Below are 55,631 nucleotides of genomic sequence, written 5' to 3'. Positions count from 1 at the left end.
ACGACCGGAAGACGCGGATGAAGGTCTCCTGCGTGAGATCCTCCGCGTCCTGGGCGTTGCCGGACAGGCGGTAGGCGAGTCGGTAGACGCGGTCGCCGTGCTCACGAACGAGTTCGTCCCACGACGGCATGGCCGCGCGGTCCCCGGTGGCGTCGAACGCCGCGGTGCCGCTCAGGTCCGCCTCGAGGGCAGCGTCGAGCGCCGAGGCGTCGTTCTCGGGAACGGTGTGGGATCGGGTCATGTGGATCGGTGGATCCTCCTCGTCGGGATCGCAAGGTGGTACGGGCTTCGGGGCCTACAACACTCGCCCTGCTGGGAATATTCCTTCACAGGAAGGTTCCCCGAGGGCGGTGCGTCCTCGAAGTCGTGAACCGGTGCGATCGTCCGGTTCGTCGAGTGTCAGTTTTCCTCGCGGCGATGTGGCCGCCGTATGAGTAACCTGAAACGTCCCTGAGAAAACCGCTCCGGGCATGTTCATCCGCCGAAATCACACAACTGACGGCACCACTCCGTGCGCGCCTGCCTGCGCGAACGAATCGCCGAGGATAGCCTCAGTGAGGTGCAGACCAACGCCGATCGCATCCTGACCCACGCGGAGAACATCGTCGTCGAGGACGACGAGCTCGCCGCGGCGCGTGACCGTGCCGAAGATCTGGGCGCCGACCCGGTGTCCCCCTCCGTCGGAGCCGCCCTCGCGATGTTCGCCCGCATGCTCGACGCGAAGACGGTAGTGGAGATCGGGACCGGTGCGGGTGTGAGCGGACTGTGGTTGCTGCACGGCCTGCGCGAGGACGGCGTGCTCACCACGATCGACAGCGAACCGGAACATCAGCGGGCCGCGAAGATCGCCTTCCGTGAAGCCGGCATCGTGGCGTCGCGCACCCGGCTCATCAACGGCCGCGCGCTGGACGTGCTGCCGCGACTCGCCGATTCCGGCTACGACATGGTCTTCGTCGACGCGACTCCCGCCGACCATCCGCACTTCGTGCGCGAAGGGGTGCGTCTGCTGCGGCCGGGTGGCGTGATCGTGCTGCACAACGCCCTGCTCGACGGTCGCGTCGCCGATCCGGCCGCCCGCGACGCGACGGTGCTCGCGGTGCGCGAGGCGACCCGCGCGGTGTCCGACGACGAACGTCTCGCTCCGGTGGTCCTCCCCCTCGGCGACGGTCTGCTCTGCGCGGTGCGCCTCAGCTGATTCGCCGTCGGGGCGGGCACGGTCTCAGATCCAGATCCCCTTGCCGATGGCGACGACACCACCGTTGCTGACCGCGAACCGCTGACGGTCGCGCTCGAGGTCCACGCCGATGATCTCGCCGTCGCCGACGACGACGTTCTTGTCGAGGATCGCCCGGCGCACCACCGCACCCTTGCCGATGCGCACCCCGGGCATGAGCACGCTGCCCTCGACGGTCGCTCCGTCGTCGACCATGACGTTCGAGCTCAGCACCGAGTTGCGGACCGTGGCGGCCGACAGGATGCTGCCGGCGCCGACGATCGATTCCTGAGCCAGACCGCCCTGCACGAACTTCGCGGGCGGCAGGTTCTCGGCGGCACCGCGGATGGGCCAGCGCCGGTTGTAGAGGTTGAAGATCGGGTGGACCGACACGAGGTCCATGTGGGCGTCGTAGAAGGCGTCGAGCGTTCCGACGTCGCGCCAGTAGGCACGGTCGCGTTCGGTCGCGCCCGGGACGACGTTGTCGTTGAAGTCGTAGACGTGGGCCTCGCCCTGCTCGACGAGCGCGGGGATGATGTCGCCGCCCATGTCGTGATCGGAGTCGGGATTCTCCGAGTCGGCCCGCAGCGCCTCGACGAGGACCTTCGTGGTGAAGACGTAGTTGCCCATGGACGCGAACGTGACGTTGGGGTCGTCGGGCGTCCCGGGCGGGTGTGCGGGCTTCTCGAGGAACTGGGTGATCCGGCCGCTCTCGTCGCTGTCGATACAGCCGAACGCGAAGGCCTCGCTGCGCGGGACGCGGATACCGGCGACGGTGACGCCGGCTCCCGACTCGATGTGCTGGCGCACCATCTGCTCGGGGTCCATCCGGTACACGTGGTCGGCGCCGAAGACCACGATGTACTCGGGATCCTCGTCGTAGACCAGGTTGAGCGACTGCAGGATCGCGTCGGCACTGCCGGTGTACCAGCGGGGGCCGAGTCGCTGCTGGGCCGGCACCGGGGTGATGTACTCACCGGTGAATCCGGACAGGCGCCAGGTCTGCGAGATGTGCCGGTCGAGAGAGTGCGACTTGTACTGCGTGAGAACGCAGATGCGCAGGTAACCGGCATTCACGAGATTGCTGAGCACGAAGTCGATGAGGCGGTACGCGCCCCCGAACGGCACTGCCGGCTTGGCTCTGTCCGCGGTCAGCGGATACAGACGTTTGCCCTCGCCGCCGGCGAGAACGATTCCAAGCACATGGGGCTGGCTCCTCACACGCTTCAACCTATCCCCCGACCCAGGCCGCCGCCAGCGAAGCGCGATCTCGACGCCGATCGGAGTGTCGGGGCCGGGTGGCCGGAACCTGCGCGGCCCGCTACTTTGAGGCGGTGAGGGTGGCAATGATGACGCGGGAATATCCGCCTGAGGTGTACGGCGGGGCCGGAGTCCACGTCACCGAACTCGTCGAACAACTGCGTCGACTGGTCGAGGTCGACGTGCACTGCACAGGTGCACCGCGCGACACCGCGTTCGTGCACTCCCCCGACCCGGCATTGCGCGATGCCAATCCCGCCCTGACGACCCTGTCCGCCGGATTGCGCATGGCGCACGCTGCCGCCGGGGTCGACGTGGTGCACTCGCACACCTGGTACACGGGGCTGGCCGGTCATCTCGCCGCCGAACTCCACGACGTCCCGCACATCCTCACCGCGCACTCCCTCGAGCCGCGGCGGCCGTGGAAGGCCGAGCAACTCGGTGGCGGTTACCGCATCTCCTCCTGGTCCGAACGCAACGCCGTCCGGTACGCCGATGCGATCATCGCGGTCAGCGACGGGATGCGCCTCGACGTGCTCGACGCCTACCCGTTCGTCGATCCCGCTCGGGTCCACGTGGTGCGCAACGGTATCGACACCACCGTCTGGCATCCGGGCCCGGCCGAGCCGGGCCACGAGTCCGTCGTCACCCGCATCGGTCTCGATCCGGACCGCCCGATCGTCGTGTTCGTCGGCCGCATCACCCGGCAGAAGGGCGTCGGGCACCTGATCTCCGCGGCGCACCACCTCGACCCCGACATCCAGCTCGTCCTGTGTGCCGGCGCGCCCGACACCCCCGAGATCGCCGCGGAGACCGAACGCGCGGTGGCCGCCCTGCAGGATTCCCGCGACGGGGTGCACTGGGTGCGCGAGATGCTGCCCACCGAATCGGTCCGCGAACTGCTCTCGGCGGCGACGGTTTTCGTCTGCCCGTCGGTGTACGAACCGTTGGGGATCGTCAACCTCGAGGCGATGGCCTGCGAGACCGCCGTGGTGGCCTCCGACGTGGGGGGCATCCCGGAGGTCGTGGAGGACGGGACCACCGGGCGTCTGGTGCACTACGACGCGTTCGACACCGCGACCTACGAGCGTGCGCTCGCCGATGCCGTCAACGACGTCGCACGCGACCGCGACCGTGCCGCGCAGTGGGGCCGGGCCGGACGCGACCGCGCCGTCAGCGAGTTCTCGTGGGCGCAGATCGCCCGCCAGACCGTCGCCGTCTACCAGCAGGTGATCACGGCGCGGTAGATTCGTCGGCCGTTCCGATCCGTCGCCACGTGGTGACGGTGACCGACACCGTCACGTCGAACGGGTCGGGCAGAGAGGCCAGCAACTCCGCGCGCCGGTCGGACGTCACGTGGTGGGCCGACGGCCCCATCCCCGCGACGAGGCCGAGCACGTCGCGCGGGAGTGAGGCCGTGAAACGCACGTCCGTCCGTCCCGCCCGCTCGAAACGTCCCGACAGCGCGGACGAGAGCCGCTCGGTCTTCCGGTCGTCCACGCTCACCATGCCGGGCAACTCGACCAGTTCGCGCAGATGCTCCGAGGTGGGTGTCGCGACGACGAGCGTTCCGCCCGGGGCAAGCACGCGATGGCTCTCGGCGGCGTTGCGGGGCGCGAACACCGACAGCACATGAGTGAGCGACGCCGACTTCACGGGCAGTCGCTGCCACGCGTCGGCGAGGATCGCTCCGGTCCGGGGATGGCTGCGGGCGATGCGTCGCACCGCGGGCTTGGAGACGTCGAGTCCGATGCCGCGCGCTGCCGGCAGGGCGTCGAGCACGGACGCGAGGTACTGCCCCGTACCGGCCCCGACCTCGAGGATCGCAGCGTCGGCGGCTGTGTCCACCGCATGGGCGCCTGTGTCCACCGAATCGGCCGTGTCGACGCACGCGTCGGCGACCGCGCGGCGGATGGGGTCGTAGTGCCCGGCACCGAGGAAGTCGGCGCGGGCGGCGATCATCTCGGCGGTGTCGCCGGTGAACGGTGTCGAACCGCCGGCGAGCAGCGACACGTAGCCCTGGCGTGCGACGTCGAAGCTGTGCCCGCGATCGCACACCACGACGTTGTCGTCGAGGTCGAGCGCGGACTCGCAGTGAGGGCACGCGAGAAGGTCGATCACGTCGGCGAGCATCGCGCCTCCGATCGCGTTCTCAGGACGACACCGGGCCCCGCGCGCCGAGGAGCGCGGGGCCCGGAGTGCCCTGAGAGGGGCCGATCAGCTGGTGACACTCTTGAGTTCGTCGCCGAGTGCCGCAGCCTCTTCCGGCGTGAGCTCGACGACCAGACGTCCGCCGCCCTCGAGTGGAACCCTCATGACGATTCCTCGTCCCTCTTTGGTTGCTTCGAGGGGACCGTCCCCGGTCCGGGGCTTCATGGCCGCCATCCTCTGCTCCCTCCAAATCTGCACCCGACCGCCGGGCGCGTGGGTTACCGTGTGGTTGCATCGCCGGTCGCGGCGACGCGCACCTTCTCATTCTTCCCTATCCGGAATACGTGCGCGTAGCTGACTCCTGGGTAAGAGACTCCTCCGGGTTCTACGGGTCGAGTGACACCCAGCACGATTCGAGATGATCGTCGACCATCCCGGTGGCCTGCATCAGCGCATATGCAGTGGTAGGGCCCACAAACCGGAAGCCGTGACGCTTCAGCTCACGGGCCATCGCCGTGGACTCCGGCGTGACCGCCGGAATCTCCTCGACCGTTACCGAACGTCGCGCGCGTCGCGGCGGTGCGAACGACCACAGCAGCTCGTCGAGGTCGGTGGGCAGTTCGAGCACGGCCCGCGCGTTGGCGATCACCGCCTCGATCTTGCGGCGGTTGCGCACGATGCCGGGGTCGGCGAGCAACCTCTCGACGTCGGCCTCCGTGAAGCGGGCGACAGCCTCGACGTCGAAGCCGTGGAAGGCCGCGCGGAAGGCCTCCCGCTTGCGCAGGATCGTCAGCCACGACAGGCCCGACTGGAACGCCTCGAGGGAGAGCCGTTCGAACATCTCGTCGCGGCCGTGGAGCGGCCGGCCCCACTCGTAGTCGTGATAGTCGCGGTAGAGCGACGAACCGGGACCGTCGACGGCCCACGGGCACCGCACGCGGTCGTCGGTATCGGCCACGGCCCCCTGCTCGTCGATGTCGGTTACGGCAGCGTGCTCGCCGGTGTCGGCCACAGGCCCCCGCCCGTCCGCCGTCATCGTGACTCCCCCGTCGACTCCGACGATGCGCTCTCCGGAACGTCCTCCGCTTCGAGCTCTTCTGCCCCGACGTCCTTCCCCGTGCCGTCGACCGGTTCCCCGGCCGCGCGGGTCTCGGCGTCGGCAAGGCGGACCCGCAGGTCGTCGACCTCGCGGGCGAGACGATCGAGCGCCCAGTCGACCTCGCTCATCTTGTAACCCCGCACGGTCTGCTGGAACCGCAGGTCGCGGATGTCGGTGCCGGTGACGTCGGTGGCCGGCAGCACCGTGACGGTGGTGCCCGGAGGCAGCGGCGCCAACGTCTCACCCCGGCCGAAGACGGCGCTCGCGACGAAGAACAGCACGGCGGCGACGCCCGCCATCACGAGCACGTACAGCAGAACCGTGAGCATGCTCCGATCTTGGCACGAGCGTCCGACACCGGCCGGGACCGGTGCCGGACGGTCGGCTCAGCCGGTGACCGTCACCATCGGCGGGCGATCTGTGAGATCGACGGAGGTGTCGAACGGGACGAACGCGTCGCCCTCCACCAGGAACTGGGTGAGCGGCGCCCCCGAATCGGGGATCCCGCATCGCGAGAGCATCGTGCCCACGATCTGCCGGCTCATCGCCCCGAGTTCGGACAGCGGCCGGTTGCGATGCTTACGGACTCCGAGGTTGACCTGCGCGATCGCGTGGAGACCGAACCGGTCGTAGGTGTCGAGCAGCAACCCGATCTCCACCCCGTAACCCGGTGCGAACGGGACCGACTCGAGCAGTTCCCGCGTCCCCGCGTACTCACCGCCGAGCGGTTGCAGCACGCAGGTCAGCTCCGGTCGCAGGGCCGCGAGCAGCGGCCGTGCGACGAGCTCGGTCACGCGGCCACCACCGTGGGCGTCCTCGCCACCACCGGTGCGCAGGGGCCGCCGGTAGTACCCCTTGACGAGGTGGACACCGTCGCCGAGCAGCAGCGGCCCGAGCAGTTTCGGCACGAAGGCCGGATCGGGATCGATCAGATCGGAGTCGACGAAGGCGATGATGTCGCCGGAGGTCGCCGCGAGCGACCGCCACAGCACCTCGCCCTTACCGGGGACCGGTTCGATGCCCGGTACCGCTTCCTCCCTGGACATGACGCGGGCGCCCGCCGCGCGCGCCCGGGAGGCGGTCTCGTCGGTGGAACCCGAATCGAGGACCACCAGTTCGTCCACGAGACCACCGAGCAGCGGGTGGATCGTGTCGATCACTCCCGCGACGGTCTCCTCCTCGTTGAGGGCGGGCAGCACCACGGTCACCGTGCGACCGGCCTTGGCCGCGATCAGCTCGTCGATCGCCCAGGCGGGCCGATCCCAGCTGTTGACCTCGTTCCATGTGCGTGCAGGTGCACTCATGCCAACCCCCTCACCGTGCGCGCCGGCGGACGTGTGCCCGCGATCGCCGCGACCATGTCGACCACCCGACGTGTGGCTGCCACCTCGTGTACCCGGAACATCCGTGCGCCGGCCGCTGCGGCCAAAGCTGTCGCTGCCAATGTGCCCTCCAACCGGTCGGCGAGTTCGACTCCCAGAGTCTCCCCCACGAAGTCCTTGTTGCTCAGCGCCATAAGCACAGGCCACCCGGTTTTTACAAGAACGTCCACGTGCCGCAACAGAGCGAGTCCGTGATGGGTGTTCTTTCCGAAATCGTGGGTCGGATCGATGAGGATCGAGTCGCTCGCGACGCCGGCGCGGGCGGCGGCATCCGCGGCGGTGACGACCTCCGCGACGACCTCCTCGACGACGTCGGTGTACCGCACGCGGTGCGGACGGGTGCGCGGGACGGCGCCGCCGGTGTGGGAGCAGACGATGCCGGCCCCGAGTTCGGCGGCGACCGCGACGAGCTCGGGGTCGGCACCGGCCCACGTGTCGTTGATCAGATCGGCGCCCTCGCCCACGGCGCGACGCGCGACCTCGCTGCGCCAGGTGTCGACGCTGATGAGCACATCCGGATACCGCTCGCGGATCGCGGCGACGAACGGCACGACGCGCCGGATCTCCTCGTCGCTGTCGACGACCTCACCCGGCCCGGCCTTCACCCCGCCGATGTCGACGAGGTCGGCCCCCTTGGCCACCGCACGGTCGACGGCGGCGAGCGCCGCGTCGTCCTCGAAGGTCGCTCCCCGGTCGTAGAACGAGTCCGGGGTGCGGTTGACGATCGCCATGACGAGCGCCCTGTCGGTGGCGACGGTGCGCCCGCACAGGGTGGACGGTGCCGGACCGGGACGGGTCACGGGGGTCTGCTCGTCGACATCGGTCGCGGGGCCGCTCATGATCCCATCCTGACATGCTCAGCGACCGGGCAATTCTCCCCGCGCGACGCCGTCGACGAAGCCGTCGAAGATCGGACGGTAACCCTCGCTGCGACTCGCGAGGACGTACACCTCGTCCTCGCCGGTCTCGCTGTAGCCCTGCTTGCGCAGATCGACCTTCCGGCTCTTGAAGGTCGTCGTGTACTCGAGCTCGTCGACGATGCGGACGAAGAGCGGGACGGCGTAGTCCGGCAACGCGTCGTGCAGCGACTTCGCGAGTGCCGCCCCGTCGAGTTCGGCGCCCTCCTTCAGCGTGACCGCGGCCATCCCGGCGCGGCCGTCGGCCCCGTCGACCTCGACGCCGTAGACGACGGCCTCGGCGACCGTCTCGTGCGACGACACCGCGGCCTCGACCTGCGTGGTCGCGACGTTCTCCCCCTTCCACCGGAAGGTGTCGCCGAGCCGGTCGACGAAGGCGACGTGCATCCAGCCCTGGTCGCGGACGAGGTCGCCGGTGTCGAACCAGACGTCGCCGTCGGAGAACGCGTCGCGCAGCAGCTTCTTCTCGGTGGCCTCGGGATCGGTGTACCCGTCGAAGGGTGCGCGCGAGGTGACCTTCGCGAGGAGCAGTCCGACCTCGCCCTTGCCGACCTTCTTCAACCGGCCGTCGTCGCCACGACGCGCCTGCCCGGAATCGGGGTCGTACTCGACGACGGCGTAGGGCAGCGGGCAGATGCCGGCGGTGCGCTTCTGGTCGAGCGCGTTGATGAAGGCGATGTTGCATTCGCTGGCGCCGTAGAACTCGGCGACGCGGTCGATGCCGAAGCGTTCGGTGAACTCGTCCCACAGTTCGGCGCGCAGGCCGTTGCCCACGGCCAGGCGGATCCCGTGGTCGGCGTCGTCCTCCCGCGGCGGCTGGTTGAGCAGGTAGCGGCAGATCTCGCCGATGTAGATGAAGGCCGTGGCGCCGTTGCGCTCCGCGTCGTTCCAGAAGTTGGACGCCGAGAACTTCCGGCCGAGCCCGAAGGTGGCACCGGCGGCGAGCACCGAGGACAACGCGACCGTCAGGGCGTTGTTGTGGTAGAGCGGCAGGCAGGAGTACAGGACGTCGGTGCGGCGCAGGCGCACGCCGAGGCTGCCGAGACCCGACATCGACTTCAGCCACCGGAAATGCGTCATGCGGCTGGCCTTCGGCAGCCCCGTCGTCCCGGAGGTGAAGATGTAGTAGGCCGTCTCCGACGCCTGCAGGTCCTCGGTGACGGCGGGATTCGACGCATCGGCGTCGCGGGCGGCGGTGGCGAGTTCGTCGAAGCGCAGCACGGTGCGCGCCTGCGGTTCGCCGCCGAGCGAGTCGACGGCCTCCTCGCACTCCTCCCCGATCACGAGGACGGCGCTGTCGAGCAGCGACAGGCTGTGCTCGAGCACCTCACCGCGCTGGTTGATGTTGAGCATGCCGGCGGCCGCACAGAGCTTGACCGCGGCCAGGGCGACCAGCAGGGTCTCGGGCCGGTTGCCCATGAGGATGCCGACGACCTCGCCCTTGCCGACCCCACGATCGGCAAGTACCGCGGCGTACCGGTTGACCTGCGCGTTGGCTTCGCCGTACCCGATGGAGTCGCCCTCGAACCGGATGAAGGGGCGCTCCGGGTGACGCTCGGCGAGCTTCTGGAAGACCGACCCGATCGTCTCGCGGGCGGTCGGCTTCCGGGTCATCCCGGCTGCTCCGCGCAACACGATGGGGAGATCGGTAGCCATCCGGGGCAGTTTCGAGACGAGTCCGGGCAGGGACACGACGGGGGCATTGCCTCGATCGGATCGAGTGGTCACGACAATTTTCCTCACGGCGACGTCGGGGACGGGCGGGTTCGCTCGGGCGACACCCACGGCGTTCCCCCGAACTTACCGAAGAGTAGATAAGCGCGCGGCGAAGTGGAACACCTCAGACCGCCGCGTACGGAGCAGCGCAGCGGTCGAGCGCGTCCGCGAGGTCGGTGGTGACCGCGAGACCGTCGAGTGCGCGTTGCGCGACGAAGCCGGTGTCGACCATCGACCCGAGCCAGCCGAGCAGGCCGTCGAAGTGCCCCGTGGGATCGAGCAGGACGACCGGCTTGTCATGCATACCGAGATACCCCGCGGTCCACGTCTCGAACAGTTCCTCGAGGGTTCCGATGCCGCCGGGCAGGGTCAGGAAGGCGTCGGCGCGGTCCTCCATGATGCGTTTGCGCTCGCGCATCGTCTCGGTGACGATCAGCTCGTCGGCGTCGACGTCCGCGACCTCGCGGTGCACGAGCGCCTTCGGGATGACCCCGATCGTGTGCGCACCCGCCGCGCGGGCCGCGTCGGCGACCGCTCCCATCATCGACACGTTGCCGCCACCGGAGACCAGCTGCCAGCCCCGTCGGCCGATCTCGGTGCCGACCGAGGCGGCGAGTTCGAGGAACTTCTGGTCGACAGGTCCCGACGCGCAGTACACACAGACCGACAGAGATTCGGTCACCATCCACTCCCGTTTCCGTACAGTTCGTTCTCGTCCTCGCCGCGATGCGCCTCGAGGATGATGTCCACCGTCTCCTCGATGCTGTCGGTGACGTACAGCAGGTCCAGATCGGCGGGTGAGATCTTGCCGCCGCGGACCAGCGTCTCGCGCAGCCAGCCCACCAGACCGTTCCAGTACTCCGATCCGAACAGCACGATCGGGAACTGCGTGATCTTGCGGGTCTGCACGAGGGTCAGTGCCTCGAACAGCTCGTCGAGCGTCCCGAAACCGCCGGGCAGACACACGAACGCCTGCGAGTACTTCACGAACATCGTCTTGCGCGCGAAGAAGTACCGGAAGTTCAGTCCGAGATCGACCCACTCGTTGAGCCCCTGCTCGAAGGGCAGCTCGATCCCCAGACCGATCGACAGTCCCCCGGCCTCGCTGGCACCGCGGTTGGCCGCCTCCATCGCGCCCGGGCCGCCACCGGTGACGACGGCGTATCCGGCGTGGACGAGTGCGGCGCCGAGCTCACGGCCGATCTCGTACTCCTCGTGATCGGCCGGGGTGCGTGCCGATCCGAAGACGGTGACGGCGCGAGGCACCTCGGCGAGCGCACCGAAGCCTTCGACGAACTCGCTCTGGATCCGCAGCACACGCCACGGATCGGTGTGCACCCAATCGGACGGGCCGCGGCGATCGAGCAGCCGCTGGTCCATCGTCGTCGTCTCGCGGGCGAGAGAGCCGCGCAGCTGCACCGGGCCCTGGTGCACGACCTCGCGACGGGAGCCGCGTTCGGAGGAGGAGTTGTCGCCGGACATGGCGGCCACGTTATCGGGTGAGATAGGAGCGCAGAACGGAGGTCACCTCGGTGATCCGCCCCACTTCGACGTGCTCGTCGCGCTTGTGCGCGAGGTTCGGATCGCCCGGGCCGTAGTTGACGGCCGGAATCCCCAGCGCCGCGAACCGCGAGACGTCGGTCCAGCCGTACTTGGCCCGGAACTTCCCACCCGCGGCCTCGACGAGCGCGGCCGCCGCCGGGTTCGACAGTCCGGGCAGCGCGCCGGGCGACATGTCGGTGAGCTCCATCGAGATCGCGAGACCGTCGAAGACCTCCCGGACGTGCGCGAGTGCGTCGTCGGGGCTGCGATCCGGGGCGAACCGGAAGTTCACGTCGAGCGCGGCCGCGTCGGGCACCACGTTCCCGGCGACACCGCCCTCGATGCGCACGGCCGACAGTCCTTCCCGGTACACACAGCCGTCGATGTCGACCGACCGCGCCTCGTAGCGGGCCAGCCGGTCCAGCACGGGAGCGAGCTTGTGGATCGCGTTGTCGCCGAGCCAGGAGCGCGCCGAGTGCGCCCGCACACCGCCGGTCGTGATCCGCACCCGCAGGGTGCCCTGGCAGCCGGCCTCGATCTCACCCGAGGTGGGTTCGCCGAGGATCGCGACGTCCGCGTCGAGCCAGTCGCGCAGTTCGGTCTCGATCCGTCCGAGCCCGTTGTACGCGGCCGCGATCTCCTCGCAGTCGTACATCACGATCGTCAGGTCGTGCGCGGGATCGGTGACGGTCGCGGCGAGGTGCAGGAAGACGGCGTCGCCGGCCTTCATGTCGGAGGTGCCGCATCCCCACAGCAGGTCGCCGTCGCGCCGCGACGGCACGTTGTCGGCGATCGGGACGGTGTCGAGGTGGCCGGCGAGCATCACACGGCTGCCGAGCCCGCGGTTCGTCCGCGCCAGGACACAGTTGCCGTTGCGCACGATCTCGAAGCCGTCGGTCTGCTCGCGCAGAGCCGTCTCCACGGCGTCGGCGATGAGCGTCTCGTTCTGCGACACGCTCGGGATGTCGACGAGCGCGGCGGTCAGTTCGACGGGGTCGGCGTGCAGGTCCAGCTGCGGTACGGGCATACCTGCACGATACGAAACGCGCCTGTTCCTCAGACCCCGCACACGATTTTCTCAGGGGGGACACAGGCGCAGGACCGCCTCGCGTACGCTTCTCACCCGTGAGTGCACACGGAGCATCAGCAGTAGGCATCGCGAACATCACGGAGGACGGGACCGTCCTCGACACGTGGTACCCGGCACCCGCCCTCGGCGAGCCGAGCGAGACCGGAACCACGCGACTCGAGGGCACGGACATCCCGTCCGATCTCGCCCTGCTCGCCGGTCACGACGAGGCGCGCGAGGTCCAGCAGGTCGTGGTGCGCACCGACATCGCAGACCTGTCGAAGCCGCCCGTCGACACTCACGACGCCTACCTGCGCCTGCACCTGCTGTCGCACCGTCTCGTCCAGCCGCACGGACTCAACCTCGACGGCATCTTCGGTCTGCTCGCGAACGTCGTGTGGACCAACTACGGCCCGTGCTCGCTCGAGAACTTCGAGACCGTGCGCTCGCGTCTGCGCATCCGCGGACCGGTGACCGTCTTCGGTGTCGACAAGTTCCCCCGCATGGTCGACTACGTCGTTCCCGCCGGTGTCCGCATCGCCGACGCCGACCGCGTCCGCCTCGGCGCGCACCTCGCGTCCGGCACCACCGTGATGCACGAGGGCTTCGTCAACTTCAACGCCGGCACGCTCGGCAACTCGATGGTCGAGGGCCGCATCTCCGCGGGTGTCGTCGTCGACGACGGTTCCGACATCGGTGGTGGCGCCTCGATCATGGGCACCCTCTCCGGTGGTGGCAAGGAGGTCATCTCCGTCGGCAAGCGCTGCCTGCTCGGCGCGAACGCCGGCGTGGGCATCTCGCTCGGCGACGACTGCATCGTCGAGGCCGGCCTGTACGTCACCGCCGGCACCAAGGTCACCGGCCCGGACGGCACCGTCGTCAAGGCCGCGACCCTCAGCGGCGCATCCAACCTCCTGCTGCGACGCAACTCGGTGAGCGGCGCGGTCGAGGTCGTGCCGAACAAGGGCAGCGGAGTCGAACTGAACGCAGCTCTGCACGCCAACGACTAGCTCTGCACCCCACGACAGATTCGGAACCGAGAAACTGTGAGTGAAACCCAGCGGCCCGCTTCCGAGGTCGAACATCTCGGGAGCGGCCTGAAGGTCCGCCATCTGACCATGATGGGACTCGGCTCCGCCATCGGCGCGGGCCTGTTCCTCGGTTCCGGAGTGGGTATCGCCGCCGCCGGTCCGGCCATCATCGTGTCGTACCTGCTCGCCGGCGTGATGATCATCTTCGTGATGCGCATGCTCGGCGAGATGGGTGCCGCGCTGCCGGTGAGCGGTTCGTTCTCCCACTACGCGCGCATCGGGATCGGCCGCTGGGCCGGATTCAGCATGGGCTGGCTGTACTGGTTCATGCTGATCATGGTGCTCGGTGTCGAGATCACCGGCGCCTCCGCGATCGTGCAGTCGTGGCTACCGGGCGTACCCCAATGGGTGGTCGCGCTGGTGTTCGTCACCTTCTTCGCGGTGGTCAACCTCGCGCGGGTCGCCAACTTCGGTGAGTTCGAGTTCTGGTTCGCGGCACTGAAGGTCGCGGTCATCCTCGGCTTCCTGGTGATCGGCATCCTGCTCGTGTTCGGTCTGCTTCCCGGCACCGAACCCGTCGGCACCACGCACCTGCTCGGCGACGGCGACGGTTTCGCACCCAACGGCATCGCCGGCATCGCGGCCGGTCTGCTCGCGGTGGCCTTCGCGTTCGGCGGCATCGAGATCGTCACGATCGCCGCAGCCGAATCCAAGGACCCGGAACGGTCCATCGCGACCGCCGTGCGCAGCGTCGTCTGGCGCATCTCGATCTTCTACCTCGGGTCGATCTCGATCATGGTGCTCGTGCTGCCGTGGACCGCGGCGAGCGGCGAGACCTCCCCGTTCGTCTCGGTGCTCGACATCGCCGGCATCCCCTACGTGTCCGGCTTCATGGAACTCGTCGTGGTGATCGCGCTGCTGTCGGCGTTCAACGCCAACGTCTACGGCACCTCCCGCATGGCCTACTCGCTGGCACGCGGCGGCGACGGCCCGGCCTGGCTCAGCAAACTCACCCACCACGGAGTGCCCCGCAACGCGGTGCTCGTCTCGGTGTTCTTCGGTTTCGTCAGCGTGTGGCTCAACTGGCTGCTGCCCGACACCATCCTCGGGATCCTGCTCAACGCGGTCGGATCGGCGCTCATCGCGATCTGGTTGTTCATCGTCGTCTCGCATCTGCGGCTGCGCCGCAAGTTCGAGCGCGAAGGCACCATCCGCCTGCGCATGTGGCTGTTCCCCTATCTCAGCTGGTTCACGCTCGCGATGCTCATCGGCTTCATCGTGCTGATGCTGTCCGACAGCGCGGCCCGGGTCCAGCTCGCGTCGACCTTCGTGCTGTTCCTGATCATCACGGCGCTCGGCTTGCTCTGGCACCGCACCCACGACGACAAGACGGTCAGCCACCCGTCCGATCGGCCAGCGCAGTGAGCACCAGCTCGGTGATGTCGAGCGGATCGCTCGTCCGGTAGCTCACCCCTCCGGTCGCCGCGGCGATCTGCTCGAGGGTTGCGGTGTCCACGTCCTCACCGAGTCCGATCGTCACGATCCGGACCGGCCTGGACGGATCGTTCTCGTTCGAGAGGACCGCGAGCAGTTCGTCCTTCGACATCGCGGAACCGTTGTCGGCGCCGTCGGTCACCACGACGACACTGTTGGCCGCGCGCGGATCGTAGCTGTCCTGCACGTACCGGAAGGCCGCGAGGATCGTGTCGTAGAGTGCGGTGGTCTCGTCGGCCGTACCGGCCATCTGCGCGACGAGCGAGGTGAGCAGGTCGCGTTGGGTACCGTCGTCCACCACCGCATCGAAGCGCCGGATCGGTGCCGCCACGATGTAGTCCCCCGTTGCCTCGGCGCGGTCGTTCGGCAATGTGGCGTAGTCGCTCACTCCCCCACCGAAGAACCACAGGCCCGCTGAGACGTTCCCGGGCAGGACCTCGTTGGCGGCGGTCGCGGCGCGCCGGACCAGTTCGATCCGACTCTCGTCGCCGAGATTACGGTTCATCGACGCGGAGACGTCCACCGCGAACACGGTGCGCACGGGAAGCGCCTGCAACGCCCACACGTTCATCGCCTCCTCGGCGACGGTCTCGTCGTCGAGTTCGAGCACCGGCACCGCTCCCACACCGCGGCCGTCGGGCAGGGGTCGTCCGCCTCCGTCCCGGAAGCCGTGACGGGTCAGCCTGTCGAGTCCTTCGGACGTGTGCAGCGCGTCGGTCAGCGCCGTGGCGGCCGCCGCCGCGGCGTCGTGCCGTTCTCCGCGCGCCGTCACGACCACCGGATAGTCCACGAGCAGCGTCCCGGTGGCGGGTACCTCGATGCCCAGTTCGCGCTTGTGGACGCTGCGATAGGTCTCGACCTGCTGTTCGGTGCTCACCACCGTCCCACCATCGGCGACGGTCTCCTCGAGCAAGGTCGATCCGGTAGGTACCTCCTCGTCGCGAACCCCCTCCCGCTCGGCGAGCGGCGCCATGACGGGACGGACCGTGCCCATCGCGACGGGATCGTCGGCGGCCTCGGCCAGCACGGCGCGGATGGCACCTGCCGCGGGACCGGAGCGCAAGGGATTGCCGAAGACGAGACCGGGATCGGACAGGGCCTCCTGCCAGTCGGCCGCCGGTTCGACGGTGCCCGGCGCACCCGCGATCACGAGCGGCGTGGTGGCCAGCGGTGTCGACACCGTGCGCACCGGGCCCGTGGCGGTCTCACCCGCCCACGACGCCCACCATCCGCCCGCCGGGAGCCACAGGTCAGGAACGTCGTCGGTCGCCAGTCGCGCCGACACCTCCCCCGGTTCCTGTTCGACGATCTCGAACTCCGTACATCCGGATACCGAGGTCCCCTCGATCACCGGTGCGAGGTCGGCGGTGACCGCCACGGTGTAGCGCTCGGAGTCGTCGCACCCACTCCGCCGCTCCACGAACAGGAAGGCGACGGATCCGGCCGCGAGGACGAGGATCACGGCGACGACGAACCAGCGCGCCCGACCCCCGCCCGGCCGTGCATCCCCACTCACGCCGCCACGACGGCTCGGCGGATCCGACTCGGACGGTCCGGACTCCCCCGCCATGCGTCGGCCCCCTCGTGCTCACTCCGGGTGACGCCCCTCGGTCGCCCGAGACCGATGATATAGACCGGCACGCCTCGGGAAGCCGAATCCGACGCGATATCAGCCCTGTTCGGAGCTCTCCAGTTCGAGTCGTCGAGCGATCAGCGCCGCCTGCAGCTGGCGCAGTCCGGAGGGCCGGGTGGGGTCGAATCCGGTGAGTTGCGCGACCCGCTTGAGGCGGTAGTCGACAGTGTTCGCGTGGACGTGCAGGGTCTTGGCCGTGAGCTGGCGACTGAGATCGTGGGCGATGTGCGTTTCCAGCGTCTCGACGAGTTCGGGTGATTCCTCGAGCGGATCGAGTACGCGCGCGAGATGGCGGCGTGCCGGTCCGGGCCGGGTCAGCTGGTATTCGAGTGCGAGATCCTGCATGCCGTAGGCCCCGACCGGGCGGCCGAGCCGTCGCACGAGGTCGAGCAGCTCGTGGGCCTGCTTCGCCGCGGTGGGTACCTCCCGGACGGGAGCGTGCACGAGGGCGAGCGTGACGGACACCCCGGCCACGGTCTCGATGCGCTGCCGGAACTCCTCGATCGCCTCCGTCGAGGGTGATTCGGGGAGCAGGACGGTGCCGCCCTCGGGGCCGAGCATCGCGAGATGGCGGCCCTCGCAGATCGCCTCGAGTTCGGTCTCGACCCGGCGCAGCGTGCGCCGCGCGACGACCTCCGGCCGCACGTGCGGATTGCGTTCGTCGGGATGACGGGTGAGCGAGACCGCGAGCACCGTGTAGGTGTCGGCGAGCACCAGCCCGGAACGCTGCGCGACGGCCGCGGCGTCCTGCCCGCTCAGCAGCGCGGTGACCAGTTCCTGCGCGGCGACGTCGCGTTCGCGGCGGATGGCGTCGAGTTCGGCGACGAAACCGGTGGTCGCGGCGACGGTGACCTTCTCGAGCAGGGCCATCCACAGGCGGGACGCGTCGGCGACCGAGGAGACGTCGCCCTCCCGGGCCCGATCGGTGACCAGTTCCCAACCGAGACGGATGCCTTCGTGGTAGATCCGGAGCATGTACTCGAGCCGGAAACCGGCGCGGGCCCACTGGGCGGCGCTGCTGCGCAGGTCGGCGAGCTCCGCGTCGGACGGCAGTTCTCCCGAGTCCAGGAGATGGATCGCGATGCGCAGGCAGCGCACGGTGACCTCGGTGACGTCGCCGCGCAGCGATTCCCCCGGTCGGAGCGAACACGGAGCCACGTTGTCGGCGAAGTGCGCCACGAGTTTGCGGGCCACGGCCGGCAGATCGCGCAGGGGAACGGACGCAGGCTTTCCGTCCACCACGAAGAGCGGAGCGTTCTCACCGTCCCCCCGACGGTCGTGCCCGGGCAACCGGACCTGATCCGTTACAGACATCCCTCGAACCCCCATCGAAGTGAGTAGACCTACATACGGTGCAGTAGAGAATCCGCCTCGCAGTGTGACACATGCAACCCCTGTGACCGATTTTCCACGAAGTTCCGGTAACAGGAATTGCCCGCGGGCGCTCCCCCACCGACCCTGTCAGCCCAGTTTCTTCTTCTGCACCTTGCCCATCGCATTGCGCGGAAGGTCGTTCACCACACGCACCTCCCGGGGCCGCTTGTGCACGGAGAGCTGTTGTGCGACAAGGGCGATCAGTTCCGATTCGTCGACCTCCGAGTCGTCGGCGGCGGGCACCACGAACGCGACGATCCGCTGACCGAGGTCGTCGTCGGGCAGGCCCACCACGGCCACCTCCCGCACAGCGGGATGGCCGAGCAGAACGGTCTCGATCTCACCCGCACCGACCCGGAACCCGCCGGTCTTGATCAGATCGGTCGACTCGCGCCCCACGATGCGGTGGAATCCACCCTCGTCGACGGCCGCCACGTCGCCGGTGACGAACCATCCGTCCTCGGTCCACGCGGCCGCGGTGGCCTCCGGCCTGTTCAGGTAGCCGTCGAAGAGCATCGGTCCCCGCACCTGCAGGACACCGATACTCTCCCCGTCGTGGGGCACGTCGCGGCCCTGCTCGTCGCGCAGTCGCGTCTCGACCCCGGCCACGGGCGTGCCGACCCAGCCGGGACGGCGCTCGCCGTCGACCCGTGTGCTGAGGGTCAGCATCGTCTCGCTCATGCCGTAGCGCTCGATCGGAACCAGCCCCGTGAGCTCACGCAGTCGTTCGAAGACCGGCACCGGCAGCGGCGCACTGCCGGAGACGAGCAGTCGTGCACCGCTGAGCACGCGGGCGGAGTCCTCGTCCTCGACGATGCGTGTCCACACCGTCGGCACCCCGAAGTAGAGCGATCCCTGCGCTTCGGCGTAGGCCTGTGGGGTGGGCTTGCCGGTATGGATCAGCCGGCTGCCGACCCGCAGGGCTCCGACCACACCGAGCACGAGTCCGTGCACGTGGAACAGCGGCAGTCCGTGGACGAGCGTGTCGCGTTCGGTCCAGGCCCACGCCTCGGCGAGGGCGTCGATGCCCGCGGCGATCGCCCGGCGGCTCAGCAGCACACCCTTGGGCAGGCCGGTGGTCCCGGAGGTGTAGAGCACGAACGCGATTCGCGCCGGGTTCGGCTCGGGCAGGTGGTGCCAGTCGCGGGCGTGCAACCGGACCGGCAGGCTCGGCAACTGTGGAACGTCGGGATGCTGCACCTCCGGCGCCGGACCGAGCCAGGCCTGCGCACCCGAGTCCCTCAGGATGTGGGCGAGTTCGGCGGGCCCCGAATCCGGCGGCACCGGCACCACGGTCGTCCCGGCGAGCAGGGCACCGGTCACGGCGACGACGGTGGTCGCGTTCGGGGTGGCGAGCACGGCCACCCGATCGGCGCGGGCCACCCGTGCCGCGACCGCGGTCGCCGCGCCGAGCAGATCGCTGCGGGAGAAGGTGTGGCCGTCGATGCGAACGGCGTCCGGGAGATCGTCGCCGCGCGCGACGGCCAGCGGGTTCAGCGAACGAAGCAGTGCAGACACAGCAGCCACGATTCCATATCGCTGCGGCACTCCTGCAGAGGCGGTCAGGTACGGATGTCGCCGCGTGCCGCGGACACCGATGCCCGCGCGAGGTGCACCGGGGGAAGCACGGTGGCCAGAACCGCGCCCAGCAGCATTCCGATGAGGACGGCCACGCCGTGCGCGTCGCCCGCGATCACGAGGACCACACCGAGCAGGAAGGTCGCCGCGGAGGCGACGAGCAACGGGCGGGTCGCTCCGACGACCGGCCACAGTCCCGCCAGGGTCGCGGCGGACGCGAGGGTCGCGCCGGTCGTTCCCGCGCCGTCGGACGGGAAGACGAAGGTGGTGAACAACCCCCACATCACCTGGCCGATCACGAACAGGCCGAGGGCGCGGTACCACCGCCACACCCGCACGATCGCGACGGCGACCACCGCGAGCAACAGCAGGTTCACGACGGTGAGGAGCACGCCGCCGTCCTCGATCAGACCGGCGGTGAGGACGCGCCACCACTCCCCCGAGTCACGGGTGCGCACCGGCTGCCGCCGGAAGACGTCGAGCAGTCCGGGAAAGACGAGCCGAGCGAGCGAGGCCACGGCGACCACCGACCACAGGATCGTCGCCGCGACCGGCGGGGGCCACCAGAACGATCGCGTCGTCGCGCGGGCGGCACTTCCCGAGTGGGAGCGTGACGCGCTCGCCGCAGCGATCGCCACCACAGCGACATAGAGCACCCACAGCAGCGGATCCTCACCGGACGAACTCACGGGGCCAATCTACCGGCGAGCCGCTCGCCCGGCGGTGCGTCGGCGACGTCCGACACAGGAGAGCTACCGACGGGACGATCGACGGGGAGGTTGTGTGCGCGTTTCTCGGGAATTCCGCACACAACCTCCCCCACGATCCGCATTCACGTGGGGCGGGCGAACTTCGTGCGGAGCCGGAGGCTGCGCTCTATCCGCGCAGTCGCGCAGCGGCGGCGTCGATGGCCTCGTCGGTCGCGGTGAGTGCGATCCGGACGTGCAGGACACCACCGGGACCGTAGAACTCGCCGGGTGCGACGAGGATGCCGCGTTCGGCGAACCAGTCGACGGTCGCGCGGCATTCCTCACCGCGCGTCGCCCACAGGTACAGGCCGGCCTCCGAGTGGTCGACGGTGAAGCCGGCACCGCGCACGGCGTCGAGGAGCACCTCGCGACGCTTGCGGTACTTCTCGCGCTGGGCGTTCTCGTGCTCGTCGTCGTTCAGTGCCGCGGTCATCGCTGCCTGGATCGGCAGCGGCAGCATCATGCCGGAGTGCTTGCGGACCTCGAGCAGGTCGGCGACGAGGTCGGCGTCGCCGGTGACGAAACCGGCCCGGTAGCTCGCGAGATTCGAGGTCTTCGACAGCGAGTGCACCGCGAGGAGGTTGGTGTGGTCGCCCCCGCACACGCTCGGGTGCAGAATCGACAGGGCCTCACCCTCCCAGGTGAGTCCGAGATAGCACTCGTCGGAGACGACGATCGCGTTGCGGCTGCGCGCCCAGTCGACGACCTTGCGCAGGTGGTCGGGTCCGAGCACCTTGCCGGTGGGGTTCGACGGCGAGTTCACGAAGACCAGCGACGCGACCTCGGGACCGAGGCGGGTCAGCCCGTCGGCGCGGATGATGCGGGCACCGGCGAGCAGGCCACCCACCTCGTAGGTCGGGTACGCCAGTTCGGGGATCACGACGAGATCGTCGGCGCCGAGGCCGAGCAGCGACGGCAGCCAGGCGATCATCTCCTTGGTGCCGATCGCCGGCAGGATCGCCGAGTCGTCGAGACCGGTGATGCCGTAGCGCCGTTCGAGTGCACCCACGGCCGCCCGCCGCAGTTCGGCGGTGCCGTGCGTGGTCGGATAACCCGGCTCCTCCGCGACGGAGACGAGCGCCTCCCGGATCACGGGGGCGACCGGGTCGACCGGTGTGCCCACCGACAGGTTGACGATGCCGTCGGGATGCGCCGTTGCCTTCGCCTTCGCGTCGGTCAGGGAATCCCAGGGGAAGTCCGGAAGGCTCTTCGCCACCGAACGGCGGACACGCGTGCTCACGAAAGTTCCACCGGTCCGTTCGTCACTCTTCGCCCATGGGAGGGAGGTTCTTGACGAACGGCGGGTCGTAGTCGACCTTGCCGAGCTTCGCGGCGCCGCCGGGCGAGCCGAGATCGTTGAAGAAGTCGACGTTGGCCTTGACGTACTCGGACCACTCGTCCGGGACGTCGTCCTCGTAGAAGATCGCTTCGACGGGGCACACGGGCTCGCACGCACCGCAGTCGACGCACTCGTCGGGGTGGATGTACAGCATGCGACCGCCCTCGTAGATGCAGTCGACGGGGCACTCCTCGATGCATGCCTTGTCCAACACGTCCACGCACGGTTCCGCAATCGTGTACGTCACTGCTGTTCTCCCTGCCTCTCTGTAAGCCCGCCGACCTGCGCGGTCTCGCCCGAGCGGGCGCCCTCGACGCCCACGGTCCTCCAGTATCCCCCGTCCCCGTGCGACCCTCCGGAGTAAGGGTCCCCTACTTCGGAGTGCCGGCCGCCGCGGCGGGTCAGCCCGAGGTGACCGGGAGCTCGATCGGCGTGTACGCGGTGGTCCGCTGGCGCGCCGGCCGCCCGATGCCCTCGGCGATCGCGACGAGTTCGGCGACGGTCTTCTCCGAGCCGTGCTGCGAGCCCGCCATGCGCGAGATCGTCTCCTCCATGAGCGTGCCGCCGAGGTCGTTGGCGCCGCCCTCGAGCATGGCCTGCGTCCCGGCGACACCCAGCTTCACCCAGCTGGTCTGGATGTTGCCGATCCGGCCGTGCAGCATGACCCGGGCGAGGGCGTGCGCGGCACGGTTGTCGCGCATGGTCGGGCCGGGGCGCGACGCGCCGGCCAGATACAGCGGCGACGACTGGTGCACGAAGGGCAACAGCACGAACTCGGTGAATCCGCCCGTGCGGTCCTGGATCCCGCGGATCACTTCGAGGTGGCCGACCCAGTGGTGCGGCTGGTCGACGTGCCCGTACATCATCGTCGAGCTCGAGCGCAGTCCCACCTCGTGCGCGGTGGTCACGACCTCGATCCACTCGGCGGTCGGGAGCTTGCCCTTGGTGAGCACCCACCGCACCTCGTCGTCGAGGATCTCCGCAGCGGTGCCCGGGATGGTGTCGAGCCCCGCCTCGCGCAGCTCGGTGAGCCAGTCCCGGATGGACGTGCCGCTGCGCGCGACACCGTTGACGATCTCCATCGGCGAGAACGCGTGGACGTGCATCGACGGCACCCGCGCCTTGACGGCGCGGACGAGATCGGCGTAGCCGGTCACCGGCAGTTCCGGATCGATACCGCCCTGCATGCACACCTCGGTGGCGCCGGCGACGTGCGCCTCCCACGCCCGGTCGGCGACCTCGCTCGCCGAGAGGGTGAACGCGTCGGCGTCGCCCTTGCGCTGCGCGAAGGCGCAGAACCGGCAGCCGGTGTAGCAGATGTTGGTGAAGTTGATGTTCCGGTTGACGACATAGGTGACGTCGTCGCCGACGGTGTCGCGGCGCAGCTGGTCGGCGAGCGCCACGAGTGCTTCGAGACCGGCGCCGTCGGCGTTGGCGAGGGCGATGTACTCCGCTTCGGTGCAACCGCCCGGATCCCGTTCGGCGGAGCGCAGCGCCGAGAGCACGTCGCTGTCGAGCCGCACCGGTGCGGAGGCGCCCAGCTCGAGCACCTGTTCGCGGACGGTCTCCCAGTCGCCGAAAGCGCTCCCGAGATCGGACCGGTGCTCGGTGTTGCGTCCGGTCACGTCGATCTCGGAGTTCAGATCGACGCGACCCGACGACTCCCAGTCGATGTCGGGTTCCTGCCAGGGCAGTCCGGACGGGATCACCTCGCGCGCGAGGCCCGTGGCCGGATCGGCGAGGGCGTGCACGTGCGCGGTGATGCGCGGATCGATCCACGGCTGCCCGGCGAGCACGTACTTCGGCTGCGCGGCGATCCGCTCGGTGAGCTCGAAGCCGGCCTCGGAGCTCAGGCGCGCCAGGGTGTCGAGATTCGGCCAGGGCCGTTCGGGGTTGACGTGATCGGGCGTCAACGGCGAGACACCACCCCAGTCGTCGACACCCGCCCCGAGCAGCGCGCGGCACTCGTCGAGCGAGACGAGATTCGGCGGGGCCTGGATGCGCATTCCCGGCCCGAGGACGAGCCGCGCGACGGCGATCGCGGCGAGGAACTCGTCGAGATCGGCGTCGTCGTGCTCGCGCATCGCGGTGTCGTCCTTGGCGCGGAAGTTCTGGACGATCACTTCCTGGATGTGACCGAATGCCTTGTGCGACTTGCGGATCGCGTGGATCGATTCGGCGCGCTCGGTGAAGTCCTCACCGATGCCGACGAGGATGCCGGTGGTGAACGGCACCGCGAGTCGGCCCGCGTCGGTGAGCACCCGCAGCCGCACCGCAGGATCCTTGTCGGGGCTGCCGTAGTGGCACTGCCCCTTCTCGGTGAACAACCGTTCGGAGGTGGTCTCGAGCATCATGCCCATCGACGGGGCGACCGGCTTCAGCCGCGAGATCTCGGCCCAGCTCATCACCCCGGGGTTGAGGTGCGGCAACAGACCGGTCTCCTCGAGGACGCGGATCGCCATCGCGCGCACGTAGTCGAGGGTGGAGTCGTAACCGCGTTCGTCGAGCCACTGCTTCGCTTCGGGCCACCGGTCCTCGGGTCGGTCGCCGAGTGTGAACAGGGCTTCCTTGCACCCCAGTTCGGCTCCCTGACGGGCGATCTCGAGGATCTCGTCGGGTTCGAGGTACATGCCGTGACCCTCGGCGCGGAGCTTGCCGGGGACGGTGACGAAGGTGCAGTAGTGGCATCGGTCCCGGCACAGCCGGGTGATGGGGACGAAGACCTTGCGCGAATAGGTGACCGTGCCGGGGCGTCCCTCCGCGAGGAGGCCGGCATCGCGCACCCGCGCCGCCGACGCACAGAGATCCTCGAGATCGGCGCCCCGGGCCTGCAGCAGGACCGCCGCTTCGTCGACGTTCAGCGCGACCCCGTCGCGCGCCCGGCGCAACGCCCGACGCATTCCCGAGGGAGTAGCCGTGGATCGGGACGCGGCGCCGGGACGCACGCTGGGGGTCGGGAGCATCGCGGACTGCGGGGTGTCGTCTGCGGAATCGGTCATGGGCCCGATCATGCGCCTACGAGCACCCCCATGCCACTTCGGGGTCTATCCGCGCGGGTAGTCGTCGTCCGCCGGGACTTCGCGGGACTGCTCGTAGGTGTCTGCCGGGTCGGCTTCGAGGGGCACGTCCGAAGGCAGGTCGTCGACAGGATCGTCGTAGACGGGAATGGCCTGCTCGAGCCGGTCGGCCTCGGAATCGTTGTCGGACTGGATCTCGATGCCGAGCGCATTCGACTCCGTCATTGCGATCTCCTCCTGATAGGGCCCGATCGTGAGATCGGATCGGGCGAGTCCGGCCGGTTCTACGGATCCCAGCCTAGCGTGGAACCGGACACGGGGCCCGATGGAGCAGGAGGTGCGGGTGGAGGACGACGAGAGTTCGCCGGCGGGGTCGGCCGACAACACGGCAGCGACGAGCGTGGTGATGAGGGAACCGTCGTGGCGGCCGAGCCCGAAGGCGCGTGTGCTGTGGGCCGTGAGTGCAGCGCTGATGTGGTTGCCGCTGGTCGTCGCGCAGGTCGTGTGGGTGCTCGTCGCACCGGTGGGCGCCGGATGGCACATCGCCGCCGCGGTCGCGACCGTCGTCCTCGGTGCGCTGCACGTCGCGGTGGTGCCGGTCTGGCGTTACCGCGTCCATCGCTGGGAGATGGACGCGACCGCGGTCTACACGCGTTCGGGCTGGTGGACGCAGGAACACCGCATCGCGCCGATCTCCCGGATCCAGACCGTCGACACCGAGCGAGGCCCGCTCGACCGGTGGCTCGATCTGACCACCGTCACCGTCACCACTGCTTCCGCTGCGGGTGCGGTGGAGATCGTCGGCCTCGACAGCCGGGTCGCCGACGAGACCGTCGCCCGTCTGACCACGCTCGCGGCGAGCTCGGAGGCGGACGCGACATGAACGAGGCCGTCGCGCCCGTGGCCGGGACGGACGAGGAGGTGCCGTGGTCGCGCCTCGATCGCCGGATGCTGCTGATCCACCCGATCGAGGAGATCCTGCGCCTGCTGCCCGTCCTCGCCGGCTCGTTCGTCATCGGGACCACCAGCGGCAATCCCGTGTGGGGCCTCGCAGCGACGGGCGTGCTCGTGCTGGTCGGTCTGCTGCGCTGGTTCACCACCACCTACCGCGTGGGACCGCAGCACGTCGAACTCCGCCGCGGCCTGCTGCAACGACGCGAGTTGTCGATCCCCCGTAGCCGTATCCGGTCGGTGGACGTCGAGCAACGCCTCCTGCACCGCGTGCTGGGCCTCGCGCTCGTGAAGATCGGCACGGGCCAGAGCGGGGGCGCCGATCGCAACCGGTTCGAACTCAACGGCATCCCGATCGCGGCCGTCCCCGAGCTCCGTGCCGTTCTCCTGAGGGGCGGGCAGCAGGACGAGGCGCCGGCCGAGGCGACCCCGACCCCTGCCGTCACCGAGCGTCAGCTGGCGCGCTTCGACCCGGCCTGGGTGCGCTACGCCCCCTTCTCCACGACGGGCCTGCTCGCCGTCGCGGCCATCGCCGGTGCCGCCTTCCAGTTCGGGCTCGGCCGGTGGATCGCAGAATCGCAGGTCGTCCGCCGCGCGGTGGAGACCGCAGAGGACCTCGGCCTGGTGGTCGCGCTCGTAATCCTCGTGCTGGTCGTCGTGCTCGTCGCCAGCCCGGCCGCATGCGTGCGGTACCTGCTGCTCTACGGCGATCTGCAGGTGACCGACGACAACCGGGTCCTGCGCATCGCGCACGGCCTGCTCACGACCCGTCACACCACCCTCGACCGGGCGCGGCTGCGTGGAGTTGCGCTGCGCGAGCCCCTGGCGCTGCGGCTCGTCGGTGCCGCGCGGCTCGATGCCGTCATGACGGGCAGGACCGCGCAGCAGGGCGGTTCGTCGCTGGTCCTGCCGTCCGCACCCGACGAGGAGGTCCGGCGGGTCGCGGCCGAGGTGCTCACCGGGCGGCTGCCGCTCGAGGTTCCGCTGCGCAGCCACGGTCCCCGTGCCCGTCGTCGCCGCTACACGCGGACGTTGTCGCCGGTGGCCGTCGTGGTCGTCGCCGGACTCGTCGCCCTGACCGTCACCGACCGGCGCGTGCCGTTCGCCGTGATCGCCACGGTGGTCGTGGTGCTGGTCGCGGGGGCGTGCGCGCTGGCGCAGGACCGCTACCGGGGTCTCGGCCACGCCGTCGTCGACGGGCATCTCGTCGCCCGCAGCGGCTCGATCGACCGGCAGCGCATCTGCCTCGACGCGGACGGTGTGATCGGCTGGACGGTGCGGCAGACCTTCTTCCAGCGCCGTGCGGGTCTCGCGACCGTCGTCGCGGCGACCCCGGCGGGTGCGGGACGTTACGAGGTGATCGACATCCCGGTGGACGAGGCGTGGGCGCTTGTCCAGGAGGTCACACCGGGTATGGGAGAAGCATGGATCGACCGATGAAACCCACGTCCGGTAAAGGCCCCCTGCACGGCACTCCCCCGACGACGCTGACCGAACTCGACGACGCGCTCGTCGACTGCTACGCGTGTCCGCGGCTGGTCGCATGGCGTGAGCAGGTCGCCCGGGAGAAACGAGCGGCCTTCCGCGACGAGGAGTACTGGGGCCGGCCCGTCCCGGGCTTCGGTCCGGCCGATGCGTCCCTGCTGATCGTCGGGCTGGCGCCCGCCGCGCACGGCGGGAACCGCACCGGACGGATGTTCACGGGAGACCGGTCGGGTGACGTGCTGTATGCGGCCCTGTACGACGCGGGACTCGCATCGCAACCGACCGCGACACACATCGACGACGGGCTCGAACTGTTCGGCACCCGCATCACCTCGCCGGTGCACTGCGCGCCACCGGCCAATCGCCCCACGGTCGTCGAACGCGACACCTGCCGGCACTGGCTCGAACAGGAACTCGACCTGCTCGCTCCCACACTGCGGTCGGTCGTCGTCCTCGGCGGGTTCGGGTGGCAGGCGCTGCTGCCCGTCCTGTCGGCCGCGGGGTGGACGATCCCGGTTCCCCGCCCGAAGTTCGGACACGGTGCGCACGCGCTGCTGGCCCCCACCGAGGCACGGGAGCACCCGCTGCACCTGCTCGGTTGCTATCACGTCAGCCAGCAGAACACCTTCACCGGCCGGTTGACGAAGGAGATGGTGACCGACGTGCTCAGGGACGCGGCGCGGGCTGCGTCCCTCCCACTGCCTGAGTGATCTCCTTGATACGGGCCGAGAACAGGTATCCGCCGGCGGGGGCGAGCGCAGCCACGGGCAGCAGCAGGGTCCGCCAGTCGCCGAGCGCGAGCTGATCGCCGCCCGGCCCGCCCACGAGGCAGACGAGGAAGACGACGGCCCAGGCCAGCAGCGGCAGGGCCGCGCTGCGCAGGGAGCCGGTCTCGGCGCGGACCGCCATCACGAGGAGCAGGTTCGCGGCGCCGGCCAACAGGATGGTGATCGGGAAGGGCACCCCGGCGATGTACAGGCCGAGGTAGAAGACCGACAACAGGGCGCACAGCGCACCGTCGAGCACGAGCAGCGCGACGAGTCCCCGGCGGGGCTGGACGTCCACCGGTGACGCTAGGGGTGCAGCGGTTGCTGGATCGACCGTCATGCTTCGATGGTGCGCTACCGGACGCGCGCGAGCGCAACCGGGGTCCGCGGAACCATCCGCGGACCAGGCACCGGATGTCAGGGAACCGGCGGGTATCCGAGCATGGTGAGCAGCGCGCTCTGCTGGTCGGCGAAGGAGTACAGGGCGTGCCAGTAGTCGGCCCGGATCTCGTCGGCGTACGGCCTCAACGAATCCACGAACGCGACGATCTGGTTCTGGACGGACCAGTTGTACATCGACAACCCCCTGCACGGTGTGTCTGCGTAGTGCACGAGTCCGGGTGGCGCGAGCCACTCGAAGCCTCGTTGATGACGCGGATCACACTAGCCGATGCCGGAGAAGAGGTCGTCCTCTCGTCCCGTGGAGTCGGTCAGGCCGAGCTGCCCGCGCACGAGCACGAAGTGCTCCTGGTCGAAGACGGGCTGGGCGACGAGGTTGGAGAGCACGAACTGCTCGCCGTCCTCCGCGACCAGCACCTGGGTCGCGTGCGCGCCCATCGCGGTCCGCTTCGCGTCGAGGACCGAACGGACGTCGACGACGGTGGTGACCTCGTCGTCGGGCACGCTCGGCAGTTCGCCGGGCTCCGGTCGGCGCCAGCCCTCGGGCAGCGCGCCCATGGCGGCGATGCCGCGTTCGAGCGCGGACCGTTCGGCGACGGTCCAGTAGACCTTCGCGGGGGTCCACGCCGCCCCGGCGGACGGATAGTCCTCGGTGCCGGCCGCTTCGACGGCCGCGGTCACCCTCTCGTGCACCGCGATGTGGTCGGGGTGCCCGTAGCCACCGAACGGGTCGTAGGTGACGACCACGTGCGGACGCGTCTCACGGATCACGGCGACGAGCGCCTCGACCGCTTCCTCGCGGTCGGCGTTGACCCAGGCGCGGGGGTTGGCGGCGGACGGGGTGCCCGCCATGCCCGAGTCGCGCCAGTGCCCGGCACCGCCGAGGAAGCGCGGCCGGTCGACGCCGAGCGCTCCGAGCGCCCGGGTGAGTTCGAGGATGCGGTACCCGCCGAGCTGATCGGCGCGGTCGGCGGTGAGCTGGGCCCACTCGTCGCCGATCACTTCGCCCTCCTCGCCGAGCGTGCAGGTCACGACGGTGACCTCGGCGCCTTCGGCGACGTACCGGGCGATGGTGCCGCCGGTGGTGAGGGTTTCGTCGTCGGGATGGGCGTGGACGAGCAGGAGTCGTCGATCCGCAACGTCGGGGAGAGCCCCCGGAGTATCGGTCACGGTGTGGTCCTTCCCCACAGATGGGCGTCGCCGAGAATACCGGTGGCGACAGCGGCTGTCAGCGAGACGTTCTCGACGCCGGGACCGGCGGCGACGACGGCCCGGTCCTGCAGGATCGGCAGGTTCACCGCGAGATCCCACAGTCCGGTCTGTGCGTCGGCGACGACCTTCGCCGGGTCGGTGGTGCCGTTCAGCGCAGCGAGCAGACCGGGTTCGAGACCCGGATCGCAGGCACCCGAGAGATTGCTCGGAGCTTCGAGCTGCGCTGCGAGCGCATCCTCGCGTTCCTCGACGTCGTCCTCGTCGAGCGTGGTGGTCGCGGGGTCCGACGGCTGTACCGCCTCCGTCGTCCCGGGGGTATCGGGCTGCGCCGGGAGGCCGGACTCGGGCGCGGTCGGCAGGTCCTCCCCCGCCACCGTCGGTGCTGCTGCCACCGGGACGCATCCGAATCGGGACAGCGCGGCGGTGGCGGGGTCTCCACCCGCACGCATCCAGCCGACGACCGCGTGCACGCTGCCCTCGACGAGGGCTTCGCCGTACAGCTCGTCGGGGGGCAGTTCGTCGACCGACGCGTCGATCCCTGCGCCGCGCCACAGGTCGACGGCGGTACGTGCGACGGCGCGGGCGGTCTCGTCACCCTCCGGCACGCCCACGACCAGCGTCAGCGGCACGCCGGCCCGGGCCAGGGTGCCCTCGGGCAGAGCCGGTCCGCTCGGGGTTCCCGGTTCGGGAGTCGCGCTCGTCGGCGCCGCAGTCCCGGATGTACCGGTCTCGGATGCCTCGGTCTCCGGTGCATCGTTCCCGGGTGTTCCGGGGTCGGGCGCGTCCGGGTCTACCGGCACCGGGGGCACGGCAGGCGGGACGGGCAGGTATCCGGCCGCGGCGAGACGGTCGAGGGCCTGTTCCCGCGGCAGACGCGGCGGCATCGTGTCGGTGTATCCCGGATCGGACGGCGCGAGCACCTGAGCCCGCGCCCGCACGACCTCGGTGCTGTCGGCGGTCGCGACGAGTCCGAGCAGCTCGGGATCGAGCAGGTCGAGCACGCCTCGTCGGACGCCGGGGTCGGCGAGCTCGGCGGTACGTGTGTTGAGGGTCAGCTCGAGGGTGCGCGGCTGGAGCTGGACGCCGGTCCGCACGCCCGGCACGGCGGCGAGCTGCGCTTCGAGAGCGACACCGCCCGCGCTCTGGACCACCTGGGCGTCGTCGCTGCGCACCGATTCGGTCACCTGGGCGTCGGTGCCGGCGCGGCGCATGAGCAGTTCGTCGGGTCCGGCCGGGGTGCCCCAGAACCGGTCGTTGCGTTCGAGCAGTACCTCGGCGCGTCCGCGGTCGACGTTGTCGACGTGGAATCGCGCGCCCGACACGGGGATCGTCTCGGACAGGCCGGTGGAGAAGCCGCCCGGAGTGTCCTTGACCAGGTGCGCGGGCAGCAGGTTGGTGAACAGTTCGCGCCAGGCCGGATACGGCTCGCGCAGGGTGACGGTGACGGTCTTGCCTCCGCCCGACGACCGGATGTCGTCGATCAGGCGGTAGCCGGCGGGATCGACCACGCCGGGCTGGGTGACCATCTGCCGCCACAGATACCGGAAGTCCTCGGCAGCGATCGGCGCTCCGTCCGACCACTGGGCCTCGTCGCGCAGGCGGTAGTTGATGGTGAACGGCGCCTCGTCGGTGACCTCTGCGGACAGCAGCAGCGAGTCGTCCGGAACCCACAGTGTGGCAGCGGGATTCTCCGGGTCGGGCACGGCCCGGAAAGCACTCGGGAGCACGAGTTCGGCAACGGCGTTCGCGACGGGCGACTGGTCTGCGAGCAGGTGGGGGTTGAATCCCGAGCCGACCTCGTCGATCGCGACCACCACCGTGCTGCGCTTCGGAGCTGGAGCGGGAGTCGTGGTCGGCTCCGTCTGCTCGATGGGAGGCGGCGGGTCGGCGGTGCAGCCGGTGAGGACCAGCGCAGCCACGGCCAGGCCGGCCGTCGCCCCGATCAGTCGGCGACGAGCGCGCGTACGCGACACTCGGGCTCCTTCCGTGAGGCAGGTGGTACATGGGTGGCCCCGGCCAGCATGCGCTCGCCGGGGCCACCCCACACCTGGACTACTTGTTACGGGCCTTCTCCCGCGACCGCGCACGCGCGCGGTCGGTCTGCGAGAGGTGCAGCTTCCGCACGCGCACGTCCTCCGGGGTGACCTCGACGCACTCGTCCGCAGCACAGAACTCGAGCGCGGCCTCGAGGGTCAGCTCGATCGGCTTGGCGAGGGTCTCCATCACGTCGGCGGTCGAAGAGCGCATATTGGTGAGCTTCTTCTCGCGGGTGACGTTGATGTCGAGGTCCTCGGCGCGCGGGTTGATGCCCACGACGTGGCCCTCGTAGGTGTCGCTGCCCGGTTCGACGAAGAACGTGCCGCGGTCGGCGAGCTGGATCATCGCGAACGGGGTGACCGAGCCGGCACGGTCGGAGACGAGCGAACCGGTGTGGCGGGCGCGGATCTCGCCGGCCCACGGCGCGTAACCGTGGAAGATGGCGTTCGAGATGCCGGTGCCACGGGTCTCCGTGAGGAAGTCGGTGCGGAAACCGATCAGACCGCGCGACGGGATGATGAACTCCATACGGACCCAACCGGTGCCCTGGTTGGTCATCTGGACCATCTTGCCCTTGCGGTTCGCGAGCAGCTGGGTGATGGCACCGAGGTGCTCCTCGGGGCTGTCGATGGTCAGCTCCTCGTAGGGCTCGTGCAGCTTGCCGTCGATGGTGCGGGTGACCACCTGCGGCTTGCCGACGGTCAGCTCGAAGCCTTCACGGCGCATCTGCTCGACGAGGATGGCGAGGGCGAGTTCGCCTCGGCCCTGAACCTCCCACGCGTCGGGTCGTCCGATGTCGAGGACGCGCAGCGACACGTTGCCGACGAGCTCGGAGTCGAGCCGCGTCTTGACCATGCGGGCGGTGAGCTTGTGGCCCTTGACCCGGCCGACGAGCGGCGAGGTGTTGGTGCCGATGACCATCGAGATGGCCGGCTCGTCGACGGTGATGCGCGGCAGCGCCACCGGGTTCTCCGGATCGGCGAGGGTGTCGCCGATCATGATCTCCGGGATACCGGCCACGGCGACGATGTCGCCGGCGACCGCGACCTCGCCGGGCTGCCGCTCGACACCGACGGTCTTGAGCAGCTCGGTGATCTTGACGTTCTTGACGCCGTCGGCGTGCATCCACGCGACGGTCTGGCCCTTGCGCAGCTCACCCTGGTGGATGCGCAGCAGCGCGAGACGACCGAGGAACTCGGAGGCGTCGAGGTTGGTGACGTGGGCCTGCAGCGGCGCCGACGGATCGCCCTTGGGTGCGGGGATGCACTCCATGAGGACCTCGAAGAGCTCGTCGAGGTTCTCGGCGTCGGGGACCTGGCCGTTCTCGGGCTGCTTCTTCGAGGCCTTGCCCTCACGACCGGAGGCGTAGAGGACGGGCAGCTCGAGGGCGAGCTCGGCGGCTTCGGCGGCCTCGTCGTCGAGGTCGGACGCGAGGTCGAGCAGCAGGGTCTGGCTCTCCTCGACGACCTCGGCGATGCGGGCGTCCGGTCGGTCGGTCTTGTTGACCACGAGGATCACCGGCAGCGACGCGGCGAGCGCCTTGCGGAGCACGAAGCGGGTCTGCGGCAGCGGGCCCTCGGAGGAGTCGACCAGCAGGACGACGCCGTCGACCATGGACAGGCCGCGCTCGACCTCACCGCCGAAGTCGGCGTGGCCGGGGGTGTCGATGACGTTGATGACAGTGACGGTGCCGTCCGGGTGGTGACGGTGCACCGCGGTGTTCTTCGCGAGAATGGTGATGCCCTTCTCGCGCTCGAGGTCGCCCGAGTCCATGACCCGGTCGACGAGTTCCGCACGTTCGGCGAACGCGCCCGACTGGCGCAACATGGCGTCGACGAGAGTGGTCTTTCCATGGTCGACGTGCGCCACGATGGCGACGTTCCGAAAATCAGCGGTGCTCACGCGATAGCTCTCCTGGCTGTAGTCCGGCCACACGGCACTGGACCCGGTCGGCACCTCGCCCGTACGGCGTTCGTCTCGATGGCCGCGACGCGAGATTGCGAGCTACCTGCCCCGTCCGATTCTCGGCGTGCAGGCACTGCGGCCGTCAATACACTTTACAGGCCGCTTGTCGGTCGCCGCTTCTACCTCATCCGATACCTGCAGGTCGGCGACGATCGGGGTGACGCTCGACACTCCCACAGGAGACGTAACCGCCGAATCCGGCACCACATACACCCCTTGGTTCACAAGTAAGGGGATGCTAACCTTCGCCCGCCGGTGGATTCGCCGCGCAGGACCGTGGAAGGCAGGCGGGACGTATGGGGAAGGTGAAGGCGAGCAAGGTCGCAGGCCTGAAGCCGAAGAAGAAGTGCTGCCGCAAGAAGACGCGGTGCCTCAAATGCCCCGTCGTCGTCATGCGCATGAAGAAGGTCGAGAACGACGGCCTGAGCAAGAAGGAACTGCGCAAATATCTCGACAAGGCCCGCGCCGCCTGACCACAAGGCATGCGCCGTATGACCTCAACGCCGCAGATGTTCGCGTAGATCGGGGATCCACGCGCGATCGGCCGGGACGAGATCGACCTGCCCGAGTTCGTCCGCGTCGACCCACCGCAACGCCGCATGATCCAGCGGCTCGGGATCACCCGAGACGAGTTCGACCCTGTAGGCACACAACTCGCGACCACCCGCCAACGGCACCGCGACACCCAGTCGCTCCGCACCGCGCACCTCGACACCGAGCTCTTCCCTCAGCTCCCGCACGAGCGCCGCTTCCACACTCTCCCCCGGTTCCGCCTTGCCGCCGGGCAACTCCCACAGGCCCGCGAGGTCGACGGGCCGCGTGCGCTGGGCGAGCAGCACGCGGCCGTCCCGGATGACGGCGCCGGCCACGACGTGCCCGTCGGGCGCCGGTGTACTCGCAGACGATGCGCTTGCAGACATGACCTGCATCGTCCCAGAATGAGTCATGTCCCAGCTGCTGACGGACGGAGAGATCGACGCCGCGCTGGCCGAGTTGCCGCACTGGCACCGCGCGGGACAGTCGCTGGTCCGCACCATCGAAGCGTCCACCTTCCCCGATGCGATCGCGCTCGTCGACCGGGTGGCCGTCGTCGCCGAGGAGGCGAATCACCATCCGGACATCGACATCAGGTGGCGGAAGGTGACCTTCGCGTTGAGCACGCATTCCGCCGGTGGCATCACGGAGTCGGATCCGGCTCTTGCGCGTCGGATCGACGAGGAGGCACGGCGCTCGGGTCTGTAGTCACCGGCTCGCCGTGCGTCCCGCGCCGCCGGGCGGCGAGGATCACGACGACGTAGACGGCGAGGACACCGACCACGTTGACGGCGCCGAGCCAGGCGAGCGGGGCGGGACGTTCGACGTCCCAGATCGAGTTCTGCGCCGTACTCAGCACCCACGGGACACCGATCAGCGTGACCACGGCCCAGCACGCGGCGACGATGCGGGCACCGAGCGATCGCGCCAGGGGCCCGTAGACCAGCCACAGCAGCAACGGGACCACCCACACCCAGTGGTGAACCCATGAGATGGGCGAGACGAGCAGACCGAACAGCTGCACGATCAGCAGCGTGCCGAGACGATCCTGTGTTCCGTCGGGCTGTGTTCCGTCGGGCTGTGTTCCGTCGGGCTGTGTTCCGTCGGGCTGTGTTCCGTCGGGCAGCGGTCCCAGCGACCGCCACGCCGCGAACGCCAGGACCGCGCAGACGACGACGCCGACCAGCCACACGGGACCGAGCCCGACGTCCTCACCCGCGAGACGACCCAGAGCTCCGCGCAGCGACTGGTTCCACACCGAGACGACCGGGCCGATCCGATCCGCGTCGCCGAAGAGGGACCCGAAATAGGTGGCGGCCTGGGAGCCGAGCACGAGCAGGCTCACCAGGACGGTCCCCACGAAGACGACCGCGGAGAACACCGCCTCCCGCCAGCGTCGCTGCGCGAGGAAGTACAGCCCGGTGATCGCGGGCGTGAGCTTGATCCCGGCGAGCACGCCGACGAGTCCACCCGACAGCCACCACCGGGAACTGCGGGCCGCGAGCACCACGCCGAGGACGAGGAAGACGTTGATCTGGCCGTAGTCGAGGGTCGTGCGTACCGGCTCGGTCCATATGCCCGCAGCCGTCCACAGCATCGCGACACCGATCCACGACCGGCTCCGCGCCCGCGCACCCACCACGAGTTCGAGGGAGATCCACACGACGGCGAACAGCGCCGCGACCGTCAGCAGCTGCCAGGCCACCCCCAGGACCGAGAACGGGATCAGGTGCAGGGGCAGGAAGACGAGGGCGGCGAAGGGCGGATAGGTGAACGGCAGGGGGAAGTCCGGGGTGTCCTCCGAATAGGTGAACCCGTAGAGGTCGCCCTGCAGCAGAGCGGCCGATCCGTCGACGTAGACGTGCAGGTCGACGAGGTTCATGCCGTTGGGAGTGATGAATCCCCAGGCCACGCGGACGACGACGGACAGCGCCAGTAACGCCGCGCACCACCACATCCGGTGCGAAGGAAACCCTCGTGGCACTGCGGTGCGGCCTCTCCCGTCGAACGTCCGTCCGGTGAACCGGACCCGGCGAAGGAGATTACCGTTCCGATAGGCATGCAAACGAACCGGAGTTCACTCCCGTAACGATTTCATCTACAGTCACAATCTTCTCAGGTCGGACGCGTTATGTTCGACAGGATCCGAGGGACGGAACACCCCGTGGTTAGAATCCCGAACCAGCGATGGGCGCGCCGTTCCGAAACGGCAGGCTTGTCCCGTGTGCGGGGGGTCCATAGAGTGTCCCCTCGAGCCGTCAGCATCCGGTCGTTCGTCCCGAACAACCGGATGCTTCAACGACAAGGATGGGGAACAGTGCTTCGTACTCGAGGAATGCGACGGGCGCTCACGCTGTGCGCACTCGCCGCCACCGCGGGATTGGCCGTGCCTACGCAGGCCGTCGCGCAACCGGCGCCACCCGCGCTGCCGGATCTGGCAGGGCTCGTCGAACTGCCCCGGTTCGAGATTCCCGCCGATCTTTCCGTCGAGTCGTTGACCGACCTGCTCGCCGGGGTCCGGGCGAACCCTGAAGAGGTCGAGGCCCTGGCTTCCCTCGCGCCCGCGATCATCGGTGCGGCCGCAGGCCCCGCCGATGTCGCCGACGCGGCCGACGGCAAGAACGACCTGCTCGCGCAGGCCAAGGAACTGCTCGCGAACTCCGAGCTCCCCGAGGCGGTGAAGAGCACCCTCCAGCGCGTCATCACCTTCCTCGACGGCAGCGGCGGCGGCGGACCCGAGATCCCCGAGCCCGGTGCCGTGGTGATTTCGCAGTTCCTCTACCCGACGATCGGCAAGGGCTGCATCGGCGACAGCCAGGACTCCGTGGGCACCGCTCTCGCGGTCGCGGGTCCGTCCCACCTTCCCCCTCCCGGACCGGCCGCAGGCCAGACCGGCTTCGTCTTCACCGCGCTGGGCACCGCCCCCGCCGCCGGCGAACAGCAGCAGCCGCTCACCCTGAGCTGGGTCAACGTCTCCAACGGACGCACGGGCACGCAGCCGCTCACCAACGACGCGAAGATCAACCCCGACGGCCCGACCACGCTGAGCGCGATCGCCGACACCGGTTCGGGTCAGGTCCTCGCCGTGATCTCCGGTGGAATCACCACGCAGGACGAGGGCGCCGATCCGCGTTCGTGCACCTTCCTGCCCACCGTGGGTCTCGTCGCCGTTCCCTGATCAGGTCGAACGCAGATCACGTCGAACGCACCGAAGGCCGTCGGGAGCTCCTCCCGGCGGCCTTCGCTCTTCCTCCACCACCGCCGTTCTCCACCGCCGTTCCTCCACCACCGTCTCTTCCCCCGTCGCCGTCGGGCGTGATAGACCGGTGCATGGCCTTCCCCGCGTCGCGCATCCCCTCGAAGCAGCGTCGTCTGCAGCACGCGTCCGTGAATTCCCGCCGCTCGCTCCTCTCCCACCGCTCGATCCTGTCGATCGCCTCGGAGCGGTCGATCCTCTCGATCGGTTCCTCGTATTCGATCCTGTCGATCGGTAGCTGCGGGTCGGTCCTGTCCATCGGCTCCGTCGGATCGTTCGGTTCGGCGTTGTCCTCGCTGTCGTTCGCGAGTCTCGGCTCGGCACTGTCCGGCCTGTCGCGCTGGTCGCTGCTGGCGTGGCGCGGCGACCATGCCGCACCCGACGAGCATCCGCCGCTCTCGATCACCGTCGACGAATCCGAGCCCGACAAGCACTGTCAGTCCTGACACCTCGAGGCCGCTCGAACGGCCACACAGGTCCGGAGTGCGGGAGGGTACTAGGGATCGACGGCCCTGCCGTGTTAGACACGATGTCAGCGTCGTTCGTATTGCGCACAAATTGTCGTCGTAGGCCGCGTCACCCCCGGCCCCCGGACCGAGGAGCCGCATGGCCGTAGAGACACCGCTCTCCACCAGGGAGGTCCCTGCCCCGCGCGGCATCGTGCCGGTCCTCGCGACCGTCGGTATCAGCGTCGCGCTCATGCAGACCCTGATCGTCCCGATCCTTCCCCGGCTGCCGGTGCTCGTCGGTGCGTCACCCGAGAACACGTCCTGGGCCGTGACGGCGACTCTGCTCGCCGGCGCGGTGGTCACCCCGATCAGCGGTCGTCTCGGCGACATGTTCGGCAAACGCCGGATGCTGCTGACCTCGCTCTCGCTGATGGTGCTCGGTTCGGCGGTCTGCGCGCTCGCGACGAGCCTCGTCCCGCTCGTGGTCGGTCGGGCTCTCCAGGGCGCCGCGATGGGCGCGATCCCGCTCGGTATCGCGATCCTGCGCGACGAGTTGCCCTCCCGCCGACTCCCGGGCGCCATGGCCACCATCAGCGCCACGATGGGTGTGGGCGGCGCGATCGGCCTGCCCGCCGCGGCCTTCGTCGCCCAGGCGACCGACTGGCACATGCTCTTCGTCGCGTCCCTGGTCCTCGGGCTCGTGGGGATCACCGCGATCCTGTTCGTCGTGCCCGAGTCGTCGCAACGCAATCCGGGACGCTTCGACATTGCCGGGGCACTGCTGCTCTCGGTCGCCCTCGTGTTGTTGCTCCTGCCGGTCACCAAGGGCAACGACTGGGGCTGGACCGCCCCGGCGACCCTCGGGATGCTCGCCGGGGCGCTCGCGGTGTTCGTCGGCTGGGGCCTGTACGAACTGCGGGTACCGCGACCGCTCGTGGACCTTCGGCTGTCCGCCCGCCGGCCGATCCTCATGACGAATCTCGCGTCGGTCGCACTCGGCTTCTCGATGTACTCGAACATCCTGGCGTTCCCGCAGCTGCTGATGGCACCGACGGAAACCGGTTACGGCTTCGGGCAGACGATGGTCACCGCCGGGATCGCACTCGCCCCCGCCGGGCTCGTCATGATGGCGTTGTCCCCCGTCTCGGCGCGCATCACGACGCGGTTCGGTGCCCGCGTGACCCTCGGCTGCGGCGCGGTACTGGTGGGCCTCGGTTACCTGATGGCGTACGTGCTGTACCAGGAGGTCTGGCACATCGTCGGCGCCTCGATGCTCATCGGCGCCGGTGTGGGCCTCGCCTACGCCGCGATGCCCGCGCTCATCATGGGTGCCGTGCCGCTGCGCGAGTCCGCCGCGGCCAACAGCCTCAACACCCTGATGCGGTCGATCGGTACGACGAGCGCCGCAGCGGTGGTCGGCGTGATGCTGGCGGCGATGACCCAGCGCATCGGCGACTCCGTGGTGCCTGCCCTCGAAGGGTTCCGCGCCAGCTTCCTGGTGGCGGTCGGCGCGGCAGTGGTGGCGCTCGTCTTCACGGTCCTCATCCCGCCGCCGGGCCGCTCCGTGCGACCCGTCGACGAGACCGACCCCGACCGCTAACTACCCAGCAGTCCGGGCTCGGAGCTCGGTGCGCTGCCTGCGAGCGACCACTGGCCGTAGTCGGGCGTGAGCACGTGGTTGATGTCGACGCTGATGCCGTCGATCCGGACCTCGCCCGGAATCTGGTGCAGGTTCGCCCGCGGATGCACGTAGCCCTTCGGCGTGCCCCAGTCGTGCTGCCAGTAGAAGGACCCGAGGGAGACCGCCGACGCCCAGTCGATGGTCGGCGAGTTGGCGTACACACCGAGATTTCCGGCGCCGACCACTTCCTGCCAGCCCAGCAGGTACGGCACGACCTGGAGCGTGAACTGCTCGAAGGTCGGGTTGTCGTCGATCGAGGCGTAGATCGGCCGGTTCTCCGGGCCACCGGCCGCGTAGTGGAGGTCGAGGCCGCGCCGGGCGTGCTTCAGACCCGCCTCGTAACCACCGTGCCAGTCGGCGGTCGCGGCCTTGCCGTACTGGTAGCAGGAGACCACTTCGAGTCCGCTGTCGAGCAGCGCGTCCGCTTCCCGTCCGGTGAGCGGCTTGGCGCGCATCCACGCGGCGTCTGGTCGCGCATCGGACACGTACCGGATGGCGCCGATATGGCCGGCGGCGCGGATCGACGAGGGCGACGGCACGGCGGCCGAGTAGTCGACGATGGTGCCGAGCACCGGCCGTCCCTGGGCCAGGCCCGGTGCTCCGAGCGCAGAGATCAACGCGACGCCCGATCCGAGCGTCGCGTACCGCAACATGTCCCGCCGCGAAAGGGTCATCGCAACCTGTCCTTCGTATTGCCGTCTGTACGTCCGCCGTATTGCATCACAATCACAGGCGTCCCACCGGCCACACGGGGAATTCGACAGGTCGCGGCAGCCGATATCGCGACGGCGCTACGAGGTCAGCGGCCGGACAGTTCGGCGAAGAAGGCCGGCACCAAGGAGACGTCCTCGATCGTCCGCACCGTGGAACGGACACCGAGACCGTGCTCCTTGAGCAGATCGCACAACCCGTCGCCGTCGACGAGATCGATCGGCGGCGCGCCGTGCCGGTGGGCTTCGGCGCGCGCGTCCTCGGTGAACGATCCGGTGGTGACGAGCAGGCCCTTCTCGCCCCGCCCGACCATCGCGGCGCGGAACTCGCGGACCACGTCGGCACCCGCCTTCTCCGGTGCCCGCAGGAAACGGAAGAAGACGGAGAAGCTCAGCAGCGACACGCGCAGGACACCGGTGCCCTCGACGTGGCCGGCGCCCTCGGGCTCATGGGATCCGCCCGGCGCCGGAATCGTCAGGGTGGTGAATCCGGCCGCGCGCAGCACCGCAGTGGCGAGCCGTTCGAATCCGTCCTCCGACAGGTCGGCGACGGCACCGAGGACCGGTTCGCGCCACAGTTCGGGATCCTCGGGGGCGGCCGCGAGCGGCACGACCTGGGCGCCCTGCGAGACGTTCCGCACCATGCGCTTGCGGCGTTTCTCGGCCGTGTACGCGACCTGCATGGGCTTGATCTCCGACTCGCGCACGGCGCGGCCGCGGTCGGTCACGCTCCACACGCCGCGGCGGGTGTTCGACAGCAGACCCATGCCCTTGAGGTACGTCCGGGCCCAGGCCAGCCGGTATTCGATCTCCGTTCCGGGGCCGTCGCCGTGGAGTACCGCCTGCGCTTCCTCGGACAGTCCGGTCCGGGCGATCACAGCGGAGTCGATCTCCTCGATGACGCCGGATCCGCCGAGCTCGATCACCGCCTGCACGGTCGGCCAGAGAAGATCCGTGTACGGCGGCAACGTGGCCTCGCCACCTCCGGTGTTCCGGACGGAGTTTCCGATCGCGTTCCGGCGCTGCACACCTTCCCCTAACGTCGCGGCCGTGCGGCCGCACTATCGGTCCTGCACGTAGGCAACAACCCTATCCGATGGACGGCCCCTGTCCGCGGGTGCGGGATCGGGCGCGCCGAATCACGAACCGATCGCCCTCCCCGGTCCTACGATCTCCCCACGGAAGAATTTCGCCTCCACCGAAGCGAGTCGCCATGCAACGTCCGGCGCCTGTCGACCTGGCACACCATCCGCACCTCAGCGGCCTGTTCGCGCCTCAACGCGAGGAAGTGGACGTCCGCGATCTCGAGGTCGACGGGGAACTCCCCGCCGATCTGCACGGAAGCTATCTCCGCAACGGGCCCAATCCGCGCTTCGACCCGATCGGCCACTACGTCTATCCGATCGACGGTGACGGCATGGTCCACCGCGTGCAGATCGCCGAGGGCACCGCGCGCTACACGAACCGGTTCGTGCGCACCCCGCAGGTCGTCGCGGAGGAGAAGGCCGGTCGCGCACTGTGGGCCGGCATCACCGATCCGTACTTCCCTCCAGAGGAGGAGGTCGGGCCCGACCTGGCGAACACCATGCGCGAACTGCCGGACATCAACATCGTCCGGCACGGCGGGCGGCTCATGGCGATGGCCGAGGCAGCGCCGCCGTACACCCTGGGTTCCGACCTCGAGACGCTCGGACGCGAGACCTTCGACGGAACCCTGCCGGTCGGGCTGACGGCGCACCCGAAGATCGATCCGCACACCGGCGAGATGGTCGCCTTCTGCTACATGCTCGACCCGCCGTATCTGACCTGGTCGGTGGTCGCACCGGACGGGACGGTGACGCGCGCGCCGACCCCGATCGACGGCGTCGACCGGCCGTTGATGATCCACGACATGGCGTTGACACCGACCTACGTCGTTCTGGTCCTGGCCCCGCTCGTGTTCGACCTCTCGCAGATCTTCTCCGGCGGGTCGCCGCTCGACTGGAAGCCGGATCTCGGAACGCGGGTCGCGCTCCTCCCCCGCGACGGTGGGGCGGTGCGGTGGTTCTCGACCGACACATTCTGGATGTGGCACACCGCCAACGCGTTCGACCTGCCCGACGGCGACGTCGCACTCGACTACGTGGAATGGGCGTATCCGGGCGCGTTGACCGAGAAGGCAGGTCCGAACCGGTCCGTCCTGCGACGCGCCGTGATCGGCCGCAACGGGGTGACCCGCACGACCCTGCACGAACGAGACATCGAGTTCCCCCGCATCGACGACCGGTCGATGACCCTCGGCCACTCCGTCGTCGCGACCATCGGACGCAGCAGGTCGCAGAAACTCCCTGCGGGAGCGGCCGATTCGCTCTTCTGGTTCGATGTGGCGTCCGGAACCGAATCGGTCTGGGCACACGAGACCCTCTCCCCTGGCGAACCGGCCTATCTCTCGGGTGATTCGGGCGGCTACTGGGGCGCGATCGCGACCGACCGGGCGGACATGACGAGTTGGTTCCTCGTCTTCCCCGAGACCGACCCGGCGTCGGGCCCGATCGCGCGGGTCCGTCTGCCGATCCGTGTCCCGGCCGGCCTGCACGGAGCCTGGCTCCCGCCGGACTGAGCGTCGCTCCGGCTAGTTTGGGTGGATGGGTTTCACACGAGCCGAACTCGAGTCCTTCCGCGATGCGGTGATCCCCGATCTCGTCGCGCCCGGCTGCCGCCTGTTGTTCGTCGGCATCAATCCGGGATTGTGGACCGCGGCGACGGGAGCCCACTTCGCGCGGCCCGGAAATCGCTTCTACCCCGCCCTGTTCCGCGCCGGCATCGTCGACCGGCTGATCGACGCGTCGTCCGGTATGAGCGACGCCGACCGCGATCACCTGCTCGAGCGGGGTGTCGGCATCACGAACCTGGCGCCGCGCGCGACTGCCCGAGCCGACGAACTCACCGACGAAGAACTGCGTGAGGGCGGACGTCATCTGGCGAACGTGGTGGCGGAGTTCCGCCCTCGTGCCGTGGCGGTCGCGGGCATCACCGCCTACCGCGCGGCCTTCGGCCGGCGCAAGGCGAAGGCCGGGCGGCAGGACGACACGATCGGCGACGTCCCGTTGTGGGTGGTGCCCAATCCGAGCGGGTTGAACGCCCACGAGACGGTGGAGTCGCTGGCGCGGGCCTACGCCGAACCGGCCCGGGCGGCCGGCATCCTGTCCTGAACTACCGCTGAGCGCCGAACACCTTGTCGAGGAAGTGGGTGGCGCGGTAGCCGGGCGGTGTGCCCTGCACGACGACCGCCCATCCCTCGGAGTTCTCGGTGCGGAGCGGGAGGATCGCCTGGTACTCCGGGGATTCGTACCAGGACCGGGCACGGTCGACGTCGGGGAATTCGATGATCACGAGGTTCCCCTCGAAGGGTCCTTCCATTCCTTCGGGGTCGACGCCGTGGACGAGGAAGCGTCCGTCGTACGGGGCGAGGGTGTCGTCGATGGTCTCGATGTACCGGACGATGTCGTCGTTGAGGTCGACGTTGCGGAGATGAGCCACTGCGTATGCGTTCATGGGGACCACCCTGCGCCTCGTCGTGCACGGAATCGATTACCCCGGAAGTAATGGTGACCGTTCCCCGCCGGCTCTACTGTCGGGTGCATGACCACGGTCGACACTCCCCACGCCGGCGCCCTGCTGCGGGCATGGCGCGAGCGCCGCGGCCTGAGCCAGCTCGCCCTGGCCCATACCGCCGGCATCTCGTCGCGGCATCTCAGCTTCGTCGAGACCGGCCGGTCCCGCCCGTCACGCGCGACCGTGCTGAAGTTGAGCGACCGGCTGGACATCCCGCTGCGCGAACGCAACACCATCCTGGTCGCGGCGGGACACGCGCCCGTCTACCCCGAGCATCACCTCGGCGACCTGCCGATGGCGGCGATCTCCGACGCGATCACGCGAATCCTGTCGTCGCACCACCCCTTTCCCGCACTCGTCGTCGACCGGCACTGGACGATGGTCGATTCCAACGACGCCGTCGGGGTGTTCGTCGAGGGATGCGCTCCGGAACTGCTGGAACCGCCGATCAACGTGCTGCGACTGACTCTGCACCCGCGGGGACTGGCGCCGCGCATCGTCGATCTCGGGCAGTGGCGCGGTCATCTGCTCGCCCGGCTGCAGCACCAGATCGGTGCGACCGCCGACCCCGTCCTGCTGCGCCTGTACGACGAACTCGCCGGTTATCCCTGCGACGATCCGGTCGACGAGGTCGAACCGCATTCGCTGGTCGTGCCGATGCGGTTGCGGACCGAGGCCGGCGAGTTGTCGTTCTTCAGCACGACCACCCTCTTCGGGACCCCGCTCGACGTGACGGTGTCGGAACTGGCGATCGAGGCGTTCTATCCCGCCGACGAGGCGACGGCCCGGGCGCTGAGCGGAGCGTGATCGCCGAATCGGCCGATCACGAACGGTTTCCGCGCTAACGTGGGAGGTGCGCTTCTGCCGAGCGGATCATGCGGAGGACACCGACATGAGCACTGCGAAATGGTGGGTTCTCGATCAGCGGGAGTCCGGCTTCGCCCTCGAACACCGCCCCAGCGGCGACCTCGTACTGATGAACACCGCGACGTCGGAAGAACACGTCCTGCACGGCTACGTGTGGAAGCACTGTCCGCACTTCGGTCTGCAGATCCAGAGCGAGGGCCCACCCCCGTACGGACCGTGGGTGGAGAACCCCGAGGAGTGAGTTTCCCTCACGGGATCATCCGTAGCGGCGTGTGCTCGCCGGTGGCGGTGTCGATCAGCACCGCGCGATCGAGTGTCGCTTCGATCGGCAGCACGTCGTAGACGACCGCACCCAGACGGTCGAGTTCCTCGCGCCGCGTTCGGGGACTCAGCGAACAGTGCGGTGTCCAGCGCCCCGGGACGTAGTAGCGGTGCAGGTCCGCCCCCGTCGTCTCCACGACCCGCACGACGCGATCCTGCCGCTGCACGAGTTCGGCCGAGGGCGCGGGCACGAGTGACGCCCGGCCGCGCCGGAACAATCCGAGAGTGTCGATGTAGACCGGGACCGGTCCCCCGTCGGGTATGTCCTCGAGGGCCGAGACGACGGCGGCCCGGTCGTAGGTCCGCAGCACCGCGTACGACAGGTGCGGCACGTGCTTGCGGTGCGTGTGGGTGAGCAGGGTGGGGATGCCGCTCTCCTCGAGCCGGCCCCACAGGCGCCGGATCGCGCGGTCGGTCTCGGTGTCGAACAGGAGACAGACCGCCAGCGCCATCAGTTGAGTGTGGCGTGCCAGACGAGCGCGGCGGCGAGGGCACCGGCGCCGTTGAGCGACCAGTGCAGGGCGATGGGCGCGAGGATGCTGCCGCTGCGGCGACGCAGCCACGTGAACACGAAGCCCGCGGCGGCGGTCGCGATCACCGCACCGACGATGCCGGCGATCTGCGCGAGCAACCCGGCTCCGAGGAAGGCGCTGAGGCCGGCGTTACCCGCCGTGAGACCGAACGACGAGGCGACGTGCCACAGGCCGAACAGCAGAGATCCCGCGGCGAAGACCCCGCGTGCGCCCCACACCCGCTCGAGGGTTCCGTGGAGCACCCCGCGGAAGGCCAGTTCCTCGGGGATGACGGTCTGGAGCGGGATGATGATCATCGAGGCGAGGAGGGCGCCGGAGATCGTGGCGTAGCGCTCGGAGAGGAAGAACTGCCTGGTGAACGGCAACGCGATGCCGATCGCGACCACCGCCAGGACGAGGCCGACGGCCGCTACCGAGTAGAGCGTCCCCCTCTTCCAGTGCCGGGGTGAAAGTCCGAGTTCCGACCAGCGCATGCCGCGTCGGCGCATCATCGCGACCAGCACGCATGCTGCGATCGGCACGGTCGCGATCGACGCCCACGCCGTGGTGAAGTGGGCGATCAGGTTGGTGGTGATGAGCACCGCGATCACGACGGCGAGATCGATCCAGGCGTGGAAACGGGGAAGCCAGGCCAGCGACGGCACGCGTCCGGTCTCGGGCGAGGGCAACCGTTCGATTTCTACGGTCACGTGCGATCCCTCCGGAAACTCTCGAACATCCGGTCAAGTGTACGGTCGGGGCCTGCCGGCCGCCGTGACGGCGAACACTCCGGCCTCGACTTCTTTCCGGGATTTCCGGTCGTCGGCGACATAAACACGCCACCGAAAGTCGCGAGACGCCGGTCACATTCACTCTGCAGGTCGAGTCCGTCACATGCCCCGTTGTCAAGGCCTTGCGTCGGCGCCGCTAACGTGTACGGCGATCATCAGCCCTCTTCCAGGAGAAACAATGGCCGACTTCCTCTACGAGGACCTGCTGCCGATCGGGGAAGACCCCACCGAGTATCGGTTGCTGACCACCGAGGGGGTGTCCACCGTCGAAGGACCCGACGGCCGCACCTTCCTGAAGGTGGAGCCCGAGGCCCTGCGCCTGCTCACCGAGACCGCGCTGCACGACATCTCCCATTACCTGCGCACGGATCACCTGACGCAGCTGGCGAGCATCCTCGAGGACCCCGAGGCGTCGAACAACGACAAGTTCGTTGCGCTCGACCTCCTGAAGAACGCGAACATCGCCGCCGGCGGCGTGCTGCCCATGTGCCAGGACACCGGCACCGCCATCGTCATGGGCAAGCGCGGCCAGCAGGTGCTCACCCCGGGCGACGACGAGGAGTCCATCGCGCGCGGTGTGTACGACGCGTACACGAAGCTGAACCTGCGGTACTCGCAGAACGCCCCGCTGACCATGTGGGACGAGAAGAACACGGGCAACAACCTGCCGGCGCAGATCGAGCTGTACGCGGACACCGCGAAGGGCCACGAGAACGCCTACAAGTTCCTGTTCATGGCCAAGGGCGGCGGATCGGCCAACAAGTCGTACCTGTACCAGGAGACGAAGGCCATCCTGAACCCGGACTCGATGATGCAGTTCCTCGAGGCCAAGATCCGCTCGCTCGGCACCGCGGCGTGCCCGCCCTACCACCTCGCGATCGTCGTCGGCGGCACCTCCGCCGAGTTCGCGCTCAAGACGGCCAAATACGCCTCGGCGCACTACCTCGACGAGCTGCCCACCGAGGGTGCCATCACCGGCCGCGGCTTCCGCGATCTCGAACTCGAGAAGAAGGTCTTCGAGCTCACCCAGAAGATCGGCATCGGCGCGCAGTTCGGCGGCAAGTACTTCTGCCACGACGTCCGCGTCGTCCGCCTGCCGCGCCACGGCGCGTCGCTGCCCGTCGCGATCGCCGTCTCCTGCTCGGCCGACCGCCAGGCCAAGGCCAAGATCACGCCCGAGGGTGTCTTCCTCGAGCAGCTCGAATTCAACCCCGGCCAGTTCCTGCCCGAGGTCACCGACAGCCAGCTCGACTCCGAGACGTCGGGCGTCTCGGGCACGGGCAAGGGCGCAGCGGTCAGGATCGACCTCACCCGGCCGATGCCGGAGATCCTCGCCGAGCTGTCCAAGCACCCGGTCAAGACGCGCCTGTCGCTCACCGGTCCGCTGGTCGTCGCGCGCGACATCGCGCACGCGAAGATCAAGGAGCGCCTCGACCGCGGCGAGGAGATGCCGCAGTACCTGAAGGATCACCCGGTCTACTACGCCGGTCCGGCAAAGACCCCCGAAGGTCTCGCGTCGGGTTCGTTCGGGCCCACCACTGCCGGTCGCATGGACTCCTACGTCGACCAGTTCCAGGCCGCCGGCGGCTCGATGGTGATGCTCGCGAAGGGCAACCGCTCCAAGCAGGTCACCGACGCATGCCACAAGTACGGCGGCTTCTACCTCGGCTCCATCGGCGGCCCGGCCGCGCGCCTGGCGCTCGACTGCATCAAGAACGTCGAGGTCGTCGAGTACGAAGAGCTCGGCATGGAAGCGGTCTGGAAGATCGAGGTCGAGGACTTCCCCGCCTTCATCGTCGTCGACGACAAGGGCAACGACTTCTTCGCGCACACCGGCGAGGTCACGCTCACGGTCGGCAAGCGCCCCGGTCTGTAGACCCGGCTCGCTGTAGACGCGCTACCACGAACGGCCCGGCAGGATTCCTGCCGGGCCGTTCGTGGTGTCAGCTCCGGGGTGCGGCTCCGGCCGGTTGCCGGATCGTGGCGTTGACCCGGTTCCACATGTTGATCGTCGCGATCTGCATGACCAGCGCGGCCAGTTGCTTCTCGTCGTAGATGTCGGCCGCGGCGTCCCATACCTCGTCGGAGACGGACTCGGGTCGGTCGGCGATCCGCGTGACAGCCTCGGTGAGCGCGAGGGCGGCGCGCTCGGCCTCGGTGAACCGTCGCGATTCGCGCCAGGCCGCGACCGCCGTGAGCCGCTCGACGCTCTCCCCGTCGTCCAGTGCTTCACGCGTGTGCATCTCCACGCAGAAGCTGCACCCGTTGATCTGGCTGGCCCGCAGGTGCACCAGGTGGACCGTGAGGGCCGGAAGCCCGGTGTTCTCGTAGGTCCGGCCCGCGGCCTGCAACGCATCGAGGGTGCCGGGCAGCACCATCACGGGATTGTTCATTCGTGCTTCCATCGTCTGCTCCTGTCACATCGGTTCTTCGGGATCCGTCACTTCCTTGACGGATCCCGACGGAAGAATGTGACGACGATGGACGAGGAATTTCTGGCCAGGGAGTTCGACGCACACCGCGAGCGCTTGCGCGCGGTCGGTTTCCGGATGCTGGGATCGGCGGCGGAGGCGGACGATGCGGTGCAGGAGACGTGGTTGAAGGTAGCCCGCGCCGACACCGATTCCGTGGACAACCTCGGCGGCTGGCTCACCACCGTGATGAGCCGCGTGTGCCTCGACATGCTGCGGGCACGTTCGGCGCGTCACGAGGTCGTCGTCGGCGAACCCGTCGAACCACCTCGACGGAACGACAGCTCCGAGGTGCCGGAAGACGAAGCCGTGCTTGCAGATTCGATCGGTATCGCGATGATGGTGGTCCTCGACGCGCTCGGACCCGCCGAACGTCTCGCCTTCGTGCTGCACGACATGTTCGGCATGCCGTTCGACGAGATCGCGCCCGTCGTGGGCCGATCCCCTGCCGCGACGCGTCAGCTCGCCAGCCGTGCCCGGCGGCGGGTGCGCGGTGCACGTACGGCGTCGCCGGGTGCCCGGGATCCGCGTCGGGTGGTCGACGCCTTCCTCGTCGCGGCCCGCGAGGGTCGTTTCGAGGATCTGCTCGCGGTGCTCGATCCCGACGTGGTGCTCCGCGCCGACACCGTGGCGGCAGCGAATGCCGAGACGGGTCGGCTGCACGGTGGCCCCGCACTCGAACCGGAACTGCGCGGCGCCGAGGCGGTGGCACACGCCTTCCACGGCCGCGCACGCGGTGCGGTGCCCGCGACGATCGACGGTGTACCCGGGGCGGCGTGGGCGCCGGGCGGGCTCGTGCGGTCGGTGTTCCGCTTCACCGTCGAGGACGGTCGCATCGTGGCGCTCGAGGTGATCGCGGATCCCGAGGCGATCACCACGCTCGACACGGCTCTGCTCTGACGCCTGCTCCGATACGGTTCGAGCCCGGCGGGAGTGATCCCACCGGGCTCGACCCGTCGTGTGCTCGTCAGGCAGCGCAGGTGTGCGTCCGCGCGAGCACCGCGGGCGACTGCACGACCACCTGCTGCAGGAAGTCGAGGACGATGCCCGGGGCCGGTTCGGCGCCGGGTGCCAGCACCGAGCACAGTGCGTGGTACTGGTCGTCGCTCATCACGGGCGCGATACGGAAATGCGTGGTCATCGCGAGCGTGAAGTCGATTCCGAAGTCGCGGGCGCGGACCTGCAGCTGCGGACCGTGCTCCCCCGCGATCAGGCAGATCTCGAAGACGGCCCGTCCGGCGGTGTGCTCGAACGACGCGGCCGGAACGTTGTTGCGGACCATCTGCCGGTAGAGAGGCCGCAGTCCGCCGAGCACGACCGGCGGAAGCGTCACTGCTCGAGGACGGTCGGCGGTGAACATGTGATCACTCCTTCAACCCCTGCGACCCCATCCGGGTCGCCCACTTTTTCTGGAATAAATCCAATAACTGGAACTATTCCAGAAAAACGTTCCAGACGCAACCACCTCGTTGGCCGATCATCCAACCGGCGCACCCGCGGCGGACCGAACTCTGTAGCGCTTGCACCTCCCCCGCCGCACGTCCACCGGACAGTATCGAATGCACCGACGAAAGGAGGGTCCGTGCAGCTCACAACGGTCCGGTTCGATGCGATGCCCGAGGACGACGCCGTCGCACTGTTGCTCGATTGCTGCTCGAGCCGGACATGGGCGCACTCCGTCGTCGCGGCGCGCCCGTTCCGTTCGCGCACCGTCCTGCTCACCACCGCCGCTGCCGCGGCCGAGAACCTCGACGGTGACGACCTCGCCGACGCCCTCTCCGGCCACCCGCGCATCGGCGAACGCAGCGAACATGCCGCGTCCCGCCGCGAGCAGTCCGCCGTCACCACGGCCGACGCCGACATCCTCGACCGGCTCGCCGCCGGCAACCGCGAATACGAGGAACGGTTCGGGCACGTCTACCTCGTTCGCGCCGCAGGCCGCACGGCGCCGGAACTGCTGGAGATCCTCGAGCGGCGCCTCGGCAACGACCCGGAGACCGAGAAGGCCGAGATGCGAGCCGCGCTCGCCGAGATCACCCGACTCCGCCTCGAGCGGATCGTCACCGAGACCGCAGGGAGCCGCACATGAACACCCTGAGTACCCACGTCCTCGACGCGACAGCCGGTACGCCCGCAGTGGGATTGCGCGTCACCCTCACCGACATGCACGGAACCTCGTTGGGCGCCGGTGTCACCGACGACGACGGGCGCCTCACCGGTTTCACCGACGCACTGCCTGAGGGTACCTACCACCTGACCTTCGCCACCGGCGAGTGGTTCTCGGGCCACGGAGTCGCGTCCTTCTATCCGGAGGTGACCGTCACCTTCCGTATCCCGGAGGGCAGCAGCCACTTCCACGTGCCGCTCCTCCTGTCGCCCTATTCGTATTCCACCTACCGCGGGAGCTGACCACCATGACCGAACTGACCGGCAAGATCGTCCTCGGACCGCACCGCTACGGCAAGGCCGAGAACCGGGTGGTGCGCATCGTGCGCGACACCGACCGGCACGAGATCCGCGACCTGAACGTCTCCTCCTGCCTGCACGGCGATTTCGACGCCGCGCATCTCGAAGGAGATCAGGGCACGGTGCTGCCCACCGACAGCCAGAAGCAGACCATCTACTCCTACGCCAAGGAGAAGGGCGTCGAGTTCGTCGAGGAGTACGGCCTCGCGCTCGCACGGCACTTCGTCGACGACGTCGAACCCGTCCGCTCGGCGCGCATCGAGATCGAGGAGTACGCCTGGGAGCGGGTCGTCGTCGACGGCACCGAGCACGACCACACCTGGACACGCAAGGGATCCGAGGTCCGCACCGCGGCGATCACCGTCGAGGGCACCGGGACCGACCGACGCGAATGGGTGGTCGGCGGCCTGAAGGACCTCGTCGTCCTCAAGTCCACCGGCTCGGAGTTCCAGGGCTTCCTCACCGACCCCTACACGGTTCTCGAACCGGCGGAGGATCGCATCATGGCGACGAGCCTCCAGGCGCGCTGGCGGTTCGCGTCGACCGACGTCGAGTGGGACACCGTGTACGCGGGCGTGCGCGCCACCCTGCTCGAGGTGTTCGCGAACCTCCATTCGAAGGCCCTGCAGCAGAGCCTGTACGAGATGGGCCGCGCCGTGCTCGAACGGTACCCGTCGATCGCCGAGATCCGCCTGTCCGCACCGAACAAGCACCACTTCCTCTACGACCTGGCACGTTTCGGAGTGGAGAACGCCGGTGAGGTCTTCCACGCCGACGACCGGCCCTACGGACTGATCCAGGCGAGCGTGCTGCGCGAGGACGCCCCCGATGCCGGCATCGCCTGGGAGCCCTACACCGGCGCCATGTAATCGCTCACGCAGTCACGACGGATGTCGCTCACGCGAGAGCGGGTTCCAGCGAACGCAGCGCGAGATACAGATCGAAGCGGTCACCGGTGCGCGCGAGGGAACGCCCGGTGAGCGCTTCGACCCGTCCAATGCGGTAGCGCACCGTGTTCAGGTGCACGTGCAGTCGATCGGCCGTGCGCCGCCACGATCCGTCGCAGTCGAGGAATGCCTCGAGGGTCGCGAGCAGACCCGCATCGGTGCGCCGGTCGTGCTCGACGACGTCCCCGAGCAACCGGTCGGCGTAGGCACGCCGCAGTTCGTCGGGCAGGGTCGACAACAGGTCGAGCGCCGAATCGAGTTCGGCGCGTCGCACCGACACCGGACCCGGATCGTTGTGTGCGGCAGCGCATGCCGACGCCGCCGCACGGACCGCGCCGGCCGGGTCGTCGTCGGAACTCTGTCCGCCGACACCGACGAACATCCGGTCGCCGCGCAACGCCGGCGCGAGACGCCCGAGGCGTCGGCTCAACAGCCGTGCCACATCGACGTCGCTGCCGATCGCCGGGGCGACCACCCTGTTCGCCGCGTCGATCGACGTGACCGCTCCGTCCAGGACGTCCTCGACGAGACCGCGCAGGACGTCCGGCGAGATCCGGCCCTCGACTTCGGCCACCACCGCGACCCGCGAATCCGCAGCGCGCACGGTCGGGGTCCGGTCGGTGATCTCCCATGCCACCCGGCGCCGTTCGTCGCGCCGGATCCGATCGAGAGCGACCACCGCGGCGAGCTCGGAGAACGCCTCGACGCACTCCGGTCCGCTCTCATCGTGCCGGATCACCAGGAACCACGCGTCGATCCGGTCCGTCAGTCCGCGTCCCACCGGCAGGACGGTGAGATCGCCCACGAGCCGCAGCGGAAAGCGGTCGGCGATCAGCGCGGCTGCGGTGATCCGGTCGAGCTCGGTCTCGTCGAGCTCGGCGCCTCCCGCGACCGTCACTCCCGTGGAGGTGATCAGTGCCGATTCCACCCCGAGTTGCTGCGCGAGTCCGTCGAGCAGCTCCCCCACGCTCCGGCCGTCGGCGACGGCGGCGAGCCATTGCCGCTGCCGCGCCAGACCCGTCTGCAGGCGATCCATCCTCGCCCCGGCCATCTGCCCGGTCATGTATTCGATGACCCGGCTGAACGGCACCTCGTCGGGCACGACCAGCAGCGGCATACGGTGCCGCGCGCACGCCTCGACCACGTCGTCGGGTACCCGGCCGTGCAGGGCCTCGCCCGCGGCCATCGCCGTCACCCCCGCTCCGACGAGCCGTTTGACGAACAGATCGGAGTCCTCGGCGGAGCGCCGCCACACCAGGCCGGTGAACACGAGCGAGCCTGCGCTGACGTAGCGCGTGGGGTCGGGCATGTCGGTAGTGCACGCGCGCAGCACCGGACGGCTCAGGGCCTCCGCATCGCCGTGCAGTACACCGATTCCGAGCCCCGGCGCCTCCACCACATCTCGAAGAAGCACGATGTTCACCTCCTGGTGACGGTCTTGGACGATCGCACAGTACGAGCCGCGGATTTCCGAGGTGTTTCGTGCGTGCTGCCGCAGAGGTACATCTGCCCGGCGCAGTTGACTGGAGACTCCGACGATCGAGGAGTCGACTATGCACGCGCATCCCACCACCCGGCCGCTCGTCATCCGCGGTGCACACGTGGTGAGCATGGACGCCGCCCGCGCCGAACACCGCGACGGATATGTCGTCATCTCCGGCAACCGGATCGTCGCGGTCGGGTCGGGCGAACCGACCGGATACGACGACGCGCAGATCGTCGACGGCACCGGGTGCGTGCTCACCCCCGGCCTGATCAACACCCACCACCACCTGTACCAATGGATCACGCGTGGGCTCGCTGCCGACCACACCCTGTTCGAATGGCTCACCACCCTCTATCCCGTCTGGGCCGGCATCGACGCCGACGCCGTGCACGTCGCGGCCAAGGGCGCGCTCGCGCATCTGGTGCGCACCGGATGCACGACCAGCACCGACCACCACTACGTCGTGCCCCGCGAGGGCGGGGACGTCTTCGGCGCGGAGATCGCCGCAGCGGCCGAGGTCGGTATCCGCTTCCATCCCTGCCGCGGGTCGATGGACCTCGGTGCGAGCGCCGGGGGTCTGCCGCCCGATCACATCGTCGAGGACATCGACGCGATCCTCGAGGGCAGCCGCGAGGCCGTCGACCGCTGGCACGATCCGTCGTTCGATTCGATGCTGCGGGTCGCGCTCGCGCCGTGCTCGCCCTTTTCGGTGACCGGCGAGCTCCTGAAGCAGTCGGCGCTGCTCGCCCGCGATCTCGGGGTGCGGCTGCACACCCATCTCGCCGAGACCCTCGACGAGGAGGACTTCTGCCTCGAGAAGTTCGGATGCAAGCCCGTGCAGTACATGGAGTCGCTGGGCTGGACCGGCCCCGACGTCTGGTACGCGCACGCCGTGCACCTCGACGACCGCGACATCGGTGTGCTCGCCGCGTCGGGTACGGGTGCGGCCCACTGCCCCACCTCGAACGCCCGGCTCGGTGCCGGCATCGCCCGCGCCGCCGACCTCTACGCCGCGGGCGTACCGCTCGGCCTCGGTGTCGACGGTGCCGCGAGCAACGAGTCGTGCTGCATGCTCGAAGAGGCCCACCACGCCGCACTGTTCGCCCGTGCCCGCAGCGGCCCCCGCGCCATGACCGTGCGCCAGAGCCTCGAACTCGCCACCATCGGCGGCGCCCGGGTCCTCGGACGCGAGAACGAGATCGGATCGATCGAACCCGGCAAGCTCGCCGACCTGGCGCTGTGGCGCATCGACGGCCTCGCCCACTCCGGCATCGCCGACCCGGTCGCGGCCCTCGTCCTCGGCAGCACACCGCCTCTCGAACTGCTCCTGATCAACGGTCGTGAAGTGGTCGTCCGCGACGAGGTCCGCACCGTCGACGAGGACGTCGTGGCACGGCAGGTCGCGGCGGAACACGCCGCGCTGGTCGCCAAGGCGGGGTGAAAGCGATGGATCTGCACAACATCACCGCCTATGACATCGCCCGCGACCGCGCCGATCTGACCTTCGAGGACGGCGCCGCCCCGCTCGGCGGTGGCACGTGGCTGTTCTCCGAACCGCAACCGCACCTGCACCGGCTCGTGGATCTGTCCGGTCTCGACTGGCCCGCGGTGACCCGGCATCCCGACGCTCTGGAGATCGCCGCGACCTGCACGGTCGAACAGTTGGCCGCACTCTCGGACGAAGCGGAGCATCCTGCGGCACCGCTGTTCCGGCAGTGCGCCGAGGCACTGCTGGCGTCGTGGAAGATCTGGAAGCGCGCCACGGTCGGCGGCAACATCTGCCTGTCCTTCCCCGCCGGCGCCATGATCTCGCTGGCGACAGCACTCGACGCGGACGCGGTGATCTGGACGACCGACGGCGGCGAACGGCGGATCCCGGTAACCGACTTCGTTCTCGGAGTCGCCTCCAACGCCCTCGCACCCGGCGAGATCCTGCGGAGCATCCGGATCCCGTTGCACGCTCTGAACTCCCGCACGGCCTTCCGCAAGATCGCCCTGTCGCCGCTGGGGCGATCGGGGGCGGTCGTGATCGGGCGCCGCGACGACGACGGCACTGTCACGCTGTCGATCACCGCGTCGACGGTGCGTCCCTGTCTCCTGCGGTTCACGGAAGTCCCGTCGGCACAGGCGTTGTCCGACGCACTGGCCCGTCTCGTCCCGACGACC

General features: G+C 69.3%; 58 protein-coding genes (2 of these 58 running past the window's edge). 23 read left to right on the top strand and 35 right to left on the bottom strand.

The window, feature by feature from the left end; genetic code table 11:
- Positions 1 to 241, bottom strand: partial view of an RNA polymerase sigma factor SigE gene (sigE, locus tag B9C99_RS01000; protein WP_016692035.1) — the 5' end (the start) only. Its footprint begins 395 nt before the window's first position; only the first 241 of its 636 coding nucleotides appear in the window; it begins with the start codon at positions 239 to 241; its stop codon lies beyond the left edge, outside the window.
- 318 nt (positions 242 to 559) lie between these two features.
- Between sigE and B9C99_RS00995 the strand changes: the two genes are divergently transcribed.
- Positions 560 to 1,195, top strand: a complete 636-nt coding sequence (locus tag B9C99_RS00995) for an O-methyltransferase (RefSeq protein WP_026061109.1) — start codon at positions 560 to 562, stop codon at positions 1,193 to 1,195.
- 24 nt (positions 1,196 to 1,219) lie between these two features.
- On the opposite strand, the gene glgC is transcribed toward B9C99_RS00995, so the two are convergent.
- Complete coding sequence (gene glgC / locus B9C99_RS00990) at positions 1,220 to 2,434, bottom strand: glucose-1-phosphate adenylyltransferase (protein WP_037190186.1); 1,215 nt, start codon at positions 2,432 to 2,434, stop codon at positions 1,220 to 1,222.
- 113 nt (positions 2,435 to 2,547) lie between these two features.
- On the opposite strand from glgC, the gene glgA reads away from it, so the two are divergent.
- The gene (gene glgA, locus B9C99_RS00985) at positions 2,548 to 3,720 is read left to right on the top strand and encodes a glycogen synthase (protein ID WP_026061110.1); all 1,173 of its coding nucleotides are present in this window, start codon (positions 2,548 to 2,550) and stop codon (positions 3,718 to 3,720) included.
- On the opposite strand, the gene B9C99_RS00980 is transcribed toward glgA, so the two are convergent.
- The 10 genes from B9C99_RS00980 to dapE all read right to left on the bottom strand — a co-directional run bounded on the left by B9C99_RS00980 (position 3,707) and on the right by dapE (position 12,307).
- The gene (locus B9C99_RS00980) at positions 3,707 to 4,606 is read right to left on the bottom strand and encodes a putative RNA methyltransferase (RefSeq protein WP_088896693.1); all 900 of its coding nucleotides are present in this window, start codon (positions 4,604 to 4,606) and stop codon (positions 3,707 to 3,709) included. The two genes, glgA and B9C99_RS00980, sit on opposite strands and share 14 nt — an antisense overlap.
- 84 nt (positions 4,607 to 4,690) lie before the next feature.
- A complete protein-coding gene (locus B9C99_RS00975) occupies positions 4,691 to 4,858 on the bottom strand; it encodes a DUF3117 domain-containing protein (protein WP_006554284.1) in 168 nt (55 codons plus the stop codon).
- A 151-nt stretch (positions 4,859 to 5,009) separates the two neighbouring features.
- Entirely contained in the window at positions 5,010 to 5,582 is a 573-nt protein-coding gene (locus B9C99_RS00970) for a DNA-3-methyladenine glycosylase I (protein ID WP_088896800.1), read from the bottom strand.
- A 74-nt stretch (positions 5,583 to 5,656) separates the two neighbouring features.
- Positions 5,657 to 6,052: a DivIVA domain-containing protein gene (locus B9C99_RS00965; RefSeq protein ID WP_088896692.1), complete on the bottom strand. Its 396-nt coding sequence runs from the start codon at positions 6,050 to 6,052 to the stop codon at positions 5,657 to 5,659.
- 57 nt (positions 6,053 to 6,109) lie between these two features.
- The gene (locus B9C99_RS00960) at positions 6,110 to 7,027 is read right to left on the bottom strand and encodes a glucosyl-3-phosphoglycerate synthase (RefSeq protein WP_016692043.1); all 918 of its coding nucleotides are present in this window, start codon (positions 7,025 to 7,027) and stop codon (positions 6,110 to 6,112) included.
- Entirely contained in the window at positions 7,024 to 7,944 is a 921-nt protein-coding gene (gene folP, locus B9C99_RS00955) for a dihydropteroate synthase (protein ID WP_088896691.1), read from the bottom strand. Before folP ends, B9C99_RS00960 begins: the two co-directional genes overlap by 4 nt.
- Positions 7,945 to 7,962: 18 nt before the next feature.
- A complete protein-coding gene (locus B9C99_RS00950) occupies positions 7,963 to 9,714 on the bottom strand; it encodes a long-chain-acyl-CoA synthetase (protein WP_088896690.1) in 1,752 nt (583 codons plus the stop codon).
- 148 nt (positions 9,715 to 9,862) lie between these two features.
- Complete coding sequence (locus B9C99_RS00945) at positions 9,863 to 10,423, bottom strand: TIGR00730 family Rossman fold protein (protein WP_016692046.1); 561 nt, start codon at positions 10,421 to 10,423, stop codon at positions 9,863 to 9,865.
- On the bottom strand, positions 10,417 to 11,220 hold the full coding sequence (locus B9C99_RS00940; protein WP_026061113.1) for a TIGR00730 family Rossman fold protein: 804 nt from the start codon (positions 11,218 to 11,220) through the stop codon (positions 10,417 to 10,419). Before B9C99_RS00940 ends, B9C99_RS00945 begins: the two co-directional genes overlap by 7 nt.
- A 10-nt stretch (positions 11,221 to 11,230) precedes the next feature.
- Complete coding sequence (gene dapE / locus B9C99_RS00935; protein WP_088896689.1) at positions 11,231 to 12,307, bottom strand: succinyl-diaminopimelate desuccinylase; 1,077 nt, start codon at positions 12,305 to 12,307, stop codon at positions 11,231 to 11,233.
- Positions 12,308 to 12,405: 98 nt separating this feature from the next.
- Between dapE and dapD the strand changes: the two genes are divergently transcribed.
- A complete protein-coding gene (gene dapD, locus B9C99_RS00930) occupies positions 12,406 to 13,359 on the top strand; it encodes a 2,3,4,5-tetrahydropyridine-2,6-dicarboxylate N-succinyltransferase (RefSeq protein WP_060651706.1) in 954 nt (317 codons plus the stop codon).
- Positions 13,360 to 13,470: 111 nt separating this feature from the next.
- Entirely contained in the window at positions 13,471 to 14,805 is a 1,335-nt protein-coding gene (locus B9C99_RS00925) for an amino acid permease (RefSeq protein ID WP_253249948.1), read from the top strand.
- Here the strand turns inward: B9C99_RS00925 and B9C99_RS00920 are convergent.
- The 8 genes from B9C99_RS00920 to B9C99_RS00885 form a co-directional block, all read right to left on the bottom strand.
- On the bottom strand, positions 14,774 to 16,390 hold the full coding sequence (locus B9C99_RS00920) for a substrate-binding domain-containing protein (RefSeq protein WP_253249930.1): 1,617 nt from the start codon (positions 16,388 to 16,390) through the stop codon (positions 14,774 to 14,776). The two genes, B9C99_RS00925 and B9C99_RS00920, sit on opposite strands and share 32 nt — an antisense overlap.
- A gap of 153 nt (positions 16,391 to 16,543) precedes the next feature.
- On the bottom strand, positions 16,544 to 17,797 hold the full coding sequence (locus tag B9C99_RS00915) for a CdaR family transcriptional regulator (RefSeq protein WP_088896686.1): 1,254 nt from the start codon (positions 17,795 to 17,797) through the stop codon (positions 16,544 to 16,546).
- A gap of 171 nt (positions 17,798 to 17,968) precedes the next feature.
- Positions 17,969 to 19,399, bottom strand: a complete 1,431-nt coding sequence (locus B9C99_RS00910; RefSeq protein ID WP_088896685.1) for an acyl-CoA synthetase — start codon at positions 19,397 to 19,399, stop codon at positions 17,969 to 17,971.
- 44 nt (positions 19,400 to 19,443) lie between these two features.
- The gene (locus B9C99_RS00905; protein WP_088896684.1) at positions 19,444 to 20,148 is read right to left on the bottom strand and encodes a rhomboid family intramembrane serine protease; all 705 of its coding nucleotides are present in this window, start codon (positions 20,146 to 20,148) and stop codon (positions 19,444 to 19,446) included.
- Positions 20,149 to 20,335: 187 nt separating this feature from the next.
- A complete protein-coding gene (gene dapC / locus B9C99_RS00900) occupies positions 20,336 to 21,448 on the bottom strand; it encodes a succinyldiaminopimelate transaminase (protein WP_253249929.1) in 1,113 nt (370 codons plus the stop codon).
- Positions 21,449 to 21,470: 22 nt separating this feature from the next.
- On the bottom strand, positions 21,471 to 21,794 hold the full coding sequence (gene fdxA / locus B9C99_RS00895; RefSeq protein ID WP_006550573.1) for a ferredoxin: 324 nt from the start codon (positions 21,792 to 21,794) through the stop codon (positions 21,471 to 21,473).
- Between the two features lie 154 nt (positions 21,795 to 21,948).
- Complete coding sequence (locus B9C99_RS00890) at positions 21,949 to 24,546, bottom strand: bifunctional FO biosynthesis protein CofGH (RefSeq protein WP_088896798.1); 2,598 nt, start codon at positions 24,544 to 24,546, stop codon at positions 21,949 to 21,951.
- Positions 24,547 to 24,591: 45 nt separating this feature from the next.
- Complete coding sequence (locus tag B9C99_RS00885) at positions 24,592 to 24,789, bottom strand: hypothetical protein (RefSeq protein ID WP_088896683.1); 198 nt, start codon at positions 24,787 to 24,789, stop codon at positions 24,592 to 24,594.
- 100 nt (positions 24,790 to 24,889) lie between these two features.
- Here B9C99_RS00885 and B9C99_RS00880 point away from each other — a divergent pair, with 100 nt between their 5' ends.
- From B9C99_RS00880 to B9C99_RS00870, 3 genes are read left to right on the top strand one after another with little or no spacing between them, the layout of a single operon-like run.
- Positions 24,890 to 25,447 carry a PH domain-containing protein gene (locus B9C99_RS00880; RefSeq protein ID WP_088896682.1) on the top strand — a complete coding sequence of 186 codons (558 nt, stop codon included), beginning with the start codon at positions 24,890 to 24,892 and terminating at the stop codon, positions 25,445 to 25,447.
- Positions 25,444 to 26,955 carry a PH domain-containing protein gene (locus tag B9C99_RS00875; protein WP_088896681.1) on the top strand — a complete coding sequence of 504 codons (1,512 nt, stop codon included), beginning with the start codon at positions 25,444 to 25,446 and terminating at the stop codon, positions 26,953 to 26,955. The genes B9C99_RS00880 and B9C99_RS00875 overlap by 4 nt, the downstream gene beginning before the upstream one ends.
- Complete coding sequence (locus B9C99_RS00870) at positions 26,952 to 27,710, top strand: uracil-DNA glycosylase (RefSeq protein WP_088896680.1); 759 nt, start codon at positions 26,952 to 26,954, stop codon at positions 27,708 to 27,710. The genes B9C99_RS00875 and B9C99_RS00870 overlap by 4 nt, the downstream gene beginning before the upstream one ends.
- On the opposite strand, the gene B9C99_RS00865 is transcribed toward B9C99_RS00870, so the two are convergent.
- From B9C99_RS00865 to typA, 5 genes are all read right to left on the bottom strand, one after another.
- Positions 27,667 to 28,107, bottom strand: coding sequence for a hypothetical protein (locus tag B9C99_RS00865; protein ID WP_088896679.1), 441 nt, complete (start codon positions 28,105 to 28,107; stop codon positions 27,667 to 27,669). The two genes, B9C99_RS00870 and B9C99_RS00865, sit on opposite strands and share 44 nt — an antisense overlap.
- Before the next feature lie 77 nt (positions 28,108 to 28,184).
- On the bottom strand, positions 28,185 to 28,343 hold the full coding sequence (locus B9C99_RS25790) for a hypothetical protein (protein WP_016693616.1): 159 nt from the start codon (positions 28,341 to 28,343) through the stop codon (positions 28,185 to 28,187).
- An 87-nt stretch (positions 28,344 to 28,430) separates the two neighbouring features.
- The gene (gene mshB, locus B9C99_RS00860; RefSeq protein WP_088896678.1) at positions 28,431 to 29,354 is read right to left on the bottom strand and encodes an N-acetyl-1-D-myo-inositol-2-amino-2-deoxy-alpha-D-glucopyranoside deacetylase; all 924 of its coding nucleotides are present in this window, start codon (positions 29,352 to 29,354) and stop codon (positions 28,431 to 28,433) included.
- Positions 29,333 to 31,351 (bottom strand): ABC transporter family substrate-binding protein, encoded by a 2,019-nt coding sequence (locus B9C99_RS00855; RefSeq protein ID WP_172414830.1) that lies wholly within the window; start codon positions 31,349 to 31,351, stop codon positions 29,333 to 29,335. The genes mshB and B9C99_RS00855 overlap by 22 nt, the downstream gene beginning before the upstream one ends.
- Before the next feature lie 79 nt (positions 31,352 to 31,430).
- Complete coding sequence (gene typA, locus B9C99_RS00850; RefSeq protein ID WP_006550583.1) at positions 31,431 to 33,317, bottom strand: translational GTPase TypA; 1,887 nt, start codon at positions 33,315 to 33,317, stop codon at positions 31,431 to 31,433.
- 359 nt (positions 33,318 to 33,676) lie between these two features.
- Here typA and B9C99_RS25785 point away from each other — a divergent pair, with 359 nt between their 5' ends.
- Complete coding sequence (locus tag B9C99_RS25785; RefSeq protein ID WP_006550584.1) at positions 33,677 to 33,853, top strand: hypothetical protein; 177 nt, start codon at positions 33,677 to 33,679, stop codon at positions 33,851 to 33,853.
- Between the two features lie 24 nt (positions 33,854 to 33,877).
- Here the strand turns inward: B9C99_RS25785 and B9C99_RS00840 are convergent, their stop codons facing one another.
- The gene (locus B9C99_RS00840) at positions 33,878 to 34,300 is read right to left on the bottom strand and encodes a (deoxy)nucleoside triphosphate pyrophosphohydrolase (RefSeq protein ID WP_172414829.1); all 423 of its coding nucleotides are present in this window, start codon (positions 34,298 to 34,300) and stop codon (positions 33,878 to 33,880) included.
- Positions 34,301 to 34,325: 25 nt separating this feature from the next.
- On the opposite strand from B9C99_RS00840, the gene B9C99_RS00835 reads away from it, so the two are divergent.
- The gene (locus tag B9C99_RS00835; RefSeq protein WP_016693621.1) at positions 34,326 to 34,622 is read left to right on the top strand and encodes a 4a-hydroxytetrahydrobiopterin dehydratase; all 297 of its coding nucleotides are present in this window, start codon (positions 34,326 to 34,328) and stop codon (positions 34,620 to 34,622) included.
- Here B9C99_RS00835 and B9C99_RS00830 read toward each other — a convergent pair.
- Positions 34,558 to 35,871, bottom strand: coding sequence for a mannosyltransferase (locus B9C99_RS00830; protein ID WP_088896677.1), 1,314 nt, complete (start codon positions 35,869 to 35,871; stop codon positions 34,558 to 34,560). The genes B9C99_RS00835 and B9C99_RS00830 overlap by 65 nt on opposite strands.
- 378 nt (positions 35,872 to 36,249) lie before the next feature.
- Here B9C99_RS00830 and B9C99_RS00825 point away from each other — a divergent pair, with 378 nt between their 5' ends.
- From B9C99_RS00825 to B9C99_RS00815, 3 genes are all read left to right on the top strand, one after another.
- Positions 36,250 to 37,092, top strand: coding sequence for a hypothetical protein (locus B9C99_RS00825; protein WP_088896676.1), 843 nt, complete (start codon positions 36,250 to 36,252; stop codon positions 37,090 to 37,092).
- Between the two features lie 152 nt (positions 37,093 to 37,244).
- Positions 37,245 to 37,616: a hypothetical protein gene (locus B9C99_RS00820; protein ID WP_016693624.1), complete on the top strand. Its 372-nt coding sequence runs from the start codon at positions 37,245 to 37,247 to the stop codon at positions 37,614 to 37,616.
- Positions 37,617 to 37,776: 160 nt separating this feature from the next.
- Complete coding sequence (locus B9C99_RS00815) at positions 37,777 to 39,219, top strand: MFS transporter (RefSeq protein WP_016693625.1); 1,443 nt, start codon at positions 37,777 to 37,779, stop codon at positions 39,217 to 39,219.
- On the opposite strand, the gene B9C99_RS00810 is transcribed toward B9C99_RS00815, so the two are convergent.
- Both B9C99_RS00810 and B9C99_RS00805 read right to left on the bottom strand, forming a co-directional pair.
- Positions 39,216 to 39,974 (bottom strand): DUF1906 domain-containing protein, encoded by a 759-nt coding sequence (locus B9C99_RS00810; protein WP_172414828.1) that lies wholly within the window; start codon positions 39,972 to 39,974, stop codon positions 39,216 to 39,218. The two genes, B9C99_RS00815 and B9C99_RS00810, sit on opposite strands and share 4 nt — an antisense overlap.
- Positions 39,975 to 40,099: 125 nt before the next feature.
- The gene (locus B9C99_RS00805; RefSeq protein WP_088896674.1) at positions 40,100 to 41,038 is read right to left on the bottom strand and encodes a winged helix-turn-helix domain-containing protein; all 939 of its coding nucleotides are present in this window, start codon (positions 41,036 to 41,038) and stop codon (positions 40,100 to 40,102) included.
- A gap of 185 nt (positions 41,039 to 41,223) precedes the next feature.
- Here B9C99_RS00805 and B9C99_RS00800 point away from each other — a divergent pair, with 185 nt between their 5' ends.
- Together B9C99_RS00800 and mug are read left to right on the top strand one after the other, a co-directional pair.
- On the top strand, positions 41,224 to 42,609 hold the full coding sequence (locus B9C99_RS00800; RefSeq protein WP_088896673.1) for a carotenoid oxygenase family protein: 1,386 nt from the start codon (positions 41,224 to 41,226) through the stop codon (positions 42,607 to 42,609).
- Between the two features lie 25 nt (positions 42,610 to 42,634).
- Positions 42,635 to 43,201 (top strand): G/U mismatch-specific DNA glycosylase, encoded by a 567-nt coding sequence (gene mug / locus B9C99_RS00795; RefSeq protein WP_060651724.1) that lies wholly within the window; start codon positions 42,635 to 42,637, stop codon positions 43,199 to 43,201.
- 1 nt (position 43,202) lies between these two features.
- On the opposite strand, the gene B9C99_RS00790 is transcribed toward mug, so the two are convergent.
- Positions 43,203 to 43,544 (bottom strand): DUF1330 domain-containing protein, encoded by a 342-nt coding sequence (locus B9C99_RS00790; RefSeq protein ID WP_006550595.1) that lies wholly within the window; start codon positions 43,542 to 43,544, stop codon positions 43,203 to 43,205.
- Positions 43,545 to 43,631: 87 nt separating this feature from the next.
- Here B9C99_RS00790 and B9C99_RS00785 point away from each other — a divergent pair, with 87 nt between their 5' ends.
- The gene (locus B9C99_RS00785) at positions 43,632 to 44,411 is read left to right on the top strand and encodes a helix-turn-helix domain-containing protein (RefSeq protein ID WP_088896672.1); all 780 of its coding nucleotides are present in this window, start codon (positions 43,632 to 43,634) and stop codon (positions 44,409 to 44,411) included.
- Positions 44,412 to 44,496: 85 nt separating this feature from the next.
- Positions 44,497 to 44,712, top strand: coding sequence for a hypothetical protein (locus B9C99_RS00780; protein ID WP_026061451.1), 216 nt, complete (start codon positions 44,497 to 44,499; stop codon positions 44,710 to 44,712).
- A 7-nt stretch (positions 44,713 to 44,719) separates the two neighbouring features.
- Here the strand turns inward: B9C99_RS00780 and B9C99_RS00775 are convergent, their stop codons facing one another.
- Together B9C99_RS00775 and B9C99_RS00770 are read right to left on the bottom strand one after the other, a co-directional pair.
- Complete coding sequence (locus B9C99_RS00775; protein ID WP_016693633.1) at positions 44,720 to 45,244, bottom strand: 2'-5' RNA ligase family protein; 525 nt, start codon at positions 45,242 to 45,244, stop codon at positions 44,720 to 44,722.
- Positions 45,244 to 45,993: a CPBP family intramembrane glutamic endopeptidase gene (locus B9C99_RS00770; RefSeq protein WP_172414837.1), complete on the bottom strand. Its 750-nt coding sequence runs from the start codon at positions 45,991 to 45,993 to the stop codon at positions 45,244 to 45,246. Before B9C99_RS00770 ends, B9C99_RS00775 begins: the two co-directional genes overlap by 1 nt.
- 280 nt (positions 45,994 to 46,273) lie before the next feature.
- Between B9C99_RS00770 and B9C99_RS00765 the strand changes: the two genes are divergently transcribed.
- Complete coding sequence (locus B9C99_RS00765; RefSeq protein ID WP_088896670.1) at positions 46,274 to 47,971, top strand: fumarate hydratase; 1,698 nt, start codon at positions 46,274 to 46,276, stop codon at positions 47,969 to 47,971.
- Positions 47,972 to 48,038: 67 nt separating this feature from the next.
- Here the strand turns inward: B9C99_RS00765 and B9C99_RS00760 are convergent, their stop codons facing one another.
- Entirely contained in the window at positions 48,039 to 48,500 is a 462-nt protein-coding gene (locus B9C99_RS00760; protein WP_172414827.1) for a carboxymuconolactone decarboxylase family protein, read from the bottom strand.
- A 75-nt stretch (positions 48,501 to 48,575) separates the two neighbouring features.
- On the opposite strand from B9C99_RS00760, the gene B9C99_RS00755 reads away from it, so the two are divergent.
- A complete protein-coding gene (locus tag B9C99_RS00755; RefSeq protein ID WP_016693637.1) occupies positions 48,576 to 49,466 on the top strand; it encodes a sigma-70 family RNA polymerase sigma factor in 891 nt (296 codons plus the stop codon).
- Positions 49,467 to 49,533: 67 nt separating this feature from the next.
- Here the strand turns inward: B9C99_RS00755 and B9C99_RS00750 are convergent, their stop codons facing one another.
- On the bottom strand, positions 49,534 to 49,926 hold the full coding sequence (locus B9C99_RS00750; RefSeq protein WP_088896668.1) for a hypothetical protein: 393 nt from the start codon (positions 49,924 to 49,926) through the stop codon (positions 49,534 to 49,536).
- A 222-nt stretch (positions 49,927 to 50,148) separates the two neighbouring features.
- On the opposite strand from B9C99_RS00750, the gene uraD reads away from it, so the two are divergent.
- The 3 genes from uraD to pucL are packed head-to-tail and all read left to right on the top strand — an operon-like array spanning position 50,149 to position 51,901.
- Positions 50,149 to 50,655: a 2-oxo-4-hydroxy-4-carboxy-5-ureidoimidazoline decarboxylase gene (gene uraD / locus B9C99_RS00745; protein ID WP_088896667.1), complete on the top strand. Its 507-nt coding sequence runs from the start codon at positions 50,149 to 50,151 to the stop codon at positions 50,653 to 50,655.
- Entirely contained in the window at positions 50,652 to 50,975 is a 324-nt protein-coding gene (uraH, locus tag B9C99_RS00740) for a hydroxyisourate hydrolase (protein ID WP_016693640.1), read from the top strand. The genes uraD and uraH overlap by 4 nt, the downstream gene beginning before the upstream one ends.
- A gap of 5 nt (positions 50,976 to 50,980) precedes the next feature.
- Entirely contained in the window at positions 50,981 to 51,901 is a 921-nt protein-coding gene (gene pucL, locus B9C99_RS00735) for a factor-independent urate hydroxylase (protein WP_016693641.1), read from the top strand.
- A 28-nt stretch (positions 51,902 to 51,929) separates the two neighbouring features.
- Here pucL and B9C99_RS00730 read toward each other — a convergent pair whose 3' ends face one another.
- Positions 51,930 to 53,393, bottom strand: coding sequence for a PucR family transcriptional regulator (locus tag B9C99_RS00730; protein WP_253249922.1), 1,464 nt, complete (start codon positions 53,391 to 53,393; stop codon positions 51,930 to 51,932).
- Between the two features lie 139 nt (positions 53,394 to 53,532).
- On the opposite strand from B9C99_RS00730, the gene B9C99_RS00725 reads away from it, so the two are divergent.
- Complete coding sequence (locus B9C99_RS00725) at positions 53,533 to 54,906, top strand: 8-oxoguanine deaminase (RefSeq protein ID WP_088896665.1); 1,374 nt, start codon at positions 53,533 to 53,535, stop codon at positions 54,904 to 54,906.
- A 5-nt stretch (positions 54,907 to 54,911) separates the two neighbouring features.
- Positions 54,912 to 55,631, top strand: partial view of a xanthine dehydrogenase family protein subunit M gene (locus B9C99_RS00720; protein ID WP_172414826.1) — the 5' portion only. The gene runs 123 nt beyond the window's last position; 720 of the gene's 843 nt are visible here — the first part of the coding sequence; its start codon is at positions 54,912 to 54,914; its stop codon lies beyond the right edge, outside the window.

Source organism: Rhodococcus sp. BUPNP1, assembly GCF_002215235.1.
Taxonomy (GTDB): Bacteria; Actinomycetota; Actinomycetes; order Mycobacteriales; family Mycobacteriaceae; genus Rhodococcus.
The sequence above is the reverse complement of the archived record's forward strand: the minus strand, read 5'-3'. Positions and strand labels throughout refer to the sequence as shown.

Coding starts and splice junctions, on each gene's coding strand:
- B9C99_RS00765 (WP_088896670.1), top strand. CDS start 46,274: ATGGCCGACTTCCTCTACGAGGACCTGCTGCCGATCGGGGAAGACCCC.
- B9C99_RS00875 (WP_088896681.1), top strand. CDS start 25,444: ATGAACGAGGCCGTCGCGCCCGTGGCCGGGACGGACGAGGAGGTGCCG.
- B9C99_RS25790 (WP_016693616.1), bottom strand. CDS start 28,343: ATGTACAACTGGTCCGTCCAGAACCAGATCGTCGCGTTCGTGGATTCG.
- uraH (WP_016693640.1), top strand. CDS start 50,652: ATGAACACCCTGAGTACCCACGTCCTCGACGCGACAGCCGGTACGCCC.
- B9C99_RS00945 (WP_016692046.1), bottom strand. CDS start 10,423: ATGGTGACCGAATCTCTGTCGGTCTGTGTGTACTGCGCGTCGGGACCT.
- B9C99_RS00840 (WP_172414829.1), bottom strand. CDS start 34,300: ATGTCTGCAAGCGCATCGTCTGCGAGTACACCGGCGCCCGACGGGCAC.
- mug (WP_060651724.1), top strand. CDS start 42,635: ATGGGTTTCACACGAGCCGAACTCGAGTCCTTCCGCGATGCGGTGATC.
- B9C99_RS00835 (WP_016693621.1), top strand. CDS start 34,326: ATGTCCCAGCTGCTGACGGACGGAGAGATCGACGCCGCGCTGGCCGAG.
- B9C99_RS00785 (WP_088896672.1), top strand. CDS start 43,632: ATGACCACGGTCGACACTCCCCACGCCGGCGCCCTGCTGCGGGCATGG.
- B9C99_RS00815 (WP_016693625.1), top strand. CDS start 37,777: ATGGCCGTAGAGACACCGCTCTCCACCAGGGAGGTCCCTGCCCCGCGC.
- B9C99_RS00790 (WP_006550595.1), bottom strand. CDS start 43,544: ATGAACGCATACGCAGTGGCTCATCTCCGCAACGTCGACCTCAACGAC.
- B9C99_RS25785 (WP_006550584.1), top strand. CDS start 33,677: ATGGGGAAGGTGAAGGCGAGCAAGGTCGCAGGCCTGAAGCCGAAGAAG.
- B9C99_RS00830 (WP_088896677.1), bottom strand. CDS start 35,871: ATGTGGTGGTGCGCGGCGTTACTGGCGCTGTCCGTCGTCGTCCGCGTG.
- B9C99_RS00890 (WP_088896798.1), bottom strand. CDS start 24,546: ATGACCGATTCCGCAGACGACACCCCGCAGTCCGCGATGCTCCCGACC.
- B9C99_RS00965 (WP_088896692.1), bottom strand. CDS start 6,052: ATGCTCACGGTTCTGCTGTACGTGCTCGTGATGGCGGGCGTCGCCGCC.
- B9C99_RS00940 (WP_026061113.1), bottom strand. CDS start 11,220: ATGTCCGGCGACAACTCCTCCTCCGAACGCGGCTCCCGTCGCGAGGTC.
- B9C99_RS00980 (WP_088896693.1), bottom strand. CDS start 4,606: ATGCTCGCCGACGTGATCGACCTTCTCGCGTGCCCTCACTGCGAGTCC.
- pucL (WP_016693641.1), top strand. CDS start 50,981: ATGACCGAACTGACCGGCAAGATCGTCCTCGGACCGCACCGCTACGGC.
- dapE (WP_088896689.1), bottom strand. CDS start 12,307: ATGCCCGTACCGCAGCTGGACCTGCACGCCGACCCCGTCGAACTGACC.
- folP (WP_088896691.1), bottom strand. CDS start 7,944: ATGAGCGGCCCCGCGACCGATGTCGACGAGCAGACCCCCGTGACCCGT.
- B9C99_RS00880 (WP_088896682.1), top strand. CDS start 24,890: ATGGAGCAGGAGGTGCGGGTGGAGGACGACGAGAGTTCGCCGGCGGGG.
- B9C99_RS00750 (WP_088896668.1), bottom strand. CDS start 49,926: ATGTTCACCGCCGACCGTCCTCGAGCAGTGACGCTTCCGCCGGTCGTG.
- B9C99_RS00780 (WP_026061451.1), top strand. CDS start 44,497: ATGAGCACTGCGAAATGGTGGGTTCTCGATCAGCGGGAGTCCGGCTTC.
- B9C99_RS00825 (WP_088896676.1), top strand. CDS start 36,250: ATGCGACGGGCGCTCACGCTGTGCGCACTCGCCGCCACCGCGGGATTG.
- B9C99_RS00870 (WP_088896680.1), top strand. CDS start 26,952: ATGAAACCCACGTCCGGTAAAGGCCCCCTGCACGGCACTCCCCCGACG.
- B9C99_RS00810 (WP_172414828.1), bottom strand. CDS start 39,974: ATGACCCTTTCGCGGCGGGACATGTTGCGGTACGCGACGCTCGGATCG.
- B9C99_RS00775 (WP_016693633.1), bottom strand. CDS start 45,244: ATGGCGCTGGCGGTCTGTCTCCTGTTCGACACCGAGACCGACCGCGCG.
- B9C99_RS00725 (WP_088896665.1), top strand. CDS start 53,533: ATGCACGCGCATCCCACCACCCGGCCGCTCGTCATCCGCGGTGCACAC.
- B9C99_RS00925 (WP_253249948.1), top strand. CDS start 13,471: ATGGGACTCGGCTCCGCCATCGGCGCGGGCCTGTTCCTCGGTTCCGGA.
- B9C99_RS00760 (WP_172414827.1), bottom strand. CDS start 48,500: ATGGAAGCACGAATGAACAATCCCGTGATGGTGCTGCCCGGCACCCTC.
- B9C99_RS00820 (WP_016693624.1), top strand. CDS start 37,245: ATGGCCTTCCCCGCGTCGCGCATCCCCTCGAAGCAGCGTCGTCTGCAG.
- B9C99_RS00975 (WP_006554284.1), bottom strand. CDS start 4,858: ATGGCGGCCATGAAGCCCCGGACCGGGGACGGTCCCCTCGAAGCAACC.
- B9C99_RS00800 (WP_088896673.1), top strand. CDS start 41,224: ATGCAACGTCCGGCGCCTGTCGACCTGGCACACCATCCGCACCTCAGC.
- B9C99_RS00865 (WP_088896679.1), bottom strand. CDS start 28,107: ATGACGGTCGATCCAGCAACCGCTGCACCCCTAGCGTCACCGGTGGAC.
- B9C99_RS00885 (WP_088896683.1), bottom strand. CDS start 24,789: ATGACGGAGTCGAATGCGCTCGGCATCGAGATCCAGTCCGACAACGAT.
- B9C99_RS00755 (WP_016693637.1), top strand. CDS start 48,576: ATGGACGAGGAATTTCTGGCCAGGGAGTTCGACGCACACCGCGAGCGC.
- B9C99_RS00960 (WP_016692043.1), bottom strand. CDS start 7,027: ATGAGTGCACCTGCACGCACATGGAACGAGGTCAACAGCTGGGATCGG.